General features: G+C 71.7%; 51 protein-coding genes and 2 tRNA genes (1 of these 53 running past the window's edge). 26 read left to right on the top strand and 27 right to left on the bottom strand.

Annotation, left to right across the window (positions count from 1 at the left end; translation table 11 throughout):
• Positions 1-1,849, bottom strand: partial view of an aminopeptidase N gene (pepN, locus tag ACIA77_RS39605; RefSeq protein WP_395891274.1) — the 5' portion only. It extends 716 nt beyond the left edge of the window; 1,849 of the gene's 2,565 nt are visible here — the first part of the coding sequence; the start codon lies at positions 1,847-1,849; its stop codon lies beyond the left edge, outside the window.
• 181 nt (positions 1,850-2,030) lie between these two features.
• Here pepN and ACIA77_RS39600 point away from each other — a divergent pair, with 181 nt between their 5' ends.
• Positions 2,031-2,651: a DsbA family protein gene (locus ACIA77_RS39600; RefSeq protein ID WP_395891273.1), complete on the top strand. Its 621-nt coding sequence runs from the start codon at positions 2,031-2,033 to the stop codon at positions 2,649-2,651.
• A 6-nt stretch (positions 2,652-2,657) separates the two neighbouring features.
• On the opposite strand, the gene ACIA77_RS39595 is transcribed toward ACIA77_RS39600, so the two are convergent.
• Both ACIA77_RS39595 and ACIA77_RS39590 read right to left on the bottom strand, forming a co-directional pair.
• The gene (locus ACIA77_RS39595; protein WP_395891272.1) at positions 2,658-3,461 is read right to left on the bottom strand and encodes an MBL fold metallo-hydrolase; all 804 of its coding nucleotides are present in this window, start codon (positions 3,459-3,461) and stop codon (positions 2,658-2,660) included.
• Positions 3,458-4,192, bottom strand: a complete 735-nt coding sequence (locus ACIA77_RS39590; RefSeq protein ID WP_395891271.1) for a 2-phosphosulfolactate phosphatase — start codon at positions 4,190-4,192, stop codon at positions 3,458-3,460. The genes ACIA77_RS39595 and ACIA77_RS39590 overlap by 4 nt, the downstream gene beginning before the upstream one ends.
• 45 nt (positions 4,193-4,237) lie before the next feature.
• Between ACIA77_RS39590 and ACIA77_RS39585 the strand changes: the two genes are divergently transcribed.
• Positions 4,238-4,711: a ribose-5-phosphate isomerase gene (locus ACIA77_RS39585; RefSeq protein ID WP_395891270.1), complete on the top strand. Its 474-nt coding sequence runs from the start codon at positions 4,238-4,240 to the stop codon at positions 4,709-4,711.
• Entirely contained in the window at positions 4,711-5,520 is an 810-nt protein-coding gene (locus ACIA77_RS39580; RefSeq protein ID WP_395891269.1) for an Fpg/Nei family DNA glycosylase, read from the top strand. The genes ACIA77_RS39585 and ACIA77_RS39580 overlap by 1 nt, the downstream gene beginning before the upstream one ends.
• 93 nt (positions 5,521-5,613) lie before the next feature.
• Here ACIA77_RS39580 and ACIA77_RS39575 read toward each other — a convergent pair whose 3' ends face one another.
• A complete protein-coding gene (locus ACIA77_RS39575; RefSeq protein WP_395891268.1) occupies positions 5,614-6,438 on the bottom strand; it encodes a hypothetical protein in 825 nt (274 codons plus the stop codon).
• Between the two features lie 154 nt (positions 6,439-6,592).
• Here ACIA77_RS39575 and ACIA77_RS39570 point away from each other — a divergent pair, with 154 nt between their 5' ends.
• The 3 genes from ACIA77_RS39570 (at position 6,593) to ACIA77_RS39560 (ending at position 9,016) form a co-directional block, all read left to right on the top strand.
• Complete coding sequence (locus ACIA77_RS39570; protein WP_395891267.1) at positions 6,593-7,477, top strand: TIGR03619 family F420-dependent LLM class oxidoreductase; 885 nt, start codon at positions 6,593-6,595, stop codon at positions 7,475-7,477.
• Between the two features lies 1 nt (position 7,478).
• Positions 7,479-7,919: a nuclear transport factor 2 family protein gene (locus ACIA77_RS39565; protein WP_395891266.1), complete on the top strand. Its 441-nt coding sequence runs from the start codon at positions 7,479-7,481 to the stop codon at positions 7,917-7,919.
• A gap of 92 nt (positions 7,920-8,011) precedes the next feature.
• The gene (locus ACIA77_RS39560; RefSeq protein WP_395891265.1) at positions 8,012-9,016 is read left to right on the top strand and encodes a hypothetical protein; all 1,005 of its coding nucleotides are present in this window, start codon (positions 8,012-8,014) and stop codon (positions 9,014-9,016) included.
• Between the two features lie 2 nt (positions 9,017-9,018).
• Here the strand turns inward: ACIA77_RS39560 and ACIA77_RS39555 are convergent, their stop codons facing one another.
• Entirely contained in the window at positions 9,019-9,636 is a 618-nt protein-coding gene (locus tag ACIA77_RS39555; RefSeq protein WP_395891264.1) for a DUF6000 family protein, read from the bottom strand.
• 69 nt (positions 9,637-9,705) lie between these two features.
• Entirely contained in the window at positions 9,706-10,431 is a 726-nt protein-coding gene (locus ACIA77_RS39550; RefSeq protein WP_395891263.1) for a maleylpyruvate isomerase family mycothiol-dependent enzyme, read from the bottom strand.
• 41 nt (positions 10,432-10,472) lie between these two features.
• Between ACIA77_RS39550 and ACIA77_RS39545 the strand changes: the two genes are divergently transcribed.
• The 3 genes from ACIA77_RS39545 to ACIA77_RS39535 all read left to right on the top strand — a co-directional run bounded on the left by ACIA77_RS39545 (position 10,473) and on the right by ACIA77_RS39535 (position 14,276).
• The gene (locus tag ACIA77_RS39545) at positions 10,473-11,366 is read left to right on the top strand and encodes a MerR family transcriptional regulator (protein WP_395891262.1); all 894 of its coding nucleotides are present in this window, start codon (positions 10,473-10,475) and stop codon (positions 11,364-11,366) included.
• Between the two features lie 100 nt (positions 11,367-11,466).
• Complete coding sequence (locus tag ACIA77_RS39540) at positions 11,467-12,651, top strand: LLM class flavin-dependent oxidoreductase (protein WP_395891261.1); 1,185 nt, start codon at positions 11,467-11,469, stop codon at positions 12,649-12,651.
• An 80-nt stretch (positions 12,652-12,731) separates the two neighbouring features.
• Positions 12,732-14,276, top strand: coding sequence for a cytochrome c biogenesis protein CcdA (locus ACIA77_RS39535; RefSeq protein WP_395891318.1), 1,545 nt, complete (start codon positions 12,732-12,734; stop codon positions 14,274-14,276).
• A gap of 11 nt (positions 14,277-14,287) precedes the next feature.
• Here the strand turns inward: ACIA77_RS39535 and ACIA77_RS39530 are convergent, their stop codons facing one another.
• A complete protein-coding gene (locus ACIA77_RS39530; protein WP_395891260.1) occupies positions 14,288-15,208 on the bottom strand; it encodes an LLM class F420-dependent oxidoreductase in 921 nt (306 codons plus the stop codon).
• Positions 15,209-15,379: 171 nt separating this feature from the next.
• Here ACIA77_RS39530 and ACIA77_RS39525 point away from each other — a divergent pair, with 171 nt between their 5' ends.
• Complete coding sequence (locus ACIA77_RS39525; protein ID WP_395891259.1) at positions 15,380-16,765, top strand: MFS transporter; 1,386 nt, start codon at positions 15,380-15,382, stop codon at positions 16,763-16,765.
• Between the two features lie 18 nt (positions 16,766-16,783).
• Positions 16,784-17,665: a LysR family transcriptional regulator gene (locus ACIA77_RS39520; protein WP_395891258.1), complete on the top strand. Its 882-nt coding sequence runs from the start codon at positions 16,784-16,786 to the stop codon at positions 17,663-17,665.
• Here ACIA77_RS39520 and ACIA77_RS39515 read toward each other — a convergent pair.
• Genes ACIA77_RS39515 through ACIA77_RS39505 form a run of 3 tightly spaced genes read right to left on the bottom strand, consistent with a single transcriptional unit; the run spans position 17,658 to position 19,872 of the window.
• Entirely contained in the window at positions 17,658-18,368 is a 711-nt protein-coding gene (locus tag ACIA77_RS39515) for an SDR family oxidoreductase (protein ID WP_395891257.1), read from the bottom strand. The two genes, ACIA77_RS39520 and ACIA77_RS39515, sit on opposite strands and share 8 nt — an antisense overlap.
• A gap of 9 nt (positions 18,369-18,377) precedes the next feature.
• Positions 18,378-19,181, bottom strand: coding sequence for an MOSC domain-containing protein (locus ACIA77_RS39510; RefSeq protein WP_395891256.1), 804 nt, complete (start codon positions 19,179-19,181; stop codon positions 18,378-18,380).
• A gap of 46 nt (positions 19,182-19,227) precedes the next feature.
• Positions 19,228-19,872 (bottom strand): response regulator transcription factor, encoded by a 645-nt coding sequence (locus ACIA77_RS39505; protein ID WP_395891255.1) that lies wholly within the window; start codon positions 19,870-19,872, stop codon positions 19,228-19,230.
• 200 nt (positions 19,873-20,072) lie between these two features.
• On the opposite strand from ACIA77_RS39505, the gene ACIA77_RS39500 reads away from it, so the two are divergent.
• A complete protein-coding gene (locus ACIA77_RS39500) occupies positions 20,073-21,293 on the top strand; it encodes a cytochrome P450 (RefSeq protein WP_395891254.1) in 1,221 nt (406 codons plus the stop codon).
• 15 nt (positions 21,294-21,308) lie between these two features.
• Here the strand turns inward: ACIA77_RS39500 and ACIA77_RS39495 are convergent, their stop codons facing one another.
• Positions 21,309-22,415, bottom strand: coding sequence for a lactonase family protein (locus ACIA77_RS39495; RefSeq protein WP_395891253.1), 1,107 nt, complete (start codon positions 22,413-22,415; stop codon positions 21,309-21,311).
• Between the two features lie 156 nt (positions 22,416-22,571).
• Here ACIA77_RS39495 and ACIA77_RS39490 point away from each other — a divergent pair, with 156 nt between their 5' ends.
• The 3 genes from ACIA77_RS39490 to ACIA77_RS39480 all read left to right on the top strand — a co-directional run bounded on the left by ACIA77_RS39490 (position 22,572) and on the right by ACIA77_RS39480 (position 25,652).
• A complete protein-coding gene (locus ACIA77_RS39490) occupies positions 22,572-23,252 on the top strand; it encodes a haloacid dehalogenase type II (RefSeq protein ID WP_395891252.1) in 681 nt (226 codons plus the stop codon).
• 124 nt (positions 23,253-23,376) lie between these two features.
• On the top strand, positions 23,377-25,092 hold the full coding sequence (locus ACIA77_RS39485; RefSeq protein WP_395891251.1) for an APC family permease: 1,716 nt from the start codon (positions 23,377-23,379) through the stop codon (positions 25,090-25,092).
• Between the two features lie 68 nt (positions 25,093-25,160).
• Positions 25,161-25,652: a MarR family winged helix-turn-helix transcriptional regulator gene (locus tag ACIA77_RS39480; RefSeq protein ID WP_395891250.1), complete on the top strand. Its 492-nt coding sequence runs from the start codon at positions 25,161-25,163 to the stop codon at positions 25,650-25,652.
• A 21-nt stretch (positions 25,653-25,673) separates the two neighbouring features.
• Here the strand turns inward: ACIA77_RS39480 and ACIA77_RS39475 are convergent, their stop codons facing one another.
• Both ACIA77_RS39475 and ACIA77_RS39470 read right to left on the bottom strand, forming a co-directional pair.
• The gene (locus ACIA77_RS39475) at positions 25,674-25,943 is read right to left on the bottom strand and encodes a DUF6510 family protein (RefSeq protein ID WP_395891249.1); all 270 of its coding nucleotides are present in this window, start codon (positions 25,941-25,943) and stop codon (positions 25,674-25,676) included.
• On the bottom strand, positions 25,943-26,980 hold the full coding sequence (locus ACIA77_RS39470) for an alpha/beta hydrolase fold domain-containing protein (RefSeq protein ID WP_395891248.1): 1,038 nt from the start codon (positions 26,978-26,980) through the stop codon (positions 25,943-25,945). Before ACIA77_RS39470 ends, ACIA77_RS39475 begins: the two co-directional genes overlap by 1 nt.
• Positions 26,981-27,227: 247 nt before the next feature.
• On the opposite strand from ACIA77_RS39470, the gene ACIA77_RS39465 reads away from it, so the two are divergent.
• Both ACIA77_RS39465 and ACIA77_RS39460 read left to right on the top strand, forming a co-directional pair.
• Positions 27,228-27,905: a hypothetical protein gene (locus ACIA77_RS39465; protein WP_395891247.1), complete on the top strand. Its 678-nt coding sequence runs from the start codon at positions 27,228-27,230 to the stop codon at positions 27,903-27,905.
• Positions 27,902-28,162, top strand: a complete 261-nt coding sequence (locus ACIA77_RS39460) for a hypothetical protein (RefSeq protein ID WP_395891246.1) — start codon at positions 27,902-27,904, stop codon at positions 28,160-28,162. The genes ACIA77_RS39465 and ACIA77_RS39460 overlap by 4 nt, the downstream gene beginning before the upstream one ends.
• Positions 28,163-28,522: 360 nt before the next feature.
• Here the strand turns inward: ACIA77_RS39460 and ACIA77_RS39455 are convergent, their stop codons facing one another.
• The 8 genes from ACIA77_RS39455 to ACIA77_RS39420 form a co-directional block, all read right to left on the bottom strand.
• Entirely contained in the window at positions 28,523-31,270 is a 2,748-nt protein-coding gene (locus tag ACIA77_RS39455; RefSeq protein ID WP_395891245.1) for an AAA family ATPase, read from the bottom strand.
• 188 nt (positions 31,271-31,458) lie between these two features.
• Entirely contained in the window at positions 31,459-34,245 is a 2,787-nt protein-coding gene (locus ACIA77_RS39450) for an AAA family ATPase (protein ID WP_395891244.1), read from the bottom strand.
• A gap of 355 nt (positions 34,246-34,600) precedes the next feature.
• A complete protein-coding gene (locus tag ACIA77_RS39445) occupies positions 34,601-35,350 on the bottom strand; it encodes an enoyl-CoA hydratase-related protein (protein ID WP_395891243.1) in 750 nt (249 codons plus the stop codon).
• A gap of 132 nt (positions 35,351-35,482) precedes the next feature.
• Positions 35,483-35,722 carry a hypothetical protein gene (locus ACIA77_RS39440; protein WP_395891242.1) on the bottom strand — a complete coding sequence of 80 codons (240 nt, stop codon included), beginning with the start codon at positions 35,720-35,722 and terminating at the stop codon, positions 35,483-35,485.
• A gap of 125 nt (positions 35,723-35,847) precedes the next feature.
• Positions 35,848-37,461 carry an acyl-CoA synthetase gene (locus ACIA77_RS39435; RefSeq protein WP_395891241.1) on the bottom strand — a complete coding sequence of 538 codons (1,614 nt, stop codon included), beginning with the start codon at positions 37,459-37,461 and terminating at the stop codon, positions 35,848-35,850.
• A 368-nt stretch (positions 37,462-37,829) separates the two neighbouring features.
• The gene (locus ACIA77_RS39430; RefSeq protein WP_395891240.1) at positions 37,830-39,233 is read right to left on the bottom strand and encodes an FAD-binding oxidoreductase; all 1,404 of its coding nucleotides are present in this window, start codon (positions 39,231-39,233) and stop codon (positions 37,830-37,832) included.
• 191 nt (positions 39,234-39,424) lie between these two features.
• Complete coding sequence (locus tag ACIA77_RS39425; RefSeq protein ID WP_395891239.1) at positions 39,425-40,270, bottom strand: SAM-dependent methyltransferase; 846 nt, start codon at positions 40,268-40,270, stop codon at positions 39,425-39,427.
• Positions 40,271-40,367: 97 nt separating this feature from the next.
• Positions 40,368-40,757, bottom strand: a complete 390-nt coding sequence (locus tag ACIA77_RS39420) for a 4-oxalocrotonate tautomerase family protein (protein WP_395891238.1) — start codon at positions 40,755-40,757, stop codon at positions 40,368-40,370.
• Positions 40,758-40,843: 86 nt separating this feature from the next.
• Between ACIA77_RS39420 and ACIA77_RS39415 the strand changes: the two genes are divergently transcribed.
• Positions 40,844-41,308, top strand: coding sequence for a winged helix-turn-helix transcriptional regulator (locus ACIA77_RS39415; protein WP_395891237.1), 465 nt, complete (start codon positions 40,844-40,846; stop codon positions 41,306-41,308).
• 58 nt (positions 41,309-41,366) lie between these two features.
• Here the strand turns inward: ACIA77_RS39415 and ACIA77_RS39410 are convergent, their stop codons facing one another.
• Entirely contained in the window at positions 41,367-41,807 is a 441-nt protein-coding gene (locus ACIA77_RS39410; RefSeq protein ID WP_395891236.1) for a nitroreductase family deazaflavin-dependent oxidoreductase, read from the bottom strand.
• 85 nt (positions 41,808-41,892) lie between these two features.
• The gene (locus tag ACIA77_RS39405; RefSeq protein WP_395891235.1) at positions 41,893-42,843 is read right to left on the bottom strand and encodes a nitrilase-related carbon-nitrogen hydrolase; all 951 of its coding nucleotides are present in this window, start codon (positions 42,841-42,843) and stop codon (positions 41,893-41,895) included.
• A gap of 114 nt (positions 42,844-42,957) precedes the next feature.
• Here ACIA77_RS39405 and ACIA77_RS39400 point away from each other — a divergent pair, with 114 nt between their 5' ends.
• Both ACIA77_RS39400 and ACIA77_RS39395 read left to right on the top strand, forming a co-directional pair.
• Entirely contained in the window at positions 42,958-43,455 is a 498-nt protein-coding gene (locus ACIA77_RS39400) for a winged helix-turn-helix transcriptional regulator (RefSeq protein WP_395891234.1), read from the top strand.
• 597 nt (positions 43,456-44,052) lie between these two features.
• A complete protein-coding gene (locus ACIA77_RS39395) occupies positions 44,053-45,561 on the top strand; it encodes a sulfatase-like hydrolase/transferase (protein WP_395891233.1) in 1,509 nt (502 codons plus the stop codon).
• Between the two features lie 231 nt (positions 45,562-45,792).
• On the opposite strand, the gene ACIA77_RS39390 is transcribed toward ACIA77_RS39395, so the two are convergent.
• Positions 45,793-45,866: transfer RNA gene (locus ACIA77_RS39390), tRNA-Pro, on the bottom strand.
• A 79-nt stretch (positions 45,867-45,945) separates the two neighbouring features.
• Here ACIA77_RS39390 and ACIA77_RS39385 point away from each other — a divergent pair.
• Positions 45,946-46,019: transfer RNA gene (locus ACIA77_RS39385), tRNA-Gly, on the top strand.
• On the opposite strand, the gene ACIA77_RS39380 is transcribed toward ACIA77_RS39385, so the two are convergent.
• A complete protein-coding gene (locus tag ACIA77_RS39380) occupies positions 45,971-50,662 on the bottom strand; it encodes a HAMP domain-containing protein (protein ID WP_395891317.1) in 4,692 nt (1,563 codons plus the stop codon). The two genes, ACIA77_RS39385 and ACIA77_RS39380, sit on opposite strands and share 49 nt — an antisense overlap.
• A gap of 202 nt (positions 50,663-50,864) precedes the next feature.
• On the opposite strand from ACIA77_RS39380, the gene ACIA77_RS39375 reads away from it, so the two are divergent.
• The 5 genes from ACIA77_RS39375 (at position 50,865) to ACIA77_RS39355 (ending at position 55,383) form a co-directional block, all read left to right on the top strand.
• Positions 50,865-52,406, top strand: coding sequence for a PP2C family protein-serine/threonine phosphatase (locus tag ACIA77_RS39375; RefSeq protein WP_395891232.1), 1,542 nt, complete (start codon positions 50,865-50,867; stop codon positions 52,404-52,406).
• Between the two features lie 49 nt (positions 52,407-52,455).
• Positions 52,456-53,016 carry a type 1 glutamine amidotransferase domain-containing protein gene (locus ACIA77_RS39370; protein WP_395891231.1) on the top strand — a complete coding sequence of 187 codons (561 nt, stop codon included), beginning with the start codon at positions 52,456-52,458 and terminating at the stop codon, positions 53,014-53,016.
• A gap of 88 nt (positions 53,017-53,104) precedes the next feature.
• Complete coding sequence (locus tag ACIA77_RS39365; RefSeq protein ID WP_395891230.1) at positions 53,105-53,272, top strand: hypothetical protein; 168 nt, start codon at positions 53,105-53,107, stop codon at positions 53,270-53,272.
• Positions 53,273-53,359: 87 nt separating this feature from the next.
• Positions 53,360-54,466 carry a WD40/YVTN/BNR-like repeat-containing protein gene (locus ACIA77_RS39360; RefSeq protein ID WP_395891229.1) on the top strand — a complete coding sequence of 369 codons (1,107 nt, stop codon included), beginning with the start codon at positions 53,360-53,362 and terminating at the stop codon, positions 54,464-54,466.
• A gap of 155 nt (positions 54,467-54,621) precedes the next feature.
• Positions 54,622-55,383, top strand: a complete 762-nt coding sequence (locus ACIA77_RS39355; protein ID WP_395891228.1) for an SAM-dependent methyltransferase — start codon at positions 54,622-54,624, stop codon at positions 55,381-55,383.
• Here ACIA77_RS39355 and ACIA77_RS39350 read toward each other — a convergent pair.
• Positions 55,352-55,864 carry a GNAT family N-acetyltransferase gene (locus ACIA77_RS39350; protein WP_395891227.1) on the bottom strand — a complete coding sequence of 171 codons (513 nt, stop codon included), beginning with the start codon at positions 55,862-55,864 and terminating at the stop codon, positions 55,352-55,354. The two genes, ACIA77_RS39355 and ACIA77_RS39350, sit on opposite strands and share 32 nt — an antisense overlap.
• 64 nt (positions 55,865-55,928) lie before the next feature.
• A partial coding sequence (locus ACIA77_RS39345; RefSeq protein ID WP_395891226.1) for an aldo/keto reductase occupies positions 55,929-56,345 on the bottom strand: 417 nt, incomplete at its 5' end.

Genomic DNA, 56,345 nt, shown 5'->3' with positions numbered 1-56,345 from the left:
CGGTCTGCGCCTGCAGCAGCAGCCGCTGCACCACACCGACTTCGCTCTCCGCGTGGATGCCGCGCGCCACCAGCGTCACGAAGTCGCGCGCCTTGAGCTCGGCCTCGCGCGTCATCTCCCAGGCGGCCGACCAGCACAGCGTGCGGGGCAGCGGCTCGACGATGTCGGCGATCCGGTCGATCAGCGTGGTGAGCGACGCCGGGTCCAGGCGCATCCGGCAGTAGGTGAGGTCGTCGTCGTTGACGAGCACGAGCTTGCCCGCCGGCTTGCCGACCAGCTGCGGCACCTCGGTGCGCTCACCCGTGACGTCGAGCTCCACGCGCTCGGTGCGCACGATCTTGCCGGCCGCGTCGTCGTACACGCCGACCGCGACGCGGTGCGTGCGCAGCTCGCCGGCGCCCGGCTTCGCGCCCGTCTGCACCACGGCGAACGAGGCGAACGTGCCGTCGGACCCGATCTCGTAGCGCGGGCTGAGCGAGTTGAGGCCCGTGGTCTCGAGCCATTCGGCGCTCCACCACGACAGGTCGCGCCCGGACGCCTCCTCCAGCGCGGCCAGCAGGTCGGCCAGCGTGGCGTTGCCCCACGCGTGCTTTCCGAAGTAGACCTTCAGCCCGTCGAGGAAGTGGTCGATGCCGACGTACGCGACGAGCTGCTTGAGCACGCTCGCGCCCTTGGCGTAGGTGATGCCGTCGAAGTTCACCTCGACCGCGTGCAGGTCGACGATGTCGGCCGCGATCGGGTGTGTGGACGGCAGCTGGTCCTGGCGGTAGGCCCACGACTTCTCGATGTTCGCGAAGCTGGTCCACGCGTTCTTGTACTCGGTGGCCTCGGCCTGGGCGAACACGCTCGCGAACGTCGCGAACGACTCGTTGAGCCACAGGTCGTCCCACCAGCGCATGGTGACCAGGTCGCCGAACCACATGTGCGCCATCTCGTGCAGCAGCGTCTCGGCGCGCCGCTCGTAGGCGTAGCGCGTGACGCGGCTGCGGAACACGTAGTCCTCGAGGAAGGTGACCGCGCCGGCGTTCTCCATGGCGCCCGCGTTGAACTCGGGCACGAACAGCTGGTCGTACTTGGAGAACGGGTAGGGCGTGCCGAACTTCTCGTGGAAGAACCCGAAACCCTGCTTGGTCTCGGCGAACAGCCGGTCGGCGTCCATGTGCTCCGCGAGCGACGCCCGGCAGTAGATGCCCAGCGGGATGGTGCGGTGGGCGTCGGAGAACTCGTCGCGCCACTCGGCGTACGGACCGGCGATCAGCGCCACCAGGTAGGTGGAGATCCGTTCGGACACGGCGAAGTTCGTCACGCGGGCGCCGTCGGGGGTGTCCTCGCCGGATTCGACCAGCGCGTTGGACACGATCTTCCAGTCGCGTGGCGCGTGGACCACGAGCTTGTACACCGACTTGAGGTCGGGCTGGTCGAAGCACGCGAACATGCGCTTGGCGTCGGCGGTCTCGAACTGGGTGTAGAGGTACACGCCGTTGTCGACCGGGTCGACGAAGCGGTGCAGGCCCTCGCCGGTGTTCGTGTAGCGGCAGTCGGCGGTCACCACGAGCTCGTTCTCGGCCGCGAGCCCGGGCAGCGCGATGCCCTTGTCTTCGACGTAGGCGCTCACGTCGAGTTCGGTTCCGTTGAGCACGGCGGAGCGGACGCCCTCGGCGATGAGGTCGATCCACGACGACTCGCCCGGCCGGCCGGCGGAGAACCGCACGGTGGTGGTGGAGAGGAACGTCTTCTCCCCGGGACGGCCGTGTCCGTCGGTCAGGTCCAGCTCGATGTCGTACGACGCGACATCCAGCAGGCCGGAGCGCTGCTTGGCTTCGTCACGAGTCAGGTTGGGGGCGGGCACGGGCACCTCTGGTCTTCGATTCCGGTTGTGGCTTTCGGGCTGTCGAGCATCCAATCATGCGAACCGCCACTCGGGCGACGGGGAACAACCGTGCCCGTGATCCTGTTGGCTGCGAGTGTGGGGGTGACCCCCTGCTGCTTGGCCACACCCGACGTCGAAATCTCCCCGAGGAGTTCGAGAGATGACCGCTGCTTCCCAGCCCACCAAGGTGGACTTCTACTTCGACCCGATCTGCCCGTTCGCGTGGATCACCTCGCGGTGGATCCTCGAGGTCGAGAAGCACCGGGAGCTGGACCTGCGCTTCCGGATCATGAGCCTGTCCGTGCTGAACTCGGGCCGGGAAGAGCTGCCGGAGCGCTACCAGGAACTGATGGACAAGGGCTGGCGCCCCGTCCGCGTGGCCACCGCGCTGGCCGCCGCGAAGGGTGAAGAATCGCTGCGCGACTTCTACACGGAGTTCGGCACGCGCTACCACAACCAGGGCAACAAGGACTTCGACGTCGTGCTCAAGGAGGCCCTCGAAGCCGTCGGCGCGCCCGCCGAGCTGATCGCGGCCGCCGACTCCACCGAGTACGACGAGGCGTTGAAGAAGAGCCACCACGAGGGCATGGACCCGGTGGGCATGGACGTCGGCACGCCGACGATCCACATCGACGGCGTCGCGTTCTTCGGCCCGGTGCTCAGCTCGATCCCGCGCGGCGAGGACGCCCTCAAGGTGTTCGACGGCGCCGTCGCGATGGCGAGCTACCCGGACTTCTTCGAGCTGAAGCGCACCCGGACGGGTGAGCTGAACTTCGACTGACCTCCGTCAGGAGGACGCGAACGCGGCCCGGGTGACGGCGGCGGGGTAGGGCGAGGCCGCGAGGGCCTCGTCCGCCCCGGTGGCTCCGGCCGCCACGGCGGCCTTGAGCTCGATCAGGCGGCGCAGCCCGGCGCGGTGCTCGCGCAGGAACGCGGGACCCACGGGCTCCCCGTGCCCGGGCACCACGACCTCCGGGTCGAACGCGAGGATCGCGTCGAACGCACCGGGCCAGTCGGCGAGGTGCGTCTCGTCGCTGAACGAGTACTCCGTGAACCCGTCCGGTCCGTGCTCCACGACGTCGCCCGCGAAGACGACCCGCGCGTCGGGCACGTGCACGACCAGGTCGTGGTCGGTGTGCGCGGGACCGGGGTGCACGAGTTCGACGGTCCGGCCACCGAGGTCGATTGCGGCGCGGTCGGTCACGAGCCGGTCGGGGGCCATGATGCCCGTGCGCGCGATCGCGTCGGCGATTTCCGGTTTGCCCGCTGCGCGGTACTTTTCGCTCCACTTGGCCTTCGCGGCTTCGCCGTGCTGCACCAGTTCGGTGAGGCAGCCCTCCTGCGCCCAGACGTCGCACGGCAGGAACGCCGTGGTGCCGAAGGCGTGGTCGAAGTGCGCGTGCGTGTAGACGACGCTCCACGGCAGGTCCGTGAGCTCGCGGACGGCCGCGGCGAGCTCCGCGCCCTGGTCGGCGTCGCCGCGGGTGTCGACCACCAGGCAGCGCTCGGCGCCGAGCACGAGACCCGTGGTGAGGTCGAGCTCTTCGTAGCGGCGCGCGTACACGCGGTCGGCCACTTCGGTCCAGGTCATCGTGCCTCCAGGAGTCCGGCTCGCAGCACCGGTGCGGTGGTGCTGACGTTCACTTCAGCCGCCAGTTCTCCGTCGTGGGGGTGGCCCGCCGTCGCCAGTTCCCGGCCGGACGAGCAGGTGCGCAGCAGTTCCGCCACGTCGGTGGCCGCCCAGGCCGCCGCCGCGAGCGCCGCCTCGGCCGAGAGCGTGCGGCCGTGGCCGGCCAGCGCGGCGGCGATCGCGCCGGCGCCCAGCTGGTCTTCGACGCAGGGGCGCAGCGGGCCGAACTCCCGGCCGTCGCCGAGCAGGTCGATGCCCCAGCGCTCGCCGGCGGGGATGATCCCGATCGGACGGTCGCCGGCCAGTTCGAGCGCTTTCGCCGCCACCGCCGACGCGTTGCGCAGGCAGCCGGCGAGCACGTGCGCGCCGGTCGCGCACAGCGTGGCGCCGTTGGGGGAGGGCAGCGCGAGCACGGTCCCGGACGGGATTTCCGTCACAGACGAGGGCCGCAGCGTCCACGCGCCCTCGCCCGCGATCACCGCGCCCGCGGCTCGCGCTTCGGCGACCCCGCGCTCGTCGCGCCACCGCACGGGCAGCACCCGGCCGCCGCGCGCCGTCACGAGATCCGTTGTGGTGCTGAAGGAAAGCACGTCGACGATCACCAGCACCGCGCACGCGCGGCCGAGCGCGGCCACGCCCTCGCCACCCCATTCGAGCCGCACGTCGCGGCCCGGTTGCTCCCACGTGTCCACCCCCAGAGCATGCCCGGCCGGTCAGGGGGTGGCAGACTCCGGGCTGTGCGCGTCTACTTGGGATCCGACCACGCCGGTTTCGAGCTGAAGAACCACCTGGCCAGCCACCTCGCTGAGCAGGGCCACGAGGTCGTCGACGTCGGTCCGCACACCTACGACCCGGCCGACGACTACCCGGCCTTCTGCGTCGAGGCGGCGCGCCGCGTCGTCGCCGACGAAGGCAGTCTCGGCCTCGTGATCGGCGGCTCCGGCAACGGCGAGCAGATCGCCGCCAACAAGGTCCCGGGCGCCCGCGCCGGCCTCGGCTGGAGCGTCGAAACGGCGAAACTGTGCCGCGAGCACAACCACGCGCAGCTCCTCGGCGTCGGCGCCCGGATGCACACCGTCGAGCAGGCGACCGAGATCGTCGAGGCGTTCCTGGCCACACCGGAGTCGCCGGAAGAGCGCCACGCCCGCCGCGTCCAGCAACTGCTCGACTACGAGCGCACCGGCACCCCGCCGCCGCTGCCGGAGGCCTGATGCCCGAGGGGCACACGCTCCACCGCCTCGCCCGCCTGCACAAACGCCGCTACGCCGGAGCGCCCGTCGAGGTCTCCAGCCCGCAGGGCCGCTTCGCCGCCGAAGCGGAGCGGCTGGACGGGCAGGTGCTGCGTGGGGCCGAGGCGTACGGCAAGCACCTGTTCCACGACTACGGTCCACTCGGGACGGTGCACGTCCACCTCGGCCTGTACGGCACGTTCAGCGAGTCGCCGCTGCCGGCGGCCGAACCGGTGGGCCAGGTGCGGATGCGCGTGGTCGGCCGCACGCACTGGGCGGACCTTCGCGGCCCGACGCGCTGCGAACTGCTGGACGCCGCGCAGGTCGACGCCATCAAGGCCCGCCTCGGCCCGGATCCGTTGCGCCGCGACGCCCGGCCCGAGCGGGCGTGGGAGCGGATCTCGCGTTCGCGCACGTCGGTGGCTGCGTTGCTGATGAACCAGGACGTGCTGGCCGGCGTCGGGAACGTGTACCGGGCGGAAGTGCTGTTCCGCCACGGCGTCGCCCCGCTGATCCCCGGGCGCGCGCTCGACCGCGGCCTGTGGGACGAGATGTGGGCCGATCTGGTGACGCTCATGCGCGCGGGCGTGCGCGTCGGCCGCATCGACACGGTCGCCCCGGAACACCTGCCGGCCGCCATGGGCCGCGCGCCGCGCGAAGACCGCCACGGCGGCGAGGTCTACGTCTACCGCAGGGCCGGGCTGCCGTGCCTGGTGTGCGCGACGCCCGTCGCGCACCAGGAATTGGTGGGCCGCAACCTGTACTGGTGCCCGACCTGCCAGCCGAGCTGAACGCCGGCTCGGCGCGGTCGCCCGTTCGTCCGATGTGGACACAGCACGAGGGCCTTGCGGAACTGTTGTCCCGCAAGGCCCTCCGCGTGTGCGTCAGAAGTCGAAGCCGCCGCCGTCGAACCCGCCTCCGTTGAAGCCGCCGCCGTCGAAGCCGCCGAAGTCCTGGCCGCCGTCGAAACCGCCGCCGTCGCCGCCTCCGTCGAAGCCACCACCGTCGCCGCCGTCACCACCGCCGCCGTCACCGCCGCCGGACTCGAGCGCGTCGGCCTGGCCCGCGTCGTAGCCCGACTCCCAGGCCGAGGCGCTGGCGATGCCGCCCATGCCGTCGAACAGGGCGCTGAACAGGAACACCGAGCCCAGGCCCCACGCGCCGGCGACGAGCGCGGGCTTCCACCACGGCTCGCTGTACCAGCCCTGCGGCACGGGGCGACCGGCCACGCGGCCGCCGGGGTAGTAGTACGGCGTCTGGTCACCGGGGTCGGGCGAGGCTTCGTAGCGCTGGCCTTCGACGTCGACCTTGCGGTGTTCGGTCACCTTGCCGGCGCGCTCGCGCTCGGCCTCCTCCGGCAGCATCGGGCCGGGGTCGAGCCCCATCGCGGTGCGCGCGGCGCGGACGTAGTACAGGCCTTCGAGGGCGGTCTCCTTCACGAGCCGGGCCTGTTCCACGGTCTTCGCCTGCTCCAGCTGCGAGCCGGCGGCGTTGTAGCGCTCGCTGGCGTCGGCCATCGCCTGCTGGGAAGCCGTGTCGGTGCCGGTGAGGTTGAGGACCTGCCCGCCGAGGCGCTCGACGAGTCGGCGCGCGTCGGCCTTGGCGTCGTCGAGCTGCCGCTGCCGCGAAGCGGCCTGCGACCGGGCGAAGTACAGACCGCCCCCGACGATCACGACGACGAGCACGATCAACAGGATCGCGGTGCCCATGGGTCACTCCACGTGGTGAGCTGTCGCGGCGGTCGCACGACCGCCTCTTGAACCGGACAACGCGGACAGTACGCTGTAGGTTCCCGCGAGGTGATGCGGAGCACCCTCCGCGTGGCGAGTGGCCGGGAAAAGTAGAACACGTTATAGTTCGGTCATGAAGTTCTCCCTGTCGATCGCGATGAACCCCCTCGATCAGCTCGGCGAGCTCGCCCGCGCGGCCGAGGAGTCCGGTTTCTCCTCCATCGTCCTGCCGGATTCGCTCTTCTACTCGGAGAAGGTGTCCGCGGACTACCCGTACACCCCCGACGGCAGCCGGTTCTGGAACGAGGAGACCCCGTGGGTCGACCCGCTGGTCGCGGCGGCGTCGATGGGCGCGGTGACCGAGCGGCTCGAGTTCTACACCTCGGTGCTCAAACTCGGCTCGCGCAACCCGGTGCTGCTCGCGCGGCAGGTGAACTCCGTCGCGGCGCTCACGGGCGGCCGGTTCGGGCTCGGTCTGGGCATCGGCTGGTCGCCGGAGGAGTTCGAGTGGTGCGGCGCGCCGTACGAGCGGCGTGGCAAGCGCTTCGACGAGGCGATCGAGGTGCTGCGCCTGATCCTCGACGGCGGCATGGTCGAGTACCACGGCGAGTTCTTCGACTTCGACAAGCTGCGCATGAGCCCCACGCCGCCGAAGCGCGTGCCGTTCTACATCGGCGGCCACACCGACGTCGCGCTGCGCCGCGCCGCGCGCGTGGGCGACGGCTGGTCGTCGGCGATGATGACGCTCGACCAGCTGCGCGACACGATCAAGCGGCTCAAGGAACTGCTGGCCGAGCGCGGCCGCGAGAACGACGCGTTCGAGTTCCAGGCGGTGTGCGTCGACCGGTTCGGGCTCGAGGGTTTCCGGCAGCAGGCCGAAGTGGGTGTGACGGACGCGATCACGATGCCGTGGGTGTTCGAGGGACTCGGGTTCGACGCGGAGGTCGGCCCGAAGGTGGACGCGATCCGCAAGTTCGGTGACGAGGTCATCGCGAAGTTCGGCGAAGCGGGGGAATGACGTGGGGGTCGAGGTCAGCTGGGACGTCGACGCGGAGCAGCCGCCGGCGCGCCTGGCCGCGTTCCGCTCGATGACGGCCGTCGCGGGTGGGGACAAGGACGGCTGGCTCGCGCTGTTCGCGCCGGACGCCGTCGTGGAGGATCCGGTCGGCCCGTCGATGTTCGACGAGCAGGGCAAGGGCCACCACGGGCACGAGGGCATCGGCGCGTTCTGGGACCTGACGATCGCGAACGTGGAGCGCTTCGAGTTCGTCATCCGCGATTCGTTCGCGGCGGGCTCGGAGTGCGCCAACGTCGGCACGATCACCACGTTCCTGCCCGGCGGCTACCGCGTCGACACCGACGGGGTGTTCGTCTACCGGGTGGGCGAGGGCGGGTTGATCACGTCGATGCGGGCGTTTTGGGAAACCGAGCGCGCGATGGCGACGGCGCGCCAGGCCTGAGCTGCCCGATCTCACCTGCGCGGGCCGTCTGACCGGCCACTGTTGGTTGTTCGCGCGCCGGGCGGCGTCGCCGTGGCCTTACGGTGTGCCGCATGACTCGTGGCGTGCACCTCGTCGGCAGCGTGCCCCTCGGCGACGCCGAGGAGGTGTTCCGCGCGGTCGCCGCGTCGGTCGGCCGCCACGTGCGGCGTGTGCCGGACGGTGAGACGGGCGCGCGGGCGAACTGGACGTTCTGGCAGGGGGACGTGTTCGCCCGGACCCCGGGGCTGGTCACCGACGACGTCGGCCGCGGCGAGTACAGCCCCACGCCGAAGTACCGGCTTGCCGGCGACCCGTCGGCCTTGCGGTTCGGGTCCTTGGGGTACGCGGCGGCCGCGCTGTCGTCGTGGGTGGTGTTCCGGCGGTTGCGGGCCGCGGGTGTGCTGCCGGACCTCCGGTTCCAGGTCAGCCTGCCCACGCCCATGGCGCCGATCCGGTTGCACGTGGACCCCCGCGACCAGGCGGCCGTCGAGCCCGCTTACGAAACCGCGCTGCTGCGCGAACTCGAGCTCATCACCGACGCCATCCCCGCCGGCGAACTCTCGATCCAGTGGGACACCGCGGTCGAGTTCGGGATGCTCGAGGGCGTGTTCCCGAGCTGGGTCCCGGATCTCCGCGAGGGGATCCTCGATCGCCTGACCCGCCTCGGCGACGCCGTACCGTCCGATGTGGAGCTCGGCTACCACCTGTGCTACGGCGACAGCGCGCACAAGCAGTTCGTGGAGCCGAAGGACACTTCGCACCTGGTCGCCGTCGCGAACGCCGTGGCCGCGCGGCTTTCCCGGCCGCTCGGCTGGATCCACCTGCCGGTACCTCTCAGCCGGACCGACGCGGCGTACTTCGAACCCCTGCGGACGCTGGCCCTGCCGGCGGCCACGGAACTGTACCTGGGCCTGATCCACGCGACCGACGGCGCGGCGGGCGCCGCGGACCGGATCACCGCCGCACTGTCCGCAGTGGACAACTTCGGCGTCGCGACGGAGTGCGGCTTCGGCCGCCGCCAGCCCGCCGCGGTGCCCGCCCTGCTGGCGCTGCACGCGGCGGTGGCCGATCTCTGACGCTACCGCTCCGGAAACGGCGGCTGCTCTACCAACGCCATGCAATCGTCGGCGAACGTGCACCGGGCCGCGATCTCTGCGCGAATGCGGTCGACGAAGTCTTGGCGCCCAGGCGCAGACTGCGTCCGATGCCACCTCTGGTCGTCGATATCGAGGATCTGGGTGCCGTGGTCGGTGCCGAGCAGCTGGTCCAGGTGGGCGAGTGCTCCCATGGCGAAGCTGGAGGTGGCGCCCCCGCGGTGGGTTCGGAGGTACTCGACGAGGATCAGCGCGTCGGGCTCCTTGCCGAAGCGGGCGAGTGCGAAGCAGTAGCTTGCACCGGTGTGCTCGCCGTTGCCGGTCAGCACTAGCTCGCGCAGCCGCGCGCGGTGCACGTCTCGGCGGGGGAGGGCGGCCAGCCACGCGGCTGTGCGCTGCGCGCGCCACTCGTAGCCGAACAGCATTTCGAGGTCGTCGTCGGTGATGAGCAGGGCGTCTTCGGCCAGGGAGCGACCGAACACCGCCTTCTCCTCGGCCGTGAACCGGAACATCCCCCCGCCCAGCCTCAGGTACCGGCGCCCGGGCGTCACGTAACGCTCGACGAAGGCACCCAGGGCCGGCTCGTGTCTGTGGTTGCGCACCCGGAGAACGGTAGCCCGCCCGAACGGGTCCGCCGCCGCACGGCGTGCTCCGACGAGGACCCGCCCCGCTCAAGCCTTGGTGTGCGCCAGCCAGTGGTCGACCAGACCGCGGTCGCCCGTGGTGGTGAGGTGGTCGGCGGGCAGGCGGCGGGTGACGACGAGCAGCAGGTCGCGCAGCGGGCCGGCGAGGGTGGCGTCGGCGGTGGCGGTTTGGCGCGACCACGTGAGGCCGTCGCGGGTGCGGGTGAGGTGCCAGCCCTCGGTTTCGGCGGGGCGCAGCTGCAGGGTCTGCCCGGTGCCGCGGAGGGCGGCGAGGTCGGGGCGCAGCGTTTGCGTGACCGGGTTGGCCAGGAGCTCGAGCCACTCCGTGATCGCGTCCTCCGCGAGGCCCGGTGCGACTTCGAAGGCCTCGCCCGCGGCGTCGGCGTGGTGGACGATGGTGTCGTTGAGCATGCGGCGCAACCAGAACGTCGCGGGGCCGTCGCCGAAGAACGTCCACACGGGACTGTCGCTGGTGGACACCGCGGCGATCAGGTCGGCCGCGCCGGCGTGGAGCCACTCGGGCCAGCCGGCCGGGTCGCCGGGGTCCGCGTCGAGGGGGTCGGGCACCGCCGACGGTTCGCCGCGGACGGTGCTCGCGGCCCAGCGGTGCGCCTGGCCGACGTGGCCGACGAGCACGCGCAGCGGCCAGTCGGGACAGGTCGGCACCCGGGCTTCGGGGTCGCCGCCGGCCGCGGCTTTGGCGAGCGCTGCGGTGTGGTGGAGGAGGGCGTCGGCTGGGTGTGTGGTGTCCATGGCCGTACCGTAGGAACTCCATCCGGCTGGAGGTTCTACCGATGGTGACCGGGGACACACTGGGGATCGGCGACCTGGCGCGGCGCACCGGCGTGCCCGTGCGCACGATCCGCTTCTACTGCGACGAGGGCCTGCTCGAACCCACCCGCAGCACGGGCGGCCACCGCCGCTTCGACGCGTCGGCCGTCGACCGGCTCACGCTCGTGCGCCGCATGCGCGGCCTCGGCCTGGGCCTGGGGTCCATCACCGACGTCCTCTCCGGCCGCCGCTCCTTGGACGACGCCGTGGCGGCCGAGCGCGCTTCGCTGGACCGCGAGGTCGCGACGCTGGCGTGGCGGCGCTCGGTGCTGCGCGCGGTGGAGTCGGGGCCGGACCGCCTGGAGGTCCTGTCCGCGGTCTCCGACGGGTTCGCCGCGCGCGAAGTGCTCGTCCGCCTGTGGCGCCCGATGACGACGGCGCCGATCCCCGCGCACTCGGCCGAGATGTTCCTGGCGATCAGCGCACCGGCGCCGCCGGAAATGCCGACGCCGGCTCAAGTCGTGGCGTACGCCGAGTTGGTTCTGCTGGCGACGGACCAGTCCTTCGTCCGCTCGCTGCGCTCCAGCACGCTGGTCGATCACGAACGGATCCCCGACCTGGCCGCCCTGCACGCCGAGGTGGCCGACGCGTGCGCGCTGGCCCACGCCGACGTGGTCGCCGGCTCGGCCCCCGCGCCGGGCGCCGCCCTGGACCGCTTCGTCGCGGCGCACGCCTCCGCACTGGGCGCCGCGGACTCGCCCGCCTTCCGCAGCGCGCTGAACCACCGCACCGCCCCCGACCGGGACCCGCGCCTGCGCCGGTACTGGCACCTCGCGGGCACGATCACCGGCGAACCGGCTCCGATGGGCGTCACGCACACCTGGCTGCTCGACGCGCTGGACAGCTCGGCTTCGTAGCTCGCTCACGCCTTGGTCCCAGATCTTGGACACGGTCGCTAGACGTCTGACGTCCAACCTATCGTCGCGGGTGGAGGACGAAGGACAAGGAGTCGCAAGGATGGCCGTTCGCGAGCGGGGCCGGTTGGTGGTGCCGGCGCAGCCGCAGGATTTCCCGGAGAGCCCGTTGAGCCGGAAGTTGCGGCAGCCGTTGCTGCTGGGCGTGTTCCTGCCACTACAGACGGGTGGCTGGTCGCAGTCGACGTTGCCGCGGGGGACGGACTGGACGTTCGACTACAACCGGACGTTGACGCAGCAGGCGGAGAAGTTCGGGTTCGACATCGCGTTCGGGTTGTCGCAGTGGCTGCCCAAGGGCGGGTTCGGCGGCGAAACGCACTACCGCGAGAACTTCCTCGACCCGTTCGTCTCGGCGATCGCGCTCGCGTCGGCCACGGAGTCGATCCTGTTGCTGGGCACGGTGCACGTGCTCTACGGCCCGTGGCACCCGTTGCACCTGGCCAAGTTCCTCGCCACCGCCGACCACGTCTCCGGCGGCCGCTTCGGCGCGAACATCGTCACCGGGTACGCCGACACCGAACCCGCGATGTTCGGCCAGCTGCGCCCCGAACACGACAAGCGCTACGCGATGGCCGACGAGTTCATCGCCGTCTGCAAGGACCTCTGGGCGGGCGAGGACAACCTGACGTTCCACGGCGACCACTACGCGCTGCAGGAGGCCTACGCGTCGCCGCTGCCGAAGTACGGGCGGCCGATCCTCGTGTCCGCCAGCGGCTCGCCGGCGGGATTCGCGTACGCGGGCAAGCACTCCGACCTCGTGTTCATCTCGAGCCCCGCCGGCGAGGACATCGACCGCGCGCTCGAAGCGCTGCCCGAGCACGTGGCCAAGGTCAAGCAGGCCGCGCGCGACCAAGGGCGCGAAGTGCGTGTGCTGATCAACCCGACCGTCGTGTCCGCGCCGACGAGCGCCGAGGCGCACGCGCGCTACCAGGCGATCATGGACCACGCGGACCTCGGTGCGATCGGCGCGTTCACCGACCGCCACAGCGCCGGCGACAGCCAGTCGTGGCTCGAGCACTCGGCGCGGGGCCGCGCGGTCGGCGGGCACCTGCACATCGTGGGCTCGCCCGAGGAGGTCACGGACAAGCTGCGCCGCCTGCACGAAACGGGCATCGACGGCGTTCAGCTCACCTTCTACGACTACCAGCCGGAGCTCGCACACTTCGGCACGGAGATCGTGCCGCTGCTGGAAGAGGCCGGGCTGCGCAGGAGTGTTACGAATCCCTGACCTGCTCGCGCCGCCGCGTCACCAGGGCCCCGGCCCGGCCTAGGCTGGCCGCGGCGGAGGAGGTCACCCTGATCACGTTGGTGCTGATCGGCCTGGTGGGCGGGCTGATCACGGGGATTTCCCCGTGCGTGCTGCCGGTCCTGCCGGTCCTGTTCATGACGGGCGGTGCCGGCGCGGCACCCACGCGGCGACGGCCGTTCCTCATCGTCGCGGGGCTGGCGTTGAGCTTCAGCCTCGTCACGTTGCTCGGCACGCTCGTGCTCGCTGCGCTGCACCTGCCCGGCGACGTGCTGCGCTGGGCCGGACTCGTGGTCCTCGTGGTGCTCGGGATCGCGATGATGTTCCCGCGCGTGCAGGACCTCCTGGAACGCCCGTTCGTCCGGCTCGGCCGCAAATCCGTGCCCGGCGACCGAGGCGCGTTCGTGCTGGGGCTGGCACTCGGGACGGTGTACGTGCCGTGCGCCGGCCCCGTGCTCGCCGCCATCACCGTCGCCGGGGCGACCCACAAGATCGGCCCGTCGACGGTCGCGCTCACGATCGCGTTCGCCGTCGGCACGGCGATCCCGCTGCTGTTCTTCGCACTCGCGGGTAACCGCGTGGCCGAGCGGGTGAAGGCGTTTCGCGACCGGCAGCGCCAGGTTCGCGTCGCCGCGGGGATCGTGGTGATCGGACTGGCGGTGGCACTCACGTTCAACGTCACCGATGTGCTGCAGCGCGCCGTTCCCGACTACACGGCCGGGCTGAACCAGGCGCTGGGCGCGGAGCGCGGCCTGCAGCCGTGCGAGCCGTCCGACGACCTGCAGGACTGCGGCACCACGCCGCAGCTCGCCGGGATCAGCCAGTGGCTCAACACCGGCGCGGGCAAACCGCCCGCGCTGCAAGGAAAAGTGGTCCTCTACGACTTCTGGGCGTACTCCTGCATCAACTGCCAGCGCGCCATCCCGCACGTCGAGGGGTGGTACCAGCGCTACCACGACCTGGGGCTCGAGATCGTCGGTGTGCACACGCCGGAGTACGCGTTCGAGCACGTCGCCGCGAACGTCGCGGACAGCGTTTCGCGCCAGCACATCACGTATCCGGTGGCGATCGACAACGACTACGCCACGTGGAACGCGTTCCAGAACCAGTCGTGGCCGGCCGAGTACCTCTCGGACGCGAGCGGGCACGTCCGCCACGTCTCCGTCGGCGAAGGCGACTACGACGGCACCGAATCCTTGATCCGCGAACTGCTGACGGCCGCGCACCCGGGCGTGACGCTGCCGCCGCGCACCGACGTCGCCGACACCACCCCGACGAACCCCTTGCAGACTCCGGAGATCTACCTCGGCTCCGCCCGCGGCGAGAGCGGAGCCGTGTCCCGGCAAGGGAAGTGGACCACGACGGACGAGTACCTCCAGGCCGGCGCCGACGCCTCGCTCACGCTGGCCTACGACGCGTCCACGGTGTACCTCGACGTCGGCGGCAGCGGCACCGTCACCGCGACGGCCGGCGGGGTCACGCGCACGTTCCCGGTGTCGGGCCCGCCGGACATCCACGCAGTGGTCCAGACGCCGACGCCGGAGCAGGGCACGGTGACGCTGAAGCTGAGCCCCGGGCTGCAGGCGTACTCGTTCACGTTCGGCTGAGGCGGGCGCCGTCACCGGAGCTGCGGCACGACCTCACCCGCGAAGAATTCCCAGTGGTCCAGGTCGAACTGCTGCGGCGTCTGCAGGTACAACCGCGTGACGCCGAGGTCGGCGTACCGGCCGATTCGGTCCACGACCTGGGCGGCCGAGCCGACGAGGCCGTGTTTCAACGCCTCGGGTTCGTAGGTCGTGTCCGCCTGGGTCCGGAGGAGGACCTCCCCGGGTGTGCGGCCGCAGACGAGGAGGGCGATGGCGGAGCGGCGGAGTGTCGAGGGCGCGCGGCCGGCGGATTCGCACGCGGCGTCGACGCGGGCCTGCGCTGCCGGGATCTCCTCCAGCGAGGGAAACGCGAGGTTGAACTCGTCGGCGTACTGCGCCACCAGGCGCGGGGTCTTGCGCGGGCCGCGGCCGCCGATGATGATCGGCGGCCGGTGCACGGGTTTCGGCAGCGCCGGCGAGTCCGTCAGCGTGTAGAACGGGCCGTGGTGTGAGAACGTCCGCCCCTCGGGTGTGCTCCACAGGCCGGTGACGACGGCGAGCTGCTCTTCGAACCGGGCGAACCGTTCGGCCGCACCGGGGTAGGGGATGCCGTAGGCGCGGTGCTCCTCTTCGAAGTAGCCCGTGCCGAACCCGAACTCGACGCGGCCCCCGCTGATTTCGTCGACGTGGGCGACGGTGATGGCCAGCGGGCCCGGGTGCCGGAACGTCGCGGAGGTCACCAGCGTGCCGAGCCGGATGCGGTCGGTCGACGCGGCCAGCACCGCGAGGGTGATCCACGCGTCGCCGGACGAGCCGGGGATGTCGCCGAGCGCGCGGTAGTGGTCGGCGCGGAAGAAGCCGTCGAGTCCGAGGTGCTCGGCGGCCCGGGCGGTGGCGACCAGTTGTTCGTGGGTGGAGCCTTGCTGCGGGTTGGTGAACACGTGCAGTTCCACGGTCCCAGCTTCGCGCACCAAGATCCACTTCGAAACCGGGAGCTCGTGATTCCGCCCGCGGGGGCAGCGACCCTGCCTGCTCGTCAGCCGCGCACACTACGGTCCGCGTCCGACTGGTACCGCGTTGTCCCGGGTTACGCTCAGGGATCCACGTCGGACGGGGGTGGGCTGGTGGAGGTGACCGAACCCCGGCACCGGCGGCTGCCGAAGCGGGCCGCGAGGGTGGGCTTCGCCGCGATCTGCCTCGGCTACTTCGCCATCATCGTCGACGGCAGCGTGCTCAACATCGCCGTCCCGGCGCTGCGCGACGACCTGAAAACCTCACTGGCCGCGGTGCAGTGGGTCATCAACGCCTACACGCTGTGCCTGGCCGCCCTCCTGCTCACGGCGGGCGCGCTCGGCGACCGGTGGGGCCTGCGCCGGTGCTTCCTGTGGGGCACCGCGCTCTTCACCGCCGCTTCGGTGGCCTGTTCACTCGCGCCGACGGTGCACGTGCTCATCGGGGCGCGCGTGGTCCAGGGCGTCGGCGCGGCGGCGCTGCTGCCCGCGACCCTGGCGCTCATCCGCACACTTTTCACCGACCCCGGCGAACGTGCCCGCGCCACGGCGATCTGGGTGTCCACCGGCGCCATTTCGACCGCGGTCGGGCCGATGATCGGCGGGTTGCTCATCGACGCGTTCGGCTGGCGCAGCATCTTCCTGATCAACGTGCCGATCGGCGTCGCCGCGATCCTGCTGGGCCGCGCGGGCCTCACCGAAGCGCCGAAGCACGAACGGAAGATCGACCACGCGGGCCAGCTCACCGCGGTGCTGACGCTCGGGCTCATCACCGCGGGCGTGATCGTGAGCGGCAGCGCCGGCTGGACGTCGCCGCTGAGCCTCGGCCTGCTCGCCGCCGGGATCGCCTCCGGCGCCGGCTTCTGGTTCGCGGAGCGCACCGTCCGCGAACCCATGCTCCCGCTGTCGTTCTTCTCGGTCCGCGTCCGCTCGGTTGCCGTGGCGAGCGCCGGGTTCATGGGTTTTCTCTTCTACGGCACGCTGTTCGTGATGTCGCTGTACTTCCAGGACCTGCGCGGCTGGTCGGCCGGTGCGGCGGGGATCGCGCTCCTGCCGCTCACCGTCGGGTCGATGATCGGCTCGCTGGTGCTGTACCGGCCGATCTCGCGCCGAGTCGGCAATCCGGTGACGCTCCTGACCGGGTTCGGCTGCTGCGCCGCCGGGATCGCCGTGCTGCTCGTCTTCACGCGCGCCGAGCCGTACGTGCCGGTCGCCGCGGGCCTGCTGCTCGTCGGGCTGTCCAGCACCGTCGCGTTTTCCGCGCTGACGTCGCTGCTCGTGCCGAGCGTGCCCGTCGACCAGTCGGGGATGGCGTCGGGGGTGCAGAACACGAGCCGGCAGTCGGGCGCGCTGATGTCGGTGTCGGTGCTGGGCGCGATCCTCAACTCGGCGGCGTTCGCCGGGCGGCTGCCGATCGCGCTGAGCGTGCTCGCGGCCGTGGTCGTTCTCGCGCTGGGCACCGCCTCGCTCACGGCTCGAACTCGCGAAAGCTCGACGTGAGCTTGTTAGATTTCCCGAATGACAACGCTGCGAGCCCTGGAGTGCCTGGTCGCCCTCGTCGAGGAGGGGTCCGTGACGCGCGCGGCGGCTTCGCTGCAGCTGTCCCAGCCGGCGCTGTCGCACCAGCTGGCGGCGATCGAACGGGAGATCGGCACGCCGCTGGTGCAGAAGCTGGGGCGCGGCGTCCGCGTCACGGCGGCGGGGCTGGCCGTCGCCGACGAGGCCCGGGTGGCGTTGCGCGCCGCGGACCGGGCGGTGCGCGCCGGTCGCCGCGTCGGGGCCGGTGAAGGCGGACGGGTGCGCATCGCGTGCGCCGAGACGATGACCGCGTGGCTGCTGGTGCCCGTACTACGGCACTGGCGCTCGCGGCGCAGCGAAGTGGACCTCGAGCTCAGTGAGCACACGAGCGCCGACCGGATGGTCGAGCTCGTGGTGGCGGGTGAGGTCGACCTCGCGGTCGGCCCGCGGCCGTCGGACACCGGTGAGCACCTCGAAGTGCTGGGTGAAGAGGAGGTGGTCGTGGTCGCCCCGGCCGGTCACGCCTTCGGCGACCGGGACTCCGTGCGGCTCGCCGACGTCGCCGCCGAGCCGTTCGTCGGCTTCGCCGCCGACAACGGGCTGTCGGTCTGGGTCGATCAGCTGGCCGCCGACCACGGAGTGGTGCTCGACCCCGTCCTTCGGACGCGAAGCCCGCGCACGGCCGCGCAGCTCGCGGCCGCCGGGATGGGTGTGACGATCGTGCCGGTTTCGGCGCTGGCGGCCCGCCCGCCGGGCGTGGTGCGCCCGCTGCGGCCCGTGGTGAACCGCGAGATCGTGGTGGTCGTCGCGGCGCCGGCCGACGCGCTCGTGGCACGGTTCGTGGCCGATCTGCACCGGCGCGGGCTGCCGGGCGTCAGGTGAGCGGTTCGCCGCCGTCCACGCGCAGCGTCACGCCGGTGAGGAACGGGTTCGTCATCGCGAACACCACGGCGCTCGCGATGTCGCCGGGGGTGCCGATGCGCCGCGCCGGGTTGTGCGTCCGGAAGTGCTCGAAGTAGGCCTGTTTCCCCTCTTCACCCATCGAGTCCCAGATGCCGGTGTCGATGACCCCCGGTGAGATCGCGTTCACGCGCACGGGAGCGAGCTCCAGCGACAGCGACCTCGTCAGGAAATCCGCCGCGCCGTTGGTGATGGCGACGCCGAGGAACCCGACCGCGGGCTTGAACGCGGCCACGCCGGAGAACAGCGTGAACGAGCGCGTGAGGCGCTGCGCGAAGTGCTTCGCCAGCATGACGGGCCCGATCACCTTGGTGTCGAACGACTTCCGCAGGTCCTCGCGCTCGAGTTCCCCCAGCCGGCCGCGCGCCCGGGCCGACGCGGTGGTGACGAGGTGCTCGATCGGACCGAGACGTTCGGCCAGCGCCTCGATGGACTCGTCGACGGTCACGTCCACTTCTTCGGCGCGCACCCCTTCGTCTTCGTACGCCGCCGCGAGCTTGACCCGGTCGCGGCCCGCGACCACGACGTGTGCGCCCTCGGCGAGCGCGGCCAGCGTCACCGCGCGGGCGATGCCGCTCGGCCGGCCGATGACCACGACCGTCTGGCCCTCGAGCGCGGTTTCCACGGGTTCTCCTCAGCTCCGCAGGGTGACGGGATCGGCCAGGCGCACTTCGCCGGGCTCCACGACTTCCGCGTACGCACCAGCGCACGGCATCGCCTTGCCGAGCCCGGGCACGTCGATCCGGTTGTCCCGCATGACCGCGCGCACAGCTTCGGGATCGCGCGCCAGCGTGCCGTGCGCGAGCGAGGGCACGGCGCAGCGCGGGGTCGGCAGCGTGATCCGCAGCAGTGCCGTGCCGACCCGCAGTTCCTTGCCCAGCCAGCGGTTCTCGACGAACGCTTCGGTGCCGTCCGGGGTGTCGATGACGAGGTTCGGCCGGTAGCGCACGAACTCCGTGCCGAGGTGGCGCAGCGTCGCGGTGGTGATCAGGTGCACCGGCGAGTGGTCCACGAAGCTGCGGCCGGGGCTGCCCTGCCCGATCTCCAGCGTCTGCGCCGGGACCACGGCGGACACGCCCTGGTCGAGCACGTCCTCGGGCGCGGGCCGTTCCACCGTCGCGCCCTCCGGCCGCACCCCGGAGACCGCGACGGGCCGGCCCAGCGCGGCCGAGAGCCGGCTGTCGAGGTCCGGTGCACCGGCCGGCACCTTCGAGCCGTCCGGGAACCGCACGATCACGCGGTTCTCCGTCACCGCGGCGAACGTGAGCAGCCCGCGCCACAACCGCGGGTGCTTCGCCGTGGCGACGAGTCCCGTGTCGGCGTCGATCACCGCGAAGGCGCGATCGCCGTCGACGCCGCCGGGCGCGAGCGCGATCTCGGCGACGTCCTCGCCGAGCATCGACTTCACCGGGTACCGCCTGAGCGTGGTCACCTGCACGTCTTCCTCCTTCTGACGGCGCACTCACGGCGCACTCACGGTGCACTCACAACGCCCCCGCGCGCAACGCGAAGGCGACCGCCTGGGTGCGGTTGCGCAAGGTGAACCGGCCGACGATCGAGGAGAGGTCCTTCTTGACCGTGCTCTCCGAATAGGCCAGGGCTTTGGCGATGTCGCGCGTCCCGGCGCCGTCGGCGAGCAGGCGGAGGATCTCGACCTCGCGGGCCGACAGGCCGGTGCCGGTGTAGCCGAGCGGGGCCAGGACCGTGCGCTGGAGGCGGCGGACCTGCGTGACGAGGGTGCCGGCCAGCTGGGGCGACAGCACCGCCGAACCCTCGGACGCCGAGCGCACGGCGTCGGCGAGCGCGGCTCCCGTGGTGGTGGCGCGGTCGAGCACGGCGACGACCCCGAGGTTCACGAGCGCGAGCAGCGAGTGCTCCCGCACGTCCGTGGCGAGCAGGACGATCGGGGCACCGAAGTGCGCGTGGTCCCGCACGAGGTCGAGGGTCGCCGTGGTGAAGCGGCCGTCGACCACGACCACTACGTCGGGGTCGCCGGTGGCGGCGGGCGCGCCCAGGAGGTTGCCGAAGGCTTCCGTCGTCAACGGGTCCGGGCCGGCGACGACGACCACGGGCCCGGCCGGTGACATCTCGAAAACCGGCCGGGCGGGTGCGCTCGCGTGGCTGTCCATCGGGGTCGAACATACCGAGGGGCGGCGGGTTTTCGTCGGCTGCGCAAGGATTCGGTAACCTCCGAATTCCGGTGCCCGGGCGAAGAGAACGCGAATGAGTGGTGGCCGATCGGCCGATTTTCCTTGTCCCGCGGGACAGCCCGGTCCGCCGCGCGGATCCGTAGCGTGGGAGCGCAGCCCCGGTCCGGCAAGGGAGAACGATGTCTCGCGAATGTCCGTATGTCCTCGACGTCGACGGAACCGATCTCCAGGCGGAGGGCGCGCTGCTGCGGGCAGCAGGCTCGGCGGCGCTCGTCGAACTGCCGGGCGGGGTGCGCGCCTGGGCCGTCGGCAACGCCGACGTGCTGAAGGCGCTGCTGACCGACGAGCGCGTGTCGAAAGACCCGCGCCAGCACTGGGGCGACTGGAAGAACGGCCGCGTCGCCGAGGACTGGCCGCTGCGGATCTGGGTCTCGGTGCAGAACATGTTCACCGCCTACGGTGCCGACCACCGGCGGCTGCGCTCGCTCGTCGCGTCGGGCTTCACGGCGCGGCGCGTCGAGCAGCTCCGGCCGTGGATCGAGACGATCACGGGGGAGCTGCTGGACTCCTTGCGCGGCCCCGTCACCGACCTGCGCGCGGAGTTCGCCTACCCGCTGCCGGTGGAGGTGATCTGCCGGCTGTTCGGCGTCGCGGACGGGCAGCGCGCCGAGCTGCGCCGGGTCGTCGACGCGGTGTTCGACACGACCCGTTCGCCGGAAGAGGCGCAGGCGGGCGGCGAGGCCATGTACCGCATCATGACCGAACTCGCCCAGGACAAGCGGGACAACCCGGGCGACGACCTGACCACCGCCATCATCCGCGCGGAATCCGGCCGCTTCGGCTCGCTCACCGACGCCGAGGTCGTCGACACCCTCATCCTGATGCTCACCGCCGGCCACGAGACGACCGTCAACCTCCTGGACCAGGCCGGCACGGCCCTGCTGACGCACCCGGAGCAGCTCGCGCTGGTGCGCTCGGGCGAACGCGGCTGGGCCGACGTCGTGGAGGAGACGCTGCGCTGGCAGGCGCCGGTCGCGTACCTGCCGCTGCGCTACGCCGTGACCCGCATCGACCTCGGTGACGTCACGATCGAAGCCGGCGACGCCATCCTCGCCGCCTACGCAGCGGCCGGCCGCGATCCGGTCGTCCACGGCGATTCCGCCGACGCCTTCGACCTCACCCGCCCGTCGTCCCCGCACCTGTCCTTCGGCCACGGCATCCACTACTGCCTGGGCGCCCCGCTGGCTCGGCTGGAAGCGACGATCGCGTTGCGCGCGCTGTTCGAGCGGTTCCCTTCGCTGGAGCTGGCGGTGCCGGCGGCCGAGCTGAAACCGATGCGGTCGTTCCTGTCCAACGGCCACGCCGAACTCCCCGTCCGGCTGGGCCCGGCTGTCCGATGAGGACAGTCGCCGTCGTCACGGCGCGGTGACGCTGGTGAGGTCCGGCTGCCGCCCGCCGGTGAGCACCGGGGGGCGGGCCGGTCCGACCGCGCCGTCGGTCGCGATCGGGTAGCTCGTGACGCTGCCGGCGCCGTTGGTGTTGAAGTTGGCGTTGTACAACGTCTTTCCGTCGCTCGACAGCGTGATGCCCTCGGCGCCGTTGGACCCGGTGGCGACCGGCGGGCCGAGCGGCCGCAGGGTCTTCCCGTCGACCGAGAACGCGGTGATGTGCCCGGGCCCGGTGCCGTCGGCGAAGTTCGCGACGTACGCGCGGTCGCCCGTCCGGTTGAGGACGATGCCGCGCGGCTCGCTCGCCGCGTTGGCCACGCTCGCCACGGGAGTCAGCCCGGAGTCCGCCGACAAGCGCAGCACGCTCAGGCTGTCCGCCTTCGAGTTGGTCACGAGCACCCGGCCGCTGTCCGGCGTGATCGCGACGAAGAACGCCCCGGCTCCTGTGGGGACGGTCGCCACCCAGGTGAGGCTTCCGTCCGGCGCGATCCGGAACGCCGAGACGTCACCGGAGCCGCTGTTGGCGGTGACGAGGCTGCGCCCGTCCGGCGCCACGGCGAGGCCCGTGGTCGCCCGGCCGTGCGCGGGGATCGTGCGCACGCCGTGCGGCTGGCCGCCGGGGGAAACCCGGTACTGCGAAACGGTTCCATCGCCACCGTTGCCGAAGTTCGCGGTGTAGAGGGCGGTTCCGGCCGGACTCAGCGCGATCCCCGACGGGGTGACGGGTTGCGGCGCCGGGCCGGGCGCGGAGGGGAAGGGGGTCAGCGCTCCGTTCGCCTCGATGCGGATGGGCGTGACGTCGCGAGTGCCCCAGTTACCGACGTAGAGCCACTTGCCGTCGCGCGAGCGCACGGAAGCCTGGGGATGCGTGGCCCCGGTGCCGACCGACAGCGAGGTCGCCGGGGCACGCAGGGCTCCGTCGGCCTCGGTGGCGAACGACGAGATGGTGTCCGAAGCCCAGTTCGTCACGTACACCGCGCGGGGTCCGGGCGCGTCCGGCGGTTTCGGGGCCGAGCACGACACCGCGGCCAGGACGAGCGCGCCGGTGACCGCCGGGAGTTTCCGTGAGGGCATGGTGTGCGCTTTCTGCGACGGGCGAAGGGATTTCCGAAGCGTAACCACGATTCGCGCCGCGAGGGTGTTTCCGAATCCTTACCGCGCGCGCGGAAACTCCCGGTCGGGTGAAACCTTCGGGCCCGGCTCAACTGTTCTCGTGCGATCGTGGGGAGCATGACGACGACCAGGGAAGCACTCGCCTTCGACGTGTACGGCACGCTCGTCGACCCCCTCGCCATGGCGGACCGGATTCGCGGGTACGTGCCGGATTGCGACGCCGCCGCGGTCGCGGAAGTGTGGCGGCGCAAGCAACTCGAGGTGAGTTTCCGGCTCGCGGCCATGGGCCGGTACGAAGACTTCGCGTGGTGCACGCGCCGCGCGCTCGGCTTCGCGCTCGCGACGGCGGGGGCGACGCTCGGCTCCGGCGACCAGGACGCGCTCGCCGCCGAGTACGAGCATCTGGCCGCGTACCCCGACGCGGCGCCGGCGATGGAAGAGCTGCGCAGCCGGGGCCACGCGCTGGCTGTGCTGTCCAACGGCACGCCGGACATGCTCGCCGCCGTGTTGCGCCGGACGGGGCTGGCCGCATACCTGACCGAGGTGATCAGCGTGCACGAGGTCCATACCTTCAAGCCCGCGCCCGAGGTGTACCACCACGCGGCGCGGCGCCTCGGCCGTCCGCCGCGGGAGGTGCGGCTGGTGACCAGCAACGCGTTCGACAGCATCGGCGCCGAGGCCGCCGGCCTGCGGGCGGCGTGGGTCGATCGCGGCGGCCGTCCGTTCGAACCGGACGGTGCGCCGCCGGACGTGGTGGTCGCGTCACTGGCCGGACTGGCGGCGGCGTTGCCCGGTTGACCCCGTTCGACCAGTGGTGACTCACCAACAACTGTTGTAGGCGGTAACAATCCGGCATCCGTGTGTTTCACTGTCACCTGATGGGGTAGCTGCCCGTCGGAACCAGCACGGCAGGAGGCAACACATGGGAGTGGACGCCGGAACCGCACCGCCCGCACGGGCCGGGGCGGCGGGCGACGACAAGCGGCTCAAGAAGCACTTCGGGCCGATCGGGCTGCTGTTCACGGCGGTCGGGTCGGTGATCGGGTCGGGGTGGCTGTTCGGGGCGCTCGACGCGGCAGAACTCGCCGGACCGGCGGCGATCGTCTCGTGGGGCATCGGCGCGGTGATGTTCGTCCTGATCGGGATGACCTACGCCGAGCTGGGCACGATGTTCCCGCACTCGGGTGGGGTGGCGAGGTTCCCGCACTACTCGTTCGGATCGTTCGCGAGCTTCTCGATGGGCTGGGTCACCTGGATCGCCGCCGCGGCGGTGTCGCCGATCGAGGTGCTCGCGGTGGTCCAGTACGCCACGAACTACCTGCCCTGGCTCGAACGGCTCGACGCGGACAAGAACGCCGTGCTCACGCCCGCCGGCACGGGGATCTGCGTCGCGCTGCTCGCCGTGTTCGTGCTGGTGAACTTCTTCGGCGTGCGCTGGTTCGCGCGGATCAACAACGTGCTCGTGTGGTGGAAGCTCGCGATCATCGCGCTGGTGATCGTCGTCTTCCTCTTCACCGCGTTCGACGGCAGCCACTTCAGCTCGTACGGCGGCTTCGCACCGTACGGGGTGCACGGCATCTTCTCCGCCGTCGCCAGTGCCGGCATCGCGTTCTCGTTCTTCGGCTTCCGGCAAGGTGTCGAGCTGGCGGGGGAGACGTCGAACCCGAAGCGCAACGTGCCGCTCACCCTCATCGGCTCCGTCGTGCTCACCGGTGTCCTGTACGTGCTGCTGCAGATCGCGTTCATCGGCGCCGTCCCCTCGGACGCGGTCGCGAAGCAGGGCTGGGCGAGCGTCGGCACGAACTTCAGCACCGGCGGCGACGTGCTCGCCACGTTCGGGCCCCTCGCGGCGATCGCGGGTGTGCTCGGCATCGGCTGGCTGGCCGCGCTGCTCTACGCCGACGCGATCATCTCGCCCGGGGACACCGGCCTGATCTACACCGGTGTCACGGCCCGCATCTCCTACGCGATGGGCCGCAACCGCAACGCGCCGTCCGGCCTGGCGAAGGTGAACAAGACCGGCGTGCCGTGGGTGAGCCTCATCCTCGCGTTCATCGTCGGCTGCTTCTTCTTCCTGCCGTTCCCGGGCTGGAGCCAGCTCGTCTCGTTCGTCACGAACAGCACGGTGCTCTCGTTCGGCTCGGGCCCGCTGGTGCTGCTCGCCATGCGCCGCCAGCTGCCGAACCAGGTCCGGCCGTTCCGGCTCGGCCGCGGCTGGGCGGGGGTCATCGCGTTCCTGGCGCTGTTCTCCACCAACCTGATCATCTACTGGACCGGCTGGGACACGAACTGGAAGCTGTTCGTGGTGATCGTGTTCGGCTACGTGCTGCTGGTGCTGAACCAGACGCTGGCCAAGCGGCGTACTCCGCGCTTGGACTTCCGGCACGGCTGGTGGGTGCTGGTGTGGTTCGCCGGCCTGGCCCTGATCAGCTACCTCGGCAACTACCCGGAGGCCGACGAGCACGCGGGCAACCTCTCGGTGCTCGACTTCAACCTGGGTGCGCTCGCGTCGCTCGTGCTGACGGTGATCGTCATGGCGCTGGCGCTCACCAGTGCGCTGCCCCAGGAGCGCGTGGAGGAGATCCTGGCGGAGCACCGCGAGGACGACGACGCCGCCGACGAGGAAGCGCAGCCCTGATCTTCCCCGGAACTGGCCCCGCGCCCTGCGGGGCCAGTTCCCCCGGTTGTGCGGCAAACTGGACAACCATGACCCGTCCGAGACCGGCGAGCGGCTCCGCCGACGTCGACACCCTCACCGACGCCGTCCTGACCGCGTCGCGGTTGCTCGTGGGCGTTTCGGTCCGCTCCATCGTCGCCGTGGGTGACCGGGTGACGTTGCCGCAGTTCCGGATGCTCGTGGTGCTGCACAGTCGCGGGCCGCTCAAACACGCGGTGCTCGCCGACCACCTGGGTGTGACGCCGTCGACGGCCAGCCGGATGGTCGACCGGCTCGTCGCGGCCGAACTGGTGCACCGCCGGCACAGCACGGTGTCGCGCCGCGAGATCGTGCTGGCCGTGACCGAGGAGGGCGCGCGCGTCGTCCGGCAGGTCACCGCCCGCCGCCGGCGCGAGATCGCGAAGATCGTCGCGAAGATGCCCGAACAGCACCGCCGCGGCCTCGTGGAGGCCCTCACGGCCTTCACCGAAGCCGGCGGCGAACCCCCGGCCGGCACGACGCCGGAGAGCATCTGGGGCTGACCGTCTACTGTGGAAGCCGGTTCAGCGCACCGTGACGGTGCCGGGCAGGCTCAGCGCGGCGAACCCCGAAACGTCCACACAGGACACCCCGCGCTTGTCCACGATGACCAGCAGCACGCCTTCGCAGTGGCTGCACCGGGCCACGATGCCGGGTGCGTCGACGTAGACGTGGACTTCGGCCAGCGGTCCGCTCGCGCCGCAGTGGGCGCAGGTGCCGTCGGCGGCGGTCATCTCCTCGCCGAAGACGGTGCGGAGCGTGCCGGCGATCGCGTTGCCGTCGAGCATGGTCATCACGTCCCTTCGGGTTGACCGGAAGCTACACCCCGCGGAGTGCGTTCGGGGGCCGGGTGAAAAGCCGGGTGGTCGCCGGGTTGCGGGAGCCCCGTACCCAGCGCGTCCCGCAGCACGGCGGTCGCCTGGGCGATCGCGCCCCGGCAGGCGCGGGTGCCGGCCAGGGAGTTGAGCACCATGAAGTCGTGGATGACGCCCGCGTAGCGGACGGTGGTGGTGCGGACGCGGGCCGCGCGCAGCTTCGCCGCGTAGGTCTCGCCTTCGTCGCGCAGCACGTCGGCCTCGGCGACGAGCACGAAGGCCGGCGGCAGGCCCGCGAGCTGCTCGCGCGTCGCCCGGTTGGGCGAGGCCGTGATCTCGGCGCGCCGGCCGGCGTCGGGCGCGTAGGCGTCCCAGAACCACTGCATCGCCGTGCGGGTGAGGGAGAAGCCGGTCGCGAACTCGGCGTAGGAGCCGGTGTCCATCGCGGCGTCGGTGACCGGGTAGTACAGCGATTGGTGGACGAAGCGGACGTCGCCGCGGTCCTTGGCCAGCAGGGTGAGCGCGGTGGCCAGCGCGCCGCCCGCGGAGTCGCCGGCCACGGCCAGGCGGGCCGCGTCGAGGCCGTGTTCCGCGCCGTGGGCCGTGAGCCACTGCGCTGCCGCGTAACCTTGCTCGAGGGCGACGGGGTACCGCGCTTCGGGTGCGGGCGTGTATTCCACGAACGCGACGGCCGCGCGGGCGCCGGTGGCGAGCTCGCGCACGAGGCGGTCGTGGGTGCGGGCGTCGCCGAGGATCCAGCCGCCGTCGTGCAGGTACACGACGACGGGCAGGGTGCCGGTCGCGCCGGCGGGCCGGACGAGCCGCACCCGCACGTCGCCGACCGCGGCGGGCACGGTCACCCACTGCTCGGCCACGTCGGGCTTCGCGATCGGTCCCGACTGCAGGTCGACCAGCACCTTGCGGGCGGCCTCCGGGCCCAGCTCGGACAGGAACGGCGGAGCCGACGCGGCGTCGGCCACCGCCGCGGCCTCCGGCTCCAGGACGACCGCGGGCATGCGCGTGCTCCTTCCTCGCTGCGAACGTCTTCGACGATGGCAGTGCGACCGCGGACGAACACCTGTCGAAGCCCCGGGTCCTGCCCCGGGCGTTGGGCGCCGGCCCGGGTTTCGGGCACCCGGGGGTGTCACGGGTCCGGCCGGAGGCGGGTGTGGTGCCCACTGGACTGAGGCAACCGGCGCGGACCGGGCCGCGGGGAACGGACCCGGGACCGGGCGCCGACGACGTCGTGAGCAGGTGAGTCCGATGACTCTGGTTCCACTGGCTTTGCACGCCCGGGACATCCCGGTCCTGGGCGGCGCCGTCACGGAGGCGGACCTCGCCTACGGGCACCTGGCTCAGCTCGATCCCGTGCTGCGGTCGCTCGTCGAGCGCTTCGGCCACCCGGACCCGTTCGGGCGCCGCGAGGAAGCGGGCTCGGGCGACCACTTCTCGGCGGTGGTCCGGTACGTCACGCTCCGCCCGTTGCACGCGCCCTCGACGTCGATCCTCTACGCCCGCCTCCGCCGCGCCACGCGCGGCCACCCCTCGGCGGCGCGAGTCGTCGCCCTCGGCGTCCCGCGGCTGACGGCCCTCGGCCTGCCCGCCGACGACGCCGCCCACGTCGTGCGCCTCGCCCTCGCCCAGCTCTCGGGTGAGGTGGACCTGGCCACCGTGGCAGGCCGCAACGACCGCCAGGTCCGCGAACTCCTCGCCGGCTACGGGTTTTCGCGCCGCGTCGCCGACCTGTTCCTGATCCGCCGCCTCGGCCGCCCTGATGTGCTGCCCGCCGACGACCCCGCGCTCGCCCAGGTCGTCCCGGGCCTCTGGCCCGGGCCCCTCGACGTGGTCGGCCTGGCGTGGGCGCCCTACCGCACCTACGCGGCCGCGCTGCTGCAGGCACTCGCGCGGGAGCCGGCTCTCACCGACGGGAGCCCCCGATGACAGCCCCACCCGGCAGCGACGCCGTCAGCCGCATTCCGGAGGTCGCCATCCCGCTGCACACGCCGTGGACGCAGGTCGCACCCTGCGCGGTCTGCCGGCACGCCACCGAGCAGACCTTCGTGCACCGCAACGCCTCCGCCACGCGCTTCGCCGCCCGCTGCCTGCCCTGCGGCACCTGGAACGTCGTCACGGCCGCCTGGGCCTGGGCGAGCGAGGACGTGCTCCCGATCCTGTCGACGTCGAGGCGGGAGCGCTGATCCCGGGCCCGGCCCCGTGCCCGGGATGCGGGCCTGACCGGACGGACCAGCTGCCCGGCAATGCGGCGGCCGGGTGGCGCCGCGAGGACCGAATCGCGCTCGGCAGCGGCTGACCTGGTGCGAGGTTAAGCAGGAATGAGGCGCGATCGCTGACCGCTCGAGGCTCCGGAGACCGACCCTCGCTGAAGTCTGCGCAGACACTCACAGCGCGCCGATCGAGCCGCCGGATCGGTTGTCTTGCGGAGGCGTAGCGCTCCGGCGGCTCGCACGCCGCGCAGTCGGTCGAGCCGCGGCTAATCGCCTCGCAGAGGTGAAATGGTTGCAGTGCGGAGTGGCGACCGGCCTCGCCCACCGGACCACTCAGCCGCCCGGCAACGCGGTGGCCAGGCGCCGCCGCGAGGTGACGCCGAGTTTTGCGTAGATGCGGCTCAGGTGCCATTCCACCGTGCGCGGGCTGAGCACGAGCCGGGCGGCGATTTCGTGGTTGGTGTGGCCGTCGGCGGCCAGGCGGGCGATGTGGGTTTCTTGCGCGGTCAGCGCGCCGGGCGCCTCGCCGGCGGGTTCGCCGGTGGCGAGGAGTTCGTGGTGGGCCCGGGTGGCGAAACCGTCGGCGCGCAGGTGGGTGAACGCGTCGAGCGCGGGCCGCAGCGAGGCGCGGGCGTCGACGCGGTGGTTGGCGCGGCGGAGCCACTCGCCGTGGACGAGGTGGGTGCGGGCGAGCCACAGGGGTTGCCCGCTGCGTTCGAGGTGCGTCACGGCTTCCCGGTACAGCGCGTCGGCCGTCGCGCCGGTGCTGAGGAGGGCCCGGGAGCGGGCGGCGAGGCCGAGGGCGAGCGCGGTGCCGCTCGCGCAGGCGCGTTCGACGAGCCGGTCCAGCGCGTCGCCGGCGATGGCTTCTTCGCCGCAGCGCGCGGCGGCTTCCACGACCTCCGCCAGCGCCAGGCCGAGGATGCCCAGGTCGTCGTCGTACTCCGCGGCCGAACGGGCGGCGGCCAGCGCGGCCGGGTAGCGGCCGAGGCTGTTGTACAGCAGCGCCGTCGCGTAGTGGACCACGCGCACGGCCTGCACCTGGCCGCATTCGGCGGCGCCCTCGCGCACCAGGTCCATCGCCAGCACCTCGTCCCCGCGGTACGCGGCGAGGTACGGCTCGCTGTAGCGCCACGGCACCGCGCCCGTCACGTTCGTGATGGAGTCGGCCTCGTCGAGGGCGGCGGCCGCGGCGTCGGGGCAACCGGCCGCGGCGGCCAGACGCGCGTAGAAGCACAACGCCCGCGGCAGCATCGTCAGCATGCCCTCCGCGCGCGCCAGCTCCACTTGCCGCTCGGCCAGGCGCACGCCGCTCTCGGCGTCGAACAGGTCGTTGGCGACCTGCGCCCCGAACCACAACCAGCGCAGGTTGGCGCGGCCGGTGTCGTCGAGCAGCCTGCGCACGGCTTCCCGCAGCGTCGGTACGGCCGCGCGGTAACCCTCGGTGAAACGCAGCACGAGCCCGTCGAGCAGCAGGTCGACGGCCCGTGGCACGCCCGGCGCGGGCGGCGCCGCTTTCGCGGCCCGCGCGGTCACCCGGGCGGGGCTGTCGTCGCCGAGGCACGGACGGCTGGTGAAGATCGCGCGACCCAGCGCGTCGACGTACGTCTCGCGGGCCAGCGCCGGGTCGAGGGTCGCGAGGTGCTGCGCCGCCGACAGCAGCTGCGGCAGGGCTTCGGTGCCCTGTACCTCCAGAGCGATCCGTGCGCACATTCGCGCCACCCGCGCCCGCCGCAGTTCGTCGAGGGGCGTGGCGCGGGCGACGACCACCAGGTCCGACGCCGCACCCGGCGCACCCGCGTCGAGTTTGGCTTGCGCTGCGCAGAGGACGCGGTCGATCCGCCGCCCCGGCTCGGGCGTCAGCTCCGCCGCGAGCGTCAGGAACGACGCGGCCGCCGCGACGCCCCACCGCGCGCGGGCCCGCGCGGCGGACCGTTCGAGCTCACCGGCGAGCGCCTCGTCCGGCGCGACGGCCGCGTGCGCACGGTGCCACAACCGCTGTTCCGGGTCGCCGCACCTGCCGATGGCAGCCACCAGCGCTTGGTGCGCCTGCCGGCGTTTGCACAGCGGCGCCGAACGGTAGAGCGCCGAACGCACGAGCGGCCGCCGGAACAGCACCCGTTCGCCGATGCTCAGCAGGCCCGTCGCCGCGACGAGCTCGAGTCCGAGCCCGAGGTGGTCCGCGGCCCGCCGCAGCAGGACCGGGTCGCCCTCGGGTTCGGCGGCGGCGATCAGCAGCAGCAACCGCGCCGGCTCCCGCAGCTCACGCAACCGGGCCAGCAGGCGGCGTTCGACGCGGGTGAGCTCCGGGCCGGCGTCGACGAGCCCCAACCCGCCCGCGACCGCGGCGGGGGACACGCCGCGGTAGAGCTCCAGCAGTGCCAACGGGTTCCCGCGCGCTTCGGCGACGATCCGGGCCCTGATCCGTTCGTCGAGCCGGGCCGGCAGCACCGTCGCGAGCAGCGCCCGGGCGGCTTCGTCGGCGAGCCCTTCGAGCCGTAGCTCCGCGACCCCGGCGAGCGCGTCGGCGGCGGCCCGTCCGCGCACGGCCACCACGAGCGCGACCGGCGCGGCCGGGCACCGGCGCGCTACGAACGCCAGGATCTCCAGCGACGCCCGGTCAAGCCACTGGGCGTGGTCGACGACGCACGCCAGCGGACCGTCCACAGCGGACTCCCGCAGCAGCGTCATCACCGCCTGCGCCAGGAGAAGCCGGTTCGGCGGCGGGCCGTCGGCGAGTCCGAACGCGACCCGCAGCGCCGCGTGCTGCGGGTCCGGCAGCAGGGGCAGCCGTTCCAGCAGCCCGGCGCACAGCTGGTGCAGCCCGGCGTAGGGGAACGCCGACTCGCACTCGGCGCCGCGGACCTGGGTCACGCGCAGGTCCGTGGCACCGGCGAGGGCGGCGGAGATCAGCGCCGTTTTGCCGATCCCCGGCTCGCCGCGCACGAGAAGCGCACCGCCGCGGCCTTCCCGAGCGCCGGCGAGCAGCGCTTCGAGCGTGCGGAGTTCACGCTCGCGGCCGCGCAGCCGCGGCGCCGGCCCGCCGTCACCCGGCCGGGAGCTGCTGAACGACGTGGTCATGCGGTGCTCACCCGCTCGGGGTGATCGACACGAAGTCCGCGTGACGGTGCCCGGTCGGTCGATCATCCGAGGGCGCGGTTCCGCCGGCGGAACTCCCTTGTGAGAACAGCAAGTCCCGGGCCGGAACCTCGGCGCCGGCGATGATTCCGGTCGCGGCACCTCCCAGCCGGGCGGTCCGCACCCGGGCCTCACCCCGGGACCCGGTCATCACCACTCCCGGCCAGCGCCGCCCGCAGGCCGCGCCGCGACGTGATCTCGAGCTTCGCGAAGATCTTGCCGAGGTGCCATTCCACCGTGCGGGGACTGAGGAACAGCTGCGCCGCGATCTCCTGGTTGGTCTGGCCCTCGGCCGCCAGCTGGGCGATGTAGGTCTCCTGCCCGGTCAGCCGGTCGGCGAGCGCCACCGTCGGCACGCCCACCGCTTCGCCCGCGGCGACCAGCTCGCGCCGGGCGCGTTCGGCGAACCCGTCGGCCCGCACGCGCCGGAAAACCGCACGCGCTTGACGCAGCTGGACCACGGCGTCGTCGCGCCGGCGTTCGCTGCGCAGCCACTCGCCGTAGAGCAGCTGGGCGCGGGCCTGCAGCACCCCGACCTTGCTGCGCCGCAGGTGTTCGACGGCGCTGCGGTAGAGCCCGTCGGCTTCGTCGCCCTTGGCCAGCAGGGCCCGCGAGCGCGCCGCCACACCGAGCGCCATTTCGGTGCCGGTGGCGTCGGCGCGGGCCACGAGTTCCTCCATGGCCTCGGTGGCGATGCCGGTCTCGCCGCAGCGGGCGGCGGCTTCGACGCGTTCGAGCAACCCGTAGCCGTACATGCCGATGTCGTCGTGCTCCACGGCCCAGTCGGTGGCGGCCAACGCCTCGCGGTACTGCCCGAGGCTGTTGTGCAGCACGGCTGCGGCGTACTGCACGATCGGGATCACGCGGCCCTCGCCGCGCACGGTCGCGCTGTGCAAACTGGTCCGGACCAGTTGGAGCGTGCGCTCCTCCTCGCCGCGGTAGGCCGCGAGCACCGGCTCGATGTACAGCGGCGGCGGGGCTCCGGTGGCCTGGCTGATCGCGTCGGACTCCTCGAGCAGCGCGGCCGCTTCGTCGAACCGGCCCGCGTGCACGCACACGCCGGCGCGGTAGGCGAGTGCGACCGGCAGCAGCGTCAGCACGCCCTGCTCGCGCAGGATCTGCACCTGCCGGGCGGCGAGATCGTCCCACGACTGCTGGTCCCACAGGTCCAGCGCGATGCGGCCGACGAGCCCGTACCAGCGCAGCCCCGCGACTCCGGCGTCGGAGTCGCGCAGGAACTGCCGCACGGCTTCCATGAGCGCGGGCGCCGCGGCCGCGTAGCCCTCGGTGAACCGGAGCACGAGCCCGTCGAGCAGCAGGTCGACGGCGCGGGGCCGCCGGGGCGCGGGTGGGGCCGACCGCGCGGCGCGCGCCATCCCGGCCGGTCCGCTGTCCTCGGCCCACACGAGGCGCCCGGCGAACACCGCCGCCATCAGCGCTTCGAGGTAGGTCTCGCGGGCGAGCGGCGGGTCGAGGTCACGCAGGTGCTCGGCGGCCGCGAGCAGCAGCGCGGGGGCGTCGCGGCCGCGGTGCATCGCGAACGCGATCTGCGAGCGCACGAGGTCGATCCGTGCCTGCCGCACCGGTTCCGGCGGCGCGGACTGCGCCACCGCGACCAGGGCCAGCGCCGCGTCCGGCGCGCCGGCGGCGAGCTTGGCCTGCGCCGCGGCCAGCGCGCGGCGGGCGCGCACGGCCGGGTCCGGCGTGAGCTCGGTCGCGTCGGCGAGGAAGGCCGACGCCGCGGCGACCCCACCGCGGGCGCGGGCCCGCTCGGCCGTCGCCTCGAGTTCGGCGGCGATGGTCTCGTCGGGTCCGGCGGCGGCCTGGCCGCGGTGCCAGGCGCGGTGCTCGCCGTCGATGCGGGGGTCCATGGCGCCGGCGAGCGCCGCGTGCACGCGCCGTCGGTCGGCCACGCTCGCCGAGCCGTAGACGGCCGAGCGCACCAGCGGGTGGCGGAAGCGCACGCGGCGGCCGATCGTCACCAGCTCCGCGTTCTCCGCCGGCGACGCGGCGTCCACCCCCACGCCGAGGGTTTCGGCGGCCCGCCACAAGAGCGTCGCCTCGCCCACCGGGTCGGCGGCCGCGATGAGCAGCAGGAGCCGGGTGGCCGCGGGCAGTGCGGCGAGCTGGTCCGCGAAGCTGCGTTCGATGCGGCCCGACAGCGCCCGCGCGTCGCCGACGAGCCCGTAGCCGCCGCCCAGCTCGGCCGGGCTCGCCGCGTGGGGCAGCTCCAGCAGCGCCAGCGGGTTGCCGCGGGCTTCGGCGAGGATGCGCTCGCGCACCCGTTCGTCCATGGGGCCGGGCATCGCGGACGCGAGCAGGGTGCGCGAATCGCGGTCGTCGAGCCCGGTCAGCACGAGCTCCGGCAGCCGGCCCAGCACCGTGAGCGCCGAAGTCTCCTCACCCTCGCGCACCGCGAAGACCATCGCGATGGGGTCGGCCCGCAGCCGCCGCGCCACGATCGACAGCGTCTGCACCGACGCGCTGTCGAGCCACTGCACGTCGTCGACCACGCAGACGAGCGGGTTCTTCGCGGCGGCGTCGGCCAGCAGCGTCAGCGCGGCGAGCCCGACGAGGAACCGGTCCGGCGGGCTGCCCGGCTCCAGCCCGAACGCGGTGGTCAGCGCGGCGCGTTGCGGCGCCGGCAGCCGGTCGAGCCCGCCGAGGTGCGGCGCGCACACCTGGTGCAGGCCGGCGAACGCCAGCTCCGCCTCGGACTCCGCACCCGCGAGGTGCGACACCTGCAGATCCGCGGCCTGCGTGACGACGTGGTTCAGCAGCGCCGTCTTGCCGACGCCCGCCTCGCCGCGCACGACGAGCACCGAGCTGTGGCCTTGACGCACTTCGGCGAGCAACCCGTCGAGCAGCCCGAGCTCGCGGGCGCGCCCGAGGAGGACCGGGCCGGGGTCGTCGCTCACCTCCGGCTCTCCTCGCCGCTGATTTCCTGCGTTTCGAACAGCATTTCCCCCACTCGACCGGAAATGGCGGGTCCTCGGCGATCCGCCGCCTTTTCACCTGAGTGAGGCGAGCCTAATACACCACGGTGGGCCGCCGTCAGGTGATCACGAGACACCGGGTCCTCAGATCCGGACACGGTGTAGTGCTACCAGGTAGCAGGCCTTGCAGCTAGCTGGAAACCGTCTGTCAGGCAAATTGAGCGGGGTCCGCTCAACCGGAGCGGCGGATCTGCGTCCACGGGTTGTGAAATCGGCCGGGGAATAGTCGGGGCTCATTCCCGGGAGCCCGTTGCGGTCACGGAAATCGGCTCGGCGGTCACCGGCCCGACCAGGTGGGCGGGCGCTTCCCGAGGAACGCCGCGACTCCCTCGGCGCGGTCGGCCGTCTCGTCGACGCGCCGCGCGGCTTCCGCGGTGAGGTCCCAGCCGCGCTGCTCTTCACCGTCGACCAGGGCGGCCACGGCGTGCAGGGACTCCGCGACCGAGACCGGTGCGTTGGCGACGATCTGCTCGGCCAGCCGCAGTGCCGCGGGCTCGGTCTCGCCGGGTTCGGTCAGCTCGTTGACCAAGCCCAGGGTGTACGCGCGCTCGGCCGTCAGCGGCTGTCCGGTGAGCAGCAGCTGCTTCGCGATGTTCACCGGCAGCGCGCGCTGGGTGCGGAACAGCGCCCCGCAGTCGGCGACGACACCCAGCGACACCTCCGGCAGCGCGAACTTCGCCGTGCGCGCGGCGACCACGAGGTCGCAGGACAGCACGATCTCGAACCCGCCGCCGTACGCGAAGCCTTCGACGGCGGCGATCAGCGGCGTCCGGCGCTCGCGCCTGACCACGCCGTAGCTGCCGCCGCGCGGGGTCGGTTCGCCGCGCCCGTCGTTGAGGTCGGTGCCGGCGCTGAACGCCTGCGGGGTGTCGCACAGCACGCCCGCCCACAGGTCCGGGTCGTCCTCGAGTTCGTTGAGCGCCGCGTCGAGCCCGGCGGTCGTCGCCGCGTCGACGGCGTTGCGCTTCTCGGGCCGGTTCAGCCGCACGACGAGGATCCGTCCGTGCCGCCGGGTGTCCACCGTCATGTCCGCGCCTCCCACTCAGTCATCGCACCGCGTTGCCGACATCTTCCCGGTCCGGCGGAAAGTGCGCCACAGAATCGGTGTGGCGCACTTTCCGGGACAATTCACGGTGGACTGGAGGTGGTCCCGGGGAAATCAGTCCCGCATGAGCCAGTAGTGCACGGTGCCCTTGTCGTCGATCGTGACGGGTTCGCAGTGCGTGGTTTCGTTCGGGTGCTCGACCAGGTGGATCGCGCGGGCGGCCTGGCACGCCGGCTCGTTCGCGTACGACGCGATCGGCGTCGAAGCCGAGGCGGTGGCGGTGCCGGCGAGCAGCAGCGCGCCCGCGATGAGGCCGCTGGTCGCGGCCTTCCTGACCTTGCTCGTGAGGTGCACGGGATCTCCAGTGTCGAAGATTGCCTTCGGTCCTGGTGATCATCACACGGAATCGCCGGTATTCGGCCGGCTTCCGCGAAGCGGCGTGAAGAGCGGGAAACAAAAGTGCCTTTCCTGGCGAGGAGCTATTCACGCAAAGCCGACCGGCGAATCTTGCCGGTGACCGTTTTGGGGAGTTCTTCGGCGTATTCGACGATGCGGGGATACGCGTGGCGCCCGACTTCGCGGCGGACGAGGTCCTGCAGCGCGGCGGTGAGGCCGGCGGTGGGCACCACGCCGGGGGCGGGGACGACGACGGCGCGCACCACCGAGCCGCGGTTCGGGTCGGTGGCCGCGACGGCGGCGGCTTCGAGCACGGACGGGTGCGCCGTCAGCACGGCCTCGACCTCGCCGGGGCCGACGTTGTAGCCGGCGGTGACGATGACGTCGTCGTCGCGGCCGACGAAGTGCCAGCGGCCGGCGTCGTCGCGGCGCACGACGTCCATGGTGCGGAACCAATCGCCGTCGACGAGGCGGGAGCGCCACAGATCGGGAGCGTTCGCGTAGGTCGCGCTCAGCTGGAACGGCGGGCGCCGGAACACGATCTCGCCCTGGCCCGGACCGCTGATCACCTCGCCGGTCTGCGTGAGCAGGCGTGCTTCCCACCCGGGGACGACGGCGGACAGCGAGCCCGGCGCGAGGTGCGCGTCGTCGGCCGCGAGGTTTGCGACCATCATGCCGAGATCCGTCTGGCCGTAACCGTCGCGGATGGGCGCGCCCGTGAGCTGCCGCCACGCGTCGGCCGTCGCCGCGTCCAGGGGCTCGCCGGCGCTGATCGCGGAGCGGATCGATCGCGCCACCCCGCGCTCGCGCGCCGCCGCGACGAGCCGTCGGTACGCCGTCGGCACCGAGGTGACGCACGTGACCCGCTCCTGCTCGATGACGTCTAGCCAGGCGTTCGCGTCGAAGTCGCCCGTGTACATCACACGCGTGAGGCCGCGGACCATCGGCGCCGCGCCGGTGCTCATCAGGCCGAACGACCACGCCGGATCCGTGGTGGTGAACAGGATGTCACCGGGTCCCGCCGCGACGCTGTGGTCGAACCAGGGGAGCAGCGCGAGCACGCCGGAGTGGGGGATCACGCACCCCTTCGGTTCGCTCGTGGTGCCGCTGGTGAACATGACGACCGCCGGATCGTGCGCCGCGGTCGGTGCCATCGGGGTCGCCGGGTGGTCGATTTCCAGCTCCGCGAGGAAGTCGTGGTCGCCGGCCAACGGGCTCGCGCCGACGGTGAAGACGACGACGTCCCGCTTCAGGTGCGCGCGAGCAGCCTCCAGCGCGGGCCTCCACCGCGCGTCGACGACCACAGCCTCGGCGCCGGCCGAATTCAGCCGCTGCGCGACCGCCTCCGGGCCGAACCCGCAGAAGAGCGGCACGTACGTCAGCCCCGCCCGCCACGTGCCAATCGCCGCGATCCACGCCTCGACCTGTCGGCCGAGCAGCGCCGCCACCCGTGCGCCGCGGCTCAGACCCCTTGCGGTGAAAGCGTTCGCGGCCCGTTCGCCGTGCCGCGCCAGGTCGGTGTACGCGTAGCGCCGGGAGCTCCCGTCGGGCCCGCGCACGATCAACGCGACACGGCCGGGGTCGCTCGCCCAGCGTTCGCAGCACTCGTACGCGAGGTTGAACCCCTCCGCAGGGTCCTGCTCCAGCGTGCCCAGCACCCGCCGCCACTCGGCGGCGGCGTTTTCGCGCTCACCCACGCGGACCTCCTCCTCATCGAGAGTCCGACCCGGCTGACGGTAGACCGACTGATCGGTACAAGTCAATCGCCGGAGCTTGCCTAATATTGTTGCTGGAATGGGGTGACGTCCGACTGAGGCGCGTGTACCAATCGGTCCAGACTTGGGTGTCTCGGATTGCTGTCGAGAGTTTTCCGGCTTCCGGCTAGCGGGCAGCCGTGCGCGGGTTCGGCAAGGCTGGCCGCCGACAACCGGGTCTCCTGCGACGCGCGGCAGCACTGGCCCGAGCTGAACGGGGCACCCGCCGGCTGGCCGTACGCGCCGTTCCTGCTGTCGCCGACCGTCCTCAGCACACCAGGTCCAGACCTTCGCGCGGACCGGCGAAGGACTCAGGCGTCCACGGCAGGCCGGATGTTGGCACCCGGCCGGAAGACGTTGTCCGGGTCGTAGCCGGCCTTGATGCGGGACAGGCGGTCGAACTTGGTGGCGCCGTAGGCGGCTCGGACGCGGTCTTCGTCGTAGTCCGCCATGAAGTTCACGTAGCCGCCGGTGCTCGACGCGTGCGGGGCGAGCGCGGTCCAGAAGCGGCGTACCCAGGCGCGGTCCGTGGCGTACAGCTCCGGGTCGGGGGCCATCGTCGCGACGTTGACCGCGAACTTGGGCGCGCGGGTGCCGCCGAAGGCGGTCGCGTCGTCGGGGACGGTCGTGTACGTGTCGCGCAAGGGGAATATCGGCGTGATGGACAGCGGTGCCGACTTCTGCGGCTGGTACTCGGCGATCACGTCGAGCACCTCGTCGCTCAACGTGTCGACGTACAGCGCCTTCTCGTACGACAGCATCCCGCGCGGCGAGCCGGGGTCGATCAGCTTCTGCAGCTCGACGTAGGGGATGGGGGACACCAGCTCGAACGCCGCCGGCGGTCCACTTCGGACTTCCGCGACGACGCCCGCGTGCTGCTCCGGGCCGTCGAAGCCCGCGACGACCAGCGCGTACCCCGGCGTCTGCTGCACTTCGGGTGGGACGAACGGCGCCGGCGGCGCGTTGAGGCCGGCGATCATGGCGCCCATGCCCGGCGGCAGCGCCACGACCGTGTCGCGGATGAACCGCAGCGCCCCGGTTCCCTGCTCGATGGGCCAGAAGAACAGGCCCAGCTGCACGATCGGGCCGACGGGATGCGCGCGGAACTCGAACCGCGTCACCACGCCGAAGTTGCCGCCACCGCCGCGCAGGGCCCAGAACAGATCGGGGTGCTCGTCGGCCGAAGCGTGCCGCGCGACGCCGTCGGCGGTGACGACCTCGGCCGAGAGCAGGTTGTCCACCGTCAGGCCGTGGCGCGCGGTGAGCCAGCCGACGCCGCCGCCGAGCGTGAGCCCGCCGACCCCGGTGTCGCTGACCGTGCCACCCGGCACGGCGAGCCCCACCTGCTGGCCCGCGGCATCCACTTCGGCCCACGTGCAGCCGCCTCCGCAGTGGATCGTCCGCGCGGTCGCGTTCACGGTGATCGCGCGCAGAGCGCTCAGGTCGATCACCAGACCGTCGTCGCAAACGGCGTCTCCCCGCATGTTGTGGCCGCCGCCCTTCACGCTCACCGCGAGCCCGTGCTGCCGCGCGAACTCCAGCGCCGTCGCGACGTCCGCGGGGCCGCCGGCTTGGGCGATCAGCGCCGGGTAGCGGTCGACGCCGCCGTTCCACACCGTTCGCGCCGCGTCGTAGCCGTGGTCGGCCGGAGTCAGCACGGTGCCCGCCGACTGCCGGCGCAATGCGGTGTAGTCCTCGATCCCGAGTGTGGTCATGGCACCCCTCCGGCTCCGGAAGCGCCCAGTATCAGCCGGTCTCGGACACGGCTTCAAGCAACGAGCAGCCGGCGTGACGACCGGAACGGGCCGTGGCACAGGCATTGCGCCGAGCCGCGGGCGGCCGCCCGGATTTTTCACGGCGCGTTTTCACCGCCGGCGACGAAAAGGCCGGGCCTCGCCCGACCGGGTCAGCGCTTGATCGCCACGCCGCCCGCGATGATGCGCTGCGCGATGGTCGGCGGGCGGTAGCGCGGGCCGTCCGGCCACCAGTCGGCGACGGGCACGATGTCGGCTTCGGTTTCGCCGTTGGCGGGGACGAGCTCCAGGCCGTGGAACAGCTCCCGGATTTCTTCCTTGGTGCGCGCGGTGATGTCACGCATGGACCCGCGGTGGATGACGTCGAGGGTCTTCTGCAGGATCTCGTCGTCCTCGGAGCCGTCGCTCGGATCGATGACGTGGCTGATCACCACGAAGGAGCCGGCCGGGAGGCGGTCGATGAACTGGCCCATCACCTCGGCGGGTTTGCCGCGTTCGCCGTTGTGGTGGTGCAGTGCGGCAACGGCCAGCAGCGCGATGGGCTGCTCCCAGTCGAGCAGGTCGCGGACGTCGGGGTTCTCGAGGATGCTCTGCGGGTCGAAGATGTCGGCCAGGACGAACCGCGTGTCGCCGTTCTCCTGGAGAATTGCTTTCCCGTGCGCGGCAACCACCGGGTCGTAGTCGACGTACGCGACCTTCGCGTCTTGGTGGAGGCGCTGGACGACCTGGTGCACGTTCTCGGCGGTCGGCAGCCCGGACCCGAGGTCGAGGAACTGGCGGACGTCGGTTTCCCGGCTGATGAACCGGCACGCCCGGCTCAGGAAACTCCGGTTCTCCAGCGCGACATCCGCCACTTCCGGCATGGCCGCGCTGATCTGGGCGGCGACCGTGATGTCGATCGCGTAGGCGTGGTTCCCGCCGAGCAGATGATCGTAAACCCGGGCCACGGACGAGCGGGTGGGGTCGACTCCGACCGGTGCGTTGTCCGGGTCGAGCACGGGATCAGCCTCCAGTTCGGCGACGCTGTGACGGACGCCGTACCGAGGGTAGCGCTCCCGCGGCTGCCCCGCGCAGCCAGATCGTTTTCCTTGCCGGCTAACGGATTGCGCCTGGTTCGTCGGCGGTCTCGGGCAGGATCACGCCGTCCTCGAGGACGTTCGCGCCCGGGATCTCCTGGAGGAAGATCGCCAGGCTTTCCTTGCTGTCCCCGGTGATTTCGCTCCACGCGTCCGCGATCCCGTGGATGAGCTTCGCCCTGACCTCGGCCGATCGGCCGTCCCGGATCAGCCCGACCATCCGCGCCCCGTCGACCGGTTCCCCGGCCACGAAAATGCTGCCCTTCGGGACCTCCGTGAAGGAGCAGTGCACGTAGGCAGCGGGTGCGCCGGTGACCTCGCTGTGGATCCGGGTCGCCGCCGCCGCGATTTCGGCCTTGTGCTCGAGAGTCGCGCCGCCGGCCGGAACGGTGAATTGGTAGAAGGGCATCCGGTCACCTCCGCGTGAGTGAGACTCAAATCGAGTCTGACCCTAGCCGGGCCGGCTCACGGCCACAACCTAGTTAGACTCGAAAAGTGTCCTACGCTGGTGGGGTGAAGCACGACGACTTGGGAGACCTCTACTGCTCAGTCGCCCGCACCTGGGCGGTGATCGGCGAGCGGTGGACGATGATGATCCTGCGCGAGTGCTTCCGCGGTCATCGCCGCTACGACCACTTCCGCGAGAAGCTCAGCCTCGGCAGCAACGTGCTCACCGACCGGCTGCGAGTCCTCGTGGAGGAGGGGATCCTCGAACGCGTGCAGTACCAGGACCACCCCGCCCGCTACGAGTACCGGGTCACCCCCAAGGGCGCCGATCTCTACCCGGTCCTGGTGTCGCTCATGGCATGGGGGGACAAGTACGAGAACGACGTCCCGCCGGTCCGCCTGATCCACCGTGGCTGCGGGCACCCGGCCGAGCCGCGACTGACGTGCGCGCACTGCTCCGAGCCGGTGTCCTGGCACGACTTGACCGCCGAATTCGAGCCGGACGCGTGGTGAAGCACGACGAGCACGGGCCGGGCCCGCGCCGCAGCGCGCCGCGAGCCCGGCCGGGCTGTCAGGCGTCGATCGGGCTGAGGACGAAGATCGGCATCTTGCGGGTCGTCTTCTTCTGGTACTCGGCGTAATCCGGCCAGGCCACGACGGCGCGGTCGAACCAGGTGGCGTACTCGTCGTCGTGCACTTCGCGCGCCTGGTAGTCCTTTTTGGTCGGACCGTCCTGGAGTTCGACGTGCGGGTTGGCGACGATGTTGTAGTACCAGACGGGGTTCTTGGGTGCGCCCCCCAGTGAAGCGACGACCGCGTATTCGCCGTTGTGCTCGACGCGCATGAGCGGCGTCTTGCGGAGCTTGCCGGTCTTGGCGCCGACCGAGGTCATCACGATGACGGGCGCGCCCTGGTTGTCCGTGCCCTCGAGTCCGCCCGATTTTTCGATGAGCTCCGCCTGGTCGCGCGAGAAGTCGAAGGGGCTCGGCTGGTATTCGCCGGTCAGCGGCATGTCCGCACCTTCCGTGGGTGTTCGTTCCTGATGTAAGCGGACTATACCCCGCTTCGCTCGGAGTGTGCCTTCCCCGGGGGAGTGATCAAGAAATGCGCTCCACCGCCCCGTCGAGCTCGTGGACGTGCCGCGCGGGACGCCGGTCGATGGCCAGGCTGAGCAGCTCGGGCCGCGCGTAGTGCCCGCGCAAGTCCATCTGCAGCTTGCGCTTGTCGATCAACGCGAAGTCGAGGCCGGCGATCACCTCTCCCTCGCCTTCGCGCAGCGGTTCGCCGAGGAGCTCACCCGACGGCGAGACGATCGCGGTGAAACACCCGCCGGAGATCGGGCCGGTCGGGCATCCGGTGTCCTGCCCGATCCGGGTCTGCTGATCGGCGTCGAGCCACGCGGTGGCGTTGACGACGAAACACGCCGATTCCAGGGCGTGCTGGCGGATGCTGACCTCCATTTGCTCGGCGAACAGGTCGCCGGAGAAGGAACCTGGGTACATCGCCGAGTGGATCTGCTCGCCGTCGGCGATGAGGGCATAGCGGGCGAGCGGGTTGTAGTGCTCCCAGCACGCGAGCTGGCCGACACGTCCGACCGCGCTGTCGACGGCGTGCAAGCCGGATCCGTCGCCCTGGCCCCAGATGATCCGCTCGTGGTAGGTCGGGGAGATCTTGCGGCGGTGCTGGAGCAGGGTTCCGTCGGCGTCGAAGAGGAGCTGGGCGTTGTAGATGGTGCCGCCGTGGCGCTCGTTGACACCGATCGAGACGACCACGCCGGCCTGCCGGCACGCCTCGCCGATCGCCTCGGTCGTCGCCGACGGCACGGTGACCGACTGCTCCAGGAGGCGCTGGTGCTCGGCGCCCATCCGGTAGGGCGGCTGGACGAACGAGAAGTACGGGTAGTACGGGATCACCGTCTCGGGGAACGTGGCGAACTGGACGCCCTTGCCGCCGAGCTCGGCGATTTTCCGGACGACCTTGTCCACGGTGCCTTCACGGCTGTAGAGGACGGGGCTGAGTTGCACCGCGGCCGCGGTGACGATCGTCATGGTCGTGGGTTCTCCTTCTCGCGCCTGGAAGCCGGCGCATCACTGGCTACTATTGATGGTAGCCAGTCTGACTATGTACGATAGTAGCCAGACGGAGTGAGGTCAGGAGGAGCGATGCCGGTCACGTTCGAAGGTCCGCTCGCCGATCGCGGTGCGTGGCAGCTGGCGAACGACAGCTGCTCCGTCGCGATGGCGATGGACGCCATCGGCACGCGCTCGACCATGCTGGTGCTGCGGGAAGCGCTTTACGGAACGACCCGCTTCGACGACTTCGTGCGGCGGACCCACAGCACCGACGCGATCGTCGCGGCCCGGCTCAAGCTGCTCACCGAACTCGGTGTGCTCGTGAAGGAGCCGTACCGCGAGCCGGGGGTGCGCACGCGGTTCGAGTACCACCTCACCGACCGCGGCAAGGACCTGCTCCCGGTCGTGTTCGGCTTGATGCAGTGGGGCAACGCGCACCTGCAGGCCGACGACGGACCGTTCCGCCTGTCCGACCGCGCCACGGGCGAGCCCGTGGTGATCACAGCGACCACCGCGTCGGGCAAAACCGTGGCCCTGGACGACGTGGTCCTCACGGCGAACGGGGACTGGGCCGAGCAGGATCACTGACTGCGGCGTCGTTTTCCTTGGGGCCACGGTAAATCATTCCGTTGGCAATCCCGCCACGGTGCCCGCATGGCCAGAACTGCTTGTTGCCCGGCACATTGTGGACGACCGACGACCGTCGTTGGCCTCGTCGCGGTAGTGAGTCCAACGCTCGGTGGTGCTGGGATTCAGCTCTGAAATCGCTGAGTGCCGGCGCGGCTCAGCGTGGCGGGCCGAGTAGCTCCGCCACGACGGCGGTCGTGGCGCGGACCATGGTGGCGCGATGGCGTCTGAGGCGCGCGGCGGATTCCCGGCCGGCGGGGGAGCGGATCTCGGGCGGAGTGAGGGCCACGCCTGCGTCAGGGCGAGTGTCAGCATGAGCACGTCGATGCCCTGCGGATGATCGGGCGGAGCTGACCGTTTCTCGTTGGGGTAGAACGGATTGCGGCACGAAAGGGCTGGACCACACCAGGTCCGGCCCTTGAGTCGGGAGCACGCGTTTGCGGTTTGTAAGCGGTGCGTACGGGTTCGATTCGACCGGCTTGCGCACCCCTGGGACGCCGGTAGGGTCCGGCGGCAAGATCGGCCCATCACGGAACCGGTGTTCGGGGAGTGAAAACGATGACCTTGGTGTCCGGCGTCCGCCGTGTGATCGTCGCGCTGGTGGTGTGCCTCTTGCTCGCGGTGACCGCTTGCACGAACTCGTCTTCGCCGGAATCGAGCGCCGGCCCGGAGAGCTCGCGGCCGAACATCGTTTTCGTGCTGACCGACGACCTGGCTACGAACCTGGTGCAGTACCTGCCGCACGTGCAGGCGATGGAGAAGGCGGGGATGTCGTTCTCGAACTACTCCGTCACCGATTCGCTCTGCTGCCCGTCGCGGTCGTCCATCTTCACCGGCCAGTTCCCGCACAACACGGGCGTGTTCACGAATTCCCCGCCCGACGGTGGCTACACCGCTTTCCAGAACGGCGACGACGCGGCGCGCACCTACGCGACCGCCCTGCACGACCAGGGTTACCGCACGGGGCTGATGGGCAAGTACCTCAACGGCTTTCCCGTGCCAGGCCCCGGAAAACCCGACCCCGGCACCCTCCCCGTACCCCCGGGCTGGGACGAGTGGGACGTTGCCGGCAACGGCTACCCCGAGTTCGCCTACACCCTCGACGAAAACGGCCACCGCACCACACACGGCAAGAAGCCCGAGGACTACCTCACCGACGTCGTCTCGGGCAAGGCCGCCGACTTCGTGAAATCCGCCGCGCAGGACGGCAAGCCGTTCGTGCTGGAGACCGCGACGTTCGCCCCGCACGGCCCCTACACCCCGGCCCCGCGCGACAGGGACAAGTTCCCGGGTCTGCGGGCCCCGCGTGAGCCCACGTTCAACCAAGTCCCGACCGACGCCCCGCCGTGGCTGGCGCAGCAGGCCGCGAACCCGCTCACCCCGGACCAGATCGGCAAGATCGACCAGGCGTTCCGCAAACGCGCGCAAGCGGTCCAGGCCGTCGACGCGATGATCGGGCGCCTGCAGGACACGCTGCGCGCCACCGGCCAGGACCGCAACACGTACTTCGTGTTCAGCTCCGACAACGGTTACCACCTGGGCGACTACCGGCTGAACCCGGGAAAACAAACGGCTTTCGACACCGACGTGCACGTTCCGCTCGTCATCACCGGCCCCGGCGTTCCCGCCGGCCGCACCACTCCGGCCGTCGCGTCCAACATCGATCTCGCCCCCACCTTCGAGCAGCTGAGCGGCGCCGCACCGCTGCCCACTGTGGACGGACGGAGCCTCGTTCCCCTGCTGCAGGGTCAAACCCCGCCGGGCCAGCCCGCCGCCGCTCTCGTCGAACACCACGGTCCGGACACCGACCCGAAGGACCCGGACAAACCCCGGGCGAACTCCGGTAACCCGCCGAGTTACGAAGCGCTCCGCACGGCCCAGTCCACCTACGTCGAATACGCCGACGGCAGCCACGAGTTCTACGACCGCGCCAAGGACCCGGACGAACTCCACAACGTCTACAACGGACTGTCGCAGGAGATCAAGGACAAGCTGCACCGGCAAGCAGTCGCGATGAAGCAGTGCAAGGGAACCGCGGCCTGCACGCAGGCCGCTCAGGCGGGCTGACCCGCTGCGACGCGGTCGCGTGGGGCTTGGCCCCCCAACGGCCTGCGGCCGCCGACAATGCTTCGGTGTGCGCGGGCACCCCAGCCACCACGCTCCGGTCCGGGAGTGACGTAGACGACTCGCTGATCAGCGCTCGGCACGTGCACAAGCCGTGATCGCCCGAAGCGAAGAGTCACCAAGCCCCGTGCCGGCACGACAAAGGGCTGAACCCGTAGGTCCAGCCCTTTCGAGTCGGGATGACAGGATTTGAACCTGCGACCCTTCGCTCCCAAAGCGAATGCGCTACCAAGCTGCGCCACATCCCGACACCCCGTGGAGGGGGTGTGCGGCACCAGCGTAGCCCTCACGCTAAGCTGACTGCGCTCCTGGGTCACCGGGGGCGCTGCGGGTGTAGCTCAATGGTAGAGCCCTAGTCTTCCAAACTAGCTACGCGGGTTCGATTCCCGTCACCCGCTCCATTTCGCTCCGGGTCCCTGACCTGGGAGGACGCCGCGTCGGCTTCGAGGCGCGTGGCGATCACGTCCAGCAGCAGATCGGTGTCCACCGGCTTGGTGATGTAGTCGTCGGCGCCCGAGGCGAGGGTGCGTTCGCGGTCTTCGGCCGTCGCCTTGGCTGTGACGGCAATCACGGGCAGGTCTTCGTGCGCCGCTTCCGCGCGGATGGCCGCGATGGTCGCGTTGCCGTCCAGCTCCGGCATCATCACGTCCATCAGGACGAGCGCGGTGTCCTCGTGGCGTTCCAGCGCACGGATGCCCGCGACGCCCGTGTCGGCGTAGATGACCTCCAGGCCGGCCTGTTCCAGCACCGCCGCCAGCGCGAAGACGTTGCGCAGGTCGTCGTCGACGATCAGCACTTTCTCGCCGTTGAAGCGCTTCGGGGCGCTGTCGGGCTCGGTCACCGTGATGGTGCTCGGCAGCACGGGCAGCTTCGGCCTGGGCCGCACGGGCGCGGTCGGCGCGATGAGGTTCGCCGCGCCCACCGGCAGGTACAGCGTGAAGGTGCTGCCCTTGCCGGGTTCGCTGTGCACGCGCAGCTCGCCGCCGAGCAGTTCCGTGAGCTGCTGGCTGATCGACAGGCCCAGGCCCGTGCCGCCGTACTTGCGGCTGGTGGTGCCGTCGGCCTGGCGGAACGCGTCGAAGATGATCGCCAGCTTCTCCTCGGGGATGCCGATGCCGGTGTCCTCCACGGCGAACGCGATGATCCCCGCCGCCGAGCGCAGCGCCTCCTGCTCCACCTCTTGCTCCGACGCCATGCGGATGTGCAGCCGCACGCCGCCCTCGTCGGTGAACTTCGCGGCGTTGGACAGGAGGTTGCGCAGCACCTGCTGCAACCGGTGTTCGTCGGTGTGCACGCTGCCCGGCACGGGCGGGTCGATCAGCACGGCGAACTCCAGGCCCTTGTCCGCCGTGAGCGGCCGGCACAGGGATTCGACGTAGTTCACCAGCTCCGGCAGCGTCACGTCCGACATCTGCAGGTCCATGCGCCCGGCCTCGACCTTCGCGAGGTCCAGGATGTCGTTGATCAGCTGCTGCAGGTCGCTGCCCGCCGCCCAGATCGTGCGCGCGAACTGGATCTGCTTCTCCGTGAGGTTCCCCTCCGGGTTCTCCGACAGCAGCTTCGCGAGGATCAGCGCGCTGTTGAGCGGAGTCCGCAGCTCGTGCGACATGTTCGCCATGAACTCGGTCTTGTACTGCGAGGCCACCGTGAGCTGGCCGGCGCGCTCCTCCAGTTCCTGGCGCGCCTGCTCGATCTCGATGTTCTTGACCTCGATGTCGCGGTTCTGCTGGGCCAGCAGCGCCGCCTTCTCGGCCAGCTCCGTGTTGGACCGCCGCAGCTCACCCTGCTGCGCCTGCAGCTGCTCCGAGCGGGCCCGCAGTTCCTGCGCCAGCCGCTGCGACTCCGTCAGCAGCGCCTCGGTGCGGGAGTTCGACAGGATCGTGTTCACGTTGACGCCGATGGTGTGGCGCAGCTGCTCCAGCAGGTCCAGGTGACCCGCGGAGAACTCGTTGACCGAAGCCAGTTCCAGCACGCCGAGCACCTCGCCCTGGAACAGCACGGGCAGCACGATCACGTTCACCGGCGGCGCCGCGCCGAGGCCCGAGGACACCAGCGCGTACTCCGGCGGCGCTTCGCGCACGAGGATCGTTTGCCGGTCGACCGCGGCCTGCCCGATCAGCGACTCGCCGAGCTCGAACCGCAGCCCCGAACGCGACTGTGCGAGCCCGTAGGCGGCGATGCAGTCGAGCACCTTGCGGCCGGGGTCGCTGCCGTCGTCGTGGGCCAGGAAGAACGCGCCCTGCTGCGCGCTGACCAGCGGCGCCAGCTCCGACAGGATCAGCGTGGCCACGGACGCGAGGTCGCGGTGGCCCTGCATGCGCCCGCCGAGCCGGGCGAGGTTCGTCTTCAGCCAGTCCTGCTCGCGGTTCGCCGAAGTCGTCGACTTCAGGTTCGCGATCATCTGGTTGATGTTGTCCTTGAGGTCCGCGAGCTCGCCGGACGCGTCCACGGTGATGTGGCGCGTCAGGTCGCCCGCGGTCACGGCCGTGGCGACCTGGCCGATCGCGCGCACCTGGGTGGTGAGGTTGCCGGCCAGCTGGTTCACGCTCTCCGTGAGCCGCTTCCACGTGCCCGACACGCCTTCGACCTCGGCCTGGCCGCCGAGCTTGCCCTCGGTACCGACCTCGCGCGCGACGCGCGTGACCTCCGACGCGAACGCCGAGAGCTGGTCGACCATCGTGTTCATCGTGGTCTTCAGCTCGAGGATCTCGCCCCGGGCGTCGACGTCGATCTTGCGCGAGAGGTCCCCTCGCGCGACGGCCGTGGTCACCTGGGAGATGTTGCGCACCTGGCTGGTCAGGTTGTGTGCCATGAAGTTGACGTTCTCCGTCAGGTCCTTCCACGTGCCCGCCACACCCGGCACGCGCGCCTGCCCGCCGAGGATGCCCTCGGTGCCGACTTCGCGCGACACCCGCGTGACCTCGTCGGCGAACGCGCGCAGCGTCTCGACCATGCTGTTGAGCGTCGCCGCGAGCGCCGCGACCTCGCCGGCGGCGTCGATGGAGATCTTCTTCGACAGGTCGCCGTTGGCCACCGCGCTCGCCATGGTGGCGATGCTGCGCACCTGGTCGGTCAGGTTGTCGGCCATGACGTTGACGTTGTCGGTGAGGTCCTTCCACGTGCCGGCCACCCCGGGCACGCGGGCCTGACCACCCAGCTTCCCCTCGGTGCCGACTTCACGGGCCACGCGGGTGACCTCGTCGGCGAAGGCCGAGAGCTGGTCGACCATCGTGTTGAGCGTGTTCTTGAGCTCGAGGATCTCGCCGCGCGCGTCGACGGTGATCTTCTGCGTCAGGTCGCCCTTCGCCACCGCCGACGTGACCTGCGAGATGTTGCGCACCTGGTCGGTCAGGTTGTTGGCCATGAAGTTGACGTTGTCGGTCAGGTCCTTCCACGTGCCCGCGACACCCGGCACGGTCGCCTGACCACCCAGCTTCCCCTCGGTGCCGACTTCGCGGGCCACGCGGGTGACCTCGTCGGCGAAGGCGGAGAGCTGGTCGACCATCGTGTTGAGCGTGGTCTTCAGCTCGAGGATCTCGCCCCGCGCGTCGACCGCGATCTTCTTCGTCAGGTCACCGCGCGCCACCGCCGTCGCGACCTGCGCGATGTTGCGGACCTGCGCGGTGAGGTTGTTGGCCATGAAGTTCACCGAGCCGGTGAGGTCGCGCCAGATGCCGGCGACGCCGGGCACCTGCGCCTGGCCGCCCAGCATGCCCTCGGTACCCACTTCGCGGGCGACGCGGGTGACCTCGTCGGCGAAGGCGGAGAGCTGGTCGACCATCGTGTTCATCGTCGTCTTGAGCTCGAGGATCTCGCCCCGTGCGTCGACGGTGATCTTCTGCGTCAGGTCGCCCTTCGCGACGGCCGTGGTCACGTGGGAGATGTTGCGGACCTGGTCGGTGAGGTTGTCCGCCATCTGGTTCACCGAGTCGGTGAGGTTGCGCCACGTGCCGGCCGCGCCCGGGACCTCGGCCTGGCCGCCGAGGCGGCCGTCGCTGCCCACTTCCCGGGCGACGCGGGTGACCTCGTCGGCGAACGCGGAGAGCTGGTCGACCATCGTGTTGAGCGTGGTCTTGAGCTGCAGGATCTCGCCGCGGGCGTCGACGTCGATCTTCTTCGTCAGGTCGCCCGCCGCCACCGCGGTGGCGACCTGGGAGATGTTGCGGACCTGGTCGGTGAGGTTGTCGGCCATGAGGTTGACCGAGTCGGTGAGGTCGCGCCACGTGCCGGCGACGCCCGGCACCCGCGCCTGGCCGCCGAGGCGACCCTCGCTGCCGACCTCGCGCGAGACGCGCGTGACCTCGTCGGCGAACGCCGAGAGCTGGTCGACCATGGTGTTGATCGTGTTCTTGAGCTCGAGGATCTCGCCCCGGGCGTCGACGTTGATCTTCTGCGTCAGGTCGCCGCGCGCCACGGCCGTGGTGACCTGGGCGATGTTGCGGACCTGCTCGGTGAGGTTGTCGGCGAGGAAGTTCACGGAGTCGGTCAGGTCGCGCCACGTGCCGGCCACGCCGGGGACCTCGGCCTGTCCCCCCAGCCGGCCTTCGCCGGCGATCTCGCGCGAGAGGCGGATGACCTCGGCCGCGAACCGCGACAGCTGCGCGAGCAGGCCGTTCACGGTCTTGGCGAGGTCCGCGTACTGCCCCTGCAGCGGCCGGCCGTCGAGCTGCAGCGCCATCGGCTGCGACAGGTCGCCCTCCGCGACGGCGCCCAGCACCCGATCGAGCTCGACGACGGGTTTGCTGACGTCCTCGATCAGGCCGTTCACGGTCTCGACGGCGGTCGTCCAGCCGCCGGGGCCGACCTCGGCGCGGACGCGCTCGGTGAGCCGCCCCTCCTGCCCGACGGCTCCCCGGACCCGCATGAGTTCGGTCACGAGCCGCTGGTTGCGCTCGGCGATGTCGTTGAACGCGCCCGCCAGCTGGGCGACGACGCCGTCGCCGTGCGCGACGAGCCGGCGGCGGAAGTTGCCGTCGCCCAGCTCGCGCACGGCGGCCAGGAGCCGCTCGAGCGCAGCCGCCTCACCGGCGGCGATGCCGTTCACCCCGGTGATCTCGACGCGCTCGGAACCCCGCTCGGAACCGGATGTCATGTCTGCCGACCCTCTCCACCACGCGTGTGCCAGGCATGGTCGTCGACCCAGCGTGCCATGGTTCGCCCTACACTTCGAGCCAGTCCGCCCGCTCACGCTGTGCCAACCTTGTAGTGACAGGAAGTCGGTCGACCCGGAGGCAGGAGGTTCGTGCATGGTGTCACGGCCCGCTCCGGCGTCGGCCCTGCCACCCGGCGCCACGCTGCCCGAGTACGGCGGATTCTGGCGTTCGGTGCTCGAACAGGTGCGTGATCCGGTCTTCCTGTCCGATCCCGAAGGCGCCGTGCGCTGGGCGAACGCCGCCGCCCGGACGCTGGCGGCCGACGGTCCGCCCGTGCTCGTCACGGTGACGGAGACCACCGGCCGGGTCGACCTCGGCGAGGCGCACCGGGCCGCCCACGTCCGCGCGCTGCCCGACGGCTGGCACGCGTGGACCGTGGTCGACGACAGCCCCCGCCGTCCTGAAGAGTTCCTCGCCCAGGTCGGTCCGAAACTCGCGGCCGCGCGCGGGCGCCACGGCACGGCGCGCGTGATCGCCGAGCTGGCGGCCTCGGCGCTGGGCGACTGCGTGTTCGTGCTGCTGCCGACGACCCGCGGCCGGTGGGAGTGGTGGAGCAGCGAGGACCGCAGCGCGCCCGGGCACGGCCGCATCCGCCGGGTGGCGGCCCAGCACGCGCCCGCTGTGGCCGACACGTTCGCGGCGACCGGGTCGCCGCAGGTGCGCGTGGTGCCGGCGGCCGAGGTGGCGACGCTGCCCGCGGTGGTCGCCGACCGGTTCCAGGGCCACCTCGAGGTGTCCGTGGTGTCGCTCGGGGTGCCCGAGGGCGGGGTCACCGGAGCCGTCCTGATCGGCCGGCGCACCGAACCCGCGTTCGGAGCCGGCCAGCCGCGCGCGATCGAGGCCTTCGCCACGGCCGCGGGCACCGCGCTCGCCAACGCGCAGCGCTACGCGCGGCAGGAAGAGGCGACGCGCGGGCTCGAGACCACGTTGAAGCCGGTGGCGCCGGCCGACGTCGACGGCGCGAACTTCGAGCTGTGGTACGAGCCGGCCGGGGGAGTGCTCGGCGTCGGCGGCGACTTCTACGACGTGCTGGCCCGCGAGGACGGCAGCGCGTTCGTGGTCGTCGGCGACATCTGCGGCAAGGGCGCGGAGGCGGCGGCGCTCACGGGCCGGGTGCGGCATTCGCTGGCCGCGCTGCACCTCGTGGAACGCGACGGCCGCACTCTGCTGCGCCTGCTCAACGAACTGCTCATCGCAGGCGGCAGCAACCGCTTCGCGACGCTCGTGCTCGGCTCGGTCGCGCCGACCGCGTCGGGGCTCGACGTGACGCTCGCGTCGGGCGGCCACCCGGCGCCGCTCGTGCTGCGCCGCGACGGCGGGGTCGAAGAGGTCAGCGTGCCGGGCACGCTCGTCGGCATCTCGCCGCAGGCCCGGTTCGCCGAGGCCACGGTGCACCTCGGGGTGGGCGACGTCTGCTTGCTCTACACCGACGGCGTCACGGAAGCCCGCAACCGCACGGAATCCGCCGAGCTGTTCGGCGACGAGCGCTTCCACGCCGTGCTCGCCGACTGCGTCGGGTTGCCGGCGAGCGAGGTCGTCGCGCGCCTGCGCGAAGCCGTTCGCGCGTGGCTCGGCAACTCCGGCCACGACGACATCGCCGTGCTCGCCATCGAAGCCGCGCCGCGCGCGGGTTGAGCTCACGCCGGTGGGGTAACCGGGGGTCACACACCGAACGGAGGACCCCATGGCGAAGGAATTGCCGGGCCTGAAGGTGGCCGTCCTGGCGGCCGACGGCGTCGAGCAGGTCGAACTGGAACAGCCGCGCGCGGCGGTGACCGGGGAGGGCGCGTCCGTGGACGTCGTCTCGCTCGGCGAAGGCGAGATCCAGGCCATGAACGGCGACATCGACAAGGGCGACAAGGTCCGCGTGGACCGCGCGGTGGCCGACGTTTCGTCCGGCGACTACGACGCGCTGCTGCTGCCCGGCGGCACCATGAACCCCGACAACCTGCGCAGCGACCCCGGGGCCGTGAAGTTCGCGGGCGACTTCGTCCGCGCGGGCAAACCCGTCGGCGTCATCTGCCACGGCCCGTGGACCCTCGCCGAAGCCGACGTGATCCGCGGCCGCACGCTCACGTCGTTCCCCAGCATCCGCACGGATCTTCGCAACGCCGGCGCCACCGTGGTCGACGAGGAGGTCGTCGTCGACGGCAATCTCGTGTCCAGCCGCAATCCCGGCGATCTGCCGGCGTTCTGCGCCGCGGTCGTCAAGGCGTTCGCCCAGGCGCGCCACCCGGTCGGCTGAGCACGGCCAAATGGGTGGCGCGTTCCCGGTCCGCGGGGGACCCTGGAGGGGTGGAAACCCCTACGCGGTCCGGGAAGGAGGTGTCGCGATGACGGTGCACGCCCGGCGGTACGGCCGCTGGTGCCGCGAGCACTTCGACGCGCCCGCCCGGCCGGGGGCGGATCCGGAAACGCCGGCGGCTGCGGAGCCGGCGAAGAAGGCTCCCGAGCGTCCGGCGGCTTCCGAGCCGAAGCCGCAGGAGAAGTCGGGGCGCTGAGATCCGGCGGGTGGTCGGGTAATCCCGGTTACCGACCACTCGCCGATTTTCCCACGCTGACTGGGAAATAGCGCGCAACCTCGACCCGTGCCACGCGTCCTGCCGATCATGAAACCCACCCGGTGCGCCGCGATCGTCGCGGCCGCACTCGCCGTGCTGGCCCTCGTCCCCGTGTCCGCATCCGCCTCGCCCGCTGGTTTTGCTCCCTCGTCCACGAGCTGGACGGGCCCGCAGCGCGGGTTCGTGCTCGGGTACACCGACTGCGGCTCGCCGGGCTGGTGCCCGGTGCTGCTCGCGACCACCGACGGCGGCGCGCACTGGCGACGGCTCGGCGCACCCCCGATGTCCTTGCCGGACAACCACAACCACGTGCGGCTGGTGGCCGCGAGCGCGGAACACCTGTACGTCACCGACGGCACGCGCATCCTCGCCACCCGGGACGCGGGACGGCACTGGTTCACGGTGCTCGTCGCCGGCGGCGGACAGCGGTACGTCTCGAAGCTGGCCGAAACCGGCGGGCGCATCTTCGCCGTCGTCACGAGCAACGGCTACGGCAGCACCACCGCCGTCTACTCGGGGCTCGCGGGAGCGCCGGTGCTGGCGCCGCTGCCGGGGTTCGAGGTGACGGGCGGCATCACGTACGGCGACCTCGCCACCGGTGGCGGGCTGCAGATCGCGCTCGGCGCCGACTACCGCACCGAAGAATACTGGACTTCGCGTGACGGCGCGGTGTTCTCGCCCGCGTCGTCGCCGTGCCCGGAGGGGACGACGGCGTCACTGGGCGGCGTGCGCGAGGGCGAGGTGATCGCGTTGTGCAGCAGCAGTCCGGGCTCACCGCAGCCCGGGTCGTCGGCGCGGCGGCTGTGGCGCGCGCCGAAGCTCGGCGGCGCGTTCAGCGGCACGGCCGACGCCCCGGCGCTCGGCATCACGCAGGACTTCAGCGCCGAGACCGCCGACTCCGCGACCGTCGCGGCCGAGGGCGGTGGCGACGGCTTCCTGCACCGCACCACCGACGGCGGGCGCACCTGGACCACCACCGTCCTGTCCGACCGTGGGCTGGCTCTGTCGGACCTGGCCTTCGTGGGCGACGGCGTGGGCGTCGTCGTCGACGGCCTCCCGGACGCCGAGAGCGGCTCCGCCGTGTACCGCACGACCGACGGCGGAGCGACGTGGGAAGAACTGTCGTTCTCCTGATCGGCTCAACGGGGTTACTGCAGGTGGACCTGGTTTCCGGGAGCGGGTTCAAGGGGTGAACGCGGTGTCGTAGGGTGTGCACTGTCCGTGGCCGGAGAGGGGGCGTGGTGGTTTCGGGAACCTCGACGCGAGTCGACCAGCCGAACCTCGCCCGGGTGTCCGACGCCCTCCTCGGCGGCTGCGACCACTACGAAGCCGACCGCGCGGCGGTGCGCCGCCTGCTCGCCATCGCGCCCGGCGCGGAGACGATGGCGCGCGAGCACCGCGCCTGGCTCGTGCGCGTGGTGCGCTTCCTCGCCGCCGAACGCGGCGTCGACCAGTTCCTCGACCTGGGCTCCGGCCTGCCGGCGGCGGAGAACACGCACCAGATCGCGCAACGCCAGAACCCGGACGCGCGCGTCGTGTACGTCGACAACGACCCGGTCGTCCAGGTCCACGGCCGCGCCGTCCTGGAGGAGAACGACCGCACCCACGTCAGCGGCGCCGACCTCACCGACCCGGGCGCCACCCTGGGTGACCCGGTCGTCTACCGCCACCTCGACTTCGACCGGCCGGTGGCCCTGCTGCTCTGCGGCGTACTCCACCACGTCGAGTCTCTGGACCGCGCGCAGTACATCGCGCGCTCCTTCACCGCCGAACTGTGCCCCGGCTCGTACCTCGTGCTCACCCACCACCACCAACCCCCGGACGACCCGCCCCGGCAGGCACTGGCCCACTTGCTGGACACGACGTTCGAGGGCACTGCGCTGGCCACGGCGCACCGCTCGCGCGCCGAGATCGCGTCCTTCTTCACCGGCCTCGACCTGCTGGCTCCCGGCCTGGGCCACCTCCACGACTGGTGGCCGGACGGCCCCCGCCTGACCCCCTTGGGCGACCTGAACTTCCTCACCCTCGGCGGCGTGGCCCTGAAGTCCTGAGCACCGCCTTGCGGTAGTGGACGACGGGCCACACCCGCCCGTGGACGTCCTTCGCGGTCACGCCACCGACGCGACCGAACCCCGCCCGTTCTGCGACGCGCCGCGACGCGACGTTGTCCGCGTGCGTCCACAGCCGCAACTCGGCGACCGGCCACGCGGCCTCGACCCGGTGGCACAGCGCGGAAACCGCGCCGCTCGCCACACCCTGGCCGCGCGCCGCGGCGGCCACCCAGTAGCTGATCTCGGCGACGTCACCGGCACGTACCGCGGCGACGTTCGCCAGCCGCTCGCCGGACTCGGCGGACACCGCGCCGAACCCGAGCGCGTTTTCGTTGCGCTGCAACGCTTCCAGTGCACGCCGGAATTCCTCGACGGTGAGTGTCGCCCGCTCGGTGGTGAAGCGCAGCGTCTCGGGATCTCGAACCTGCGTGATGTACCACGCCGCGTCGCCGGGGGACCAGTCGCGCAGTTCGATCTCCATGCCGAACCCTAGAACGCGCGGAGGGCGGCTTCCCAGCCGGGAAGCCGCCCTCCGTCGCGAGAGCTCACGCCACGTCGAACGTGTCCGGGTCGGGGCCCGTCCGCAGGCCGCGGTCCAGGGACGACAGCGAGGCCATGTCGTCGTCGGTGAGGGTGAAGCCGAAGACGTCGAGGTTTTCGGCCACGCGCGAGGGCGTGACGGACTTCGGGATCACGACGTTGCCCAGCTGCAGGTGCCAGCGCAGCACGATCTGGGCGGGGCTGCGCCCGTGGCGGGCGGCGATGTCGGTGATGACGGTTTCGCCGAGCAGGTCGCCGCCCTTGGCCAAGGGGCTCCAGGCTTCGGTGGCGATGCCGTGCTCGGCGTCGAAGGCGCGGACGTCGGTTTGCACGAGGTAGGGGTGCAGCTCGATCTGGTTCACCGCCGGGACGACGGTGCCCTCGTCGAACACGCGGCGCAGGTGCGCGGGCTGGAAGTTGGA

Source organism: Amycolatopsis sp. NPDC051903, from assembly GCF_044452505.1.
Classification (GTDB): domain Bacteria; phylum Actinomycetota; class Actinomycetes; order Mycobacteriales; family Pseudonocardiaceae; genus Amycolatopsis.
The sequence above is the reverse complement of the archived record's forward strand: the minus strand, read 5'-3'. Positions and strand labels throughout refer to the sequence as shown.

What these genes read in the sequence shown, in the direction of transcription:
- ACIA77_RS39600 (WP_395891273.1), top strand. Translation starts at nt 2,031, where the DNA reads ATGACCGCTGCTTCCCAGCCCACCAAGGTGGACTTCTACTTCGACCCG.
- ACIA77_RS39595 (WP_395891272.1), bottom strand. Translation starts at nt 3,461, where the DNA reads ATGACCTGGACCGAAGTGGCCGACCGCGTGTACGCGCGCCGCTACGAA.
- ACIA77_RS39580 (WP_395891269.1), top strand. Translation starts at nt 4,711, where the DNA reads ATGCCCGAGGGGCACACGCTCCACCGCCTCGCCCGCCTGCACAAACGC.
- ACIA77_RS39575 (WP_395891268.1), bottom strand. Translation starts at nt 6,438, where the DNA reads ATGGGCACCGCGATCCTGTTGATCGTGCTCGTCGTCGTGATCGTCGGG.
- ACIA77_RS39570 (WP_395891267.1), top strand. Translation starts at nt 6,593, where the DNA reads ATGAAGTTCTCCCTGTCGATCGCGATGAACCCCCTCGATCAGCTCGGC.
- ACIA77_RS39560 (WP_395891265.1), top strand. Translation starts at nt 8,012, where the DNA reads ATGACTCGTGGCGTGCACCTCGTCGGCAGCGTGCCCCTCGGCGACGCC.
- ACIA77_RS39550 (WP_395891263.1), bottom strand. Translation starts at nt 10,431, where the DNA reads ATGGACACCACACACCCAGCCGACGCCCTCCTCCACCACACCGCAGCG.
- ACIA77_RS39545 (WP_395891262.1), top strand. Translation starts at nt 10,473, where the DNA reads ATGGTGACCGGGGACACACTGGGGATCGGCGACCTGGCGCGGCGCACC.
- ACIA77_RS39540 (WP_395891261.1), top strand. Translation starts at nt 11,467, where the DNA reads ATGGCCGTTCGCGAGCGGGGCCGGTTGGTGGTGCCGGCGCAGCCGCAG.
- ACIA77_RS39520 (WP_395891258.1), top strand. Translation starts at nt 16,784, where the DNA reads ATGACAACGCTGCGAGCCCTGGAGTGCCTGGTCGCCCTCGTCGAGGAG.
- ACIA77_RS39505 (WP_395891255.1), bottom strand. Translation starts at nt 19,872, where the DNA reads ATGGACAGCCACGCGAGCGCACCCGCCCGGCCGGTTTTCGAGATGTCA.
- ACIA77_RS39500 (WP_395891254.1), top strand. Translation starts at nt 20,073, where the DNA reads ATGTCTCGCGAATGTCCGTATGTCCTCGACGTCGACGGAACCGATCTC.
- ACIA77_RS39495 (WP_395891253.1), bottom strand. Translation starts at nt 22,415, where the DNA reads ATGCCCTCACGGAAACTCCCGGCGGTCACCGGCGCGCTCGTCCTGGCC.
- ACIA77_RS39490 (WP_395891252.1), top strand. Translation starts at nt 22,572, where the DNA reads ATGACGACGACCAGGGAAGCACTCGCCTTCGACGTGTACGGCACGCTC.
- ACIA77_RS39485 (WP_395891251.1), top strand. Translation starts at nt 23,377, where the DNA reads ATGGGAGTGGACGCCGGAACCGCACCGCCCGCACGGGCCGGGGCGGCG.
- ACIA77_RS39480 (WP_395891250.1), top strand. Translation starts at nt 25,161, where the DNA reads ATGACCCGTCCGAGACCGGCGAGCGGCTCCGCCGACGTCGACACCCTC.
- ACIA77_RS39475 (WP_395891249.1), bottom strand. Translation starts at nt 25,943, where the DNA reads ATGACCATGCTCGACGGCAACGCGATCGCCGGCACGCTCCGCACCGTC.
- ACIA77_RS39470 (WP_395891248.1), bottom strand. Translation starts at nt 26,980, where the DNA reads ATGCCCGCGGTCGTCCTGGAGCCGGAGGCCGCGGCGGTGGCCGACGCC.
- ACIA77_RS39465 (WP_395891247.1), top strand. Translation starts at nt 27,228, where the DNA reads ATGACTCTGGTTCCACTGGCTTTGCACGCCCGGGACATCCCGGTCCTG.
- ACIA77_RS39460 (WP_395891246.1), top strand. Translation starts at nt 27,902, where the DNA reads ATGACAGCCCCACCCGGCAGCGACGCCGTCAGCCGCATTCCGGAGGTC.
- ACIA77_RS39455 (WP_395891245.1), bottom strand. Translation starts at nt 31,270, where the DNA reads ATGACCACGTCGTTCAGCAGCTCCCGGCCGGGTGACGGCGGGCCGGCG.
- ACIA77_RS39445 (WP_395891243.1), bottom strand. Translation starts at nt 35,350, where the DNA reads ATGACGGTGGACACCCGGCGGCACGGACGGATCCTCGTCGTGCGGCTG.
- ACIA77_RS39430 (WP_395891240.1), bottom strand. Translation starts at nt 39,233, where the DNA reads ATGACCACACTCGGGATCGAGGACTACACCGCATTGCGCCGGCAGTCG.
- ACIA77_RS39420 (WP_395891238.1), bottom strand. Translation starts at nt 40,757, where the DNA reads ATGCCCTTCTACCAATTCACCGTTCCGGCCGGCGGCGCGACTCTCGAG.
- ACIA77_RS39410 (WP_395891236.1), bottom strand. Translation starts at nt 41,807, where the DNA reads ATGCCGCTGACCGGCGAATACCAGCCGAGCCCCTTCGACTTCTCGCGC.
- ACIA77_RS39405 (WP_395891235.1), bottom strand. Translation starts at nt 42,843, where the DNA reads ATGACGATCGTCACCGCGGCCGCGGTGCAACTCAGCCCCGTCCTCTAC.
- ACIA77_RS39400 (WP_395891234.1), top strand. Translation starts at nt 42,958, where the DNA reads ATGCCGGTCACGTTCGAAGGTCCGCTCGCCGATCGCGGTGCGTGGCAG.
- ACIA77_RS39395 (WP_395891233.1), top strand. Translation starts at nt 44,053, where the DNA reads ATGACCTTGGTGTCCGGCGTCCGCCGTGTGATCGTCGCGCTGGTGGTG.
- ACIA77_RS39375 (WP_395891232.1), top strand. Translation starts at nt 50,865, where the DNA reads ATGGTGTCACGGCCCGCTCCGGCGTCGGCCCTGCCACCCGGCGCCACG.
- ACIA77_RS39370 (WP_395891231.1), top strand. Translation starts at nt 52,456, where the DNA reads ATGGCGAAGGAATTGCCGGGCCTGAAGGTGGCCGTCCTGGCGGCCGAC.
- ACIA77_RS39365 (WP_395891230.1), top strand. Translation starts at nt 53,105, where the DNA reads ATGACGGTGCACGCCCGGCGGTACGGCCGCTGGTGCCGCGAGCACTTC.
- ACIA77_RS39350 (WP_395891227.1), bottom strand. Translation starts at nt 55,864, where the DNA reads ATGGAGATCGAACTGCGCGACTGGTCCCCCGGCGACGCGGCGTGGTAC.